Below are 57,262 nucleotides of genomic sequence, written 5' to 3'. Positions count from 1 at the left end.
TTTTAATTCTTCATTTTTAATTTTTAATTCCTTCCTCCTATGCGAAAAACGCTCTAAATCAGGTCGTGGTGAGGCCCTGCTGGCCGGGGCCGCTCAACCCGATTACTTCCTCGGAGGTAAGACCGAAAATGGGCGGGGTCGGTACGTCCAGCAGCCCCAGGTACACGTATAGCTGCCCCCGGTGGTGAATCTCATGCTCGAGCAGGGCCCGGAGCCATTTCCACAGGGTAATCTGCCCATTGCCGGGAGTCCGGCACTTTCGGTTCAGGTCGCCATCGGTAAGGCCGCTGAAAATGGCGGTGGACTCTGCGCGCAAGCGTTGGTAGAAGCTCCGCACCTGTACGGGCCCGTCGGCGAGGTTCCGGCCGCAGCCCGCGTATGCACTTGGCCGACCAGCCACAATTTCGGCGTACAGGTACCGTTCGATGGCCGCGAGGTGGCGAATGGTGTCGCCGATACTGAAGCCGCCGGGCCGGCAGCTCCATTCCAGCTGGTCGGGGGGCACCAAGTCCACCAAGCGGTCGGTGCGCTGGCCGATTTTCGCCCGGTAGTCCAGAAAAGAGGCAATTGTTTGGATTTCCATTCGCGTTAGCAGGTTGTCGCAAGTTAAGGGGCGCGTTGAGCTACCCGGCAGCGAGGAGCAGTTCCATGTGGATGTTGACCCGCTCATATGGCGAGGGATGGTTGGGCTCAACCTTTTGGAAGCCCAGCTTATCGTAGAGCCGGATGGCCGCCGTGAGCTTGGTGTTGCTTTCCAGGTACACTCGCCGCGCGCCCAGGTGCCGGGCCGTATCAAGGGCCGCTTCGACCAGGCGCTGGCCAATCCCCTGTCCCTGGGCCGATGGGGACACGGCCATTTTCGCTAACTCCAGCGTGTCCCCATCCCGGCGGACCAGGGCACAAACGCCCACAATCTGCCCCTGGTACTCCGCGAGCAGAATGTGGCCGCCCGGCTGCAGCACGTACTCCTCCGGGTGGTCCAGCATCTTCAGGTCGGCTGCTTCCAGCACAAACTCTTGCTCAATCCAGGCCACGTTCAGGCGCTTGAAATCAGCCGCGTACTGCGGCTGGTAGGGCAGAATGCGTACCTGTTGAGCTGTCGGAGCTTCGCGCCCGGCGTGCTTTTCACCAGCTACCCCCGGGCCCCCTAGGGCGTCGGCCCCGGTACCGCGGGCGGATGTATTGCCCGGCAGATATTCCGCCGTGAAGTGCCTCTTCCGTTTGGGCTGGGCAAACTTCTCCGCGTTATACTCCTGCGAGTTGCCGCGGGGAATGGAGAGCGAGTTCCAGTGGGCATCGAGCGCCATCTTGCCGATGAAGACGATTTGGCCCACGTGGTACGGGTAATGCGCCAGCTGCCGGTTGAGGGCCTCGGTAACGGTGTGCCCCTGGTTGCGGATGTACACGGTGGTGTCTTGGTTTGCCTCCGTGATGGAATCAATGGCAGCAAACAAGCAGGCCCAGCCGGCCTCCCACTTCGCCAGCAGTTCAGCTCGGGTCAGCATTCCCGGTTCAAATTCGGCGTCCCGATTACGCCACTCCTTTTCGCCGTCAGCAGTCAGGAAATCGGTCCAGCGGGAGAGCATGTTGCCCCACAGGTGCTGCACGATGATGGCGATGCTGTTGCTTTCGGCGTTGTACTGCCAGAATAAGGCTTCGTCGGGCAGCTGGACCAACGTTTTATCGCCGAGCAGCTTGTAGTACTCGAACTGTTTTTTAACGCTGCTGAGGTAATCGGGGGCCATGGGGAAGGGAATGAAGAGATAAGGAAATAGTCACCTTCGGAAGCAGGAGAAGTTTCGGCAAGAACAGCAATGGTGCAGAAGCACCCCTTAGAAGCTACCGAGCAGCTGATTCAACTGGTGTTGCGCTCCGCCGGAGCCGGGCTGGGGCCGGCCGACGGACGGTTGATGAGCCACACCCCAATCAGTATCACCACCAGGGCCAGCACCTGCTGCACGGTGATGGCCTCGTGGGCTAGCCCGGCGCCCAGCAGCACGGCCATCACGGGGTTAACGTAGGCATAGGTGCCCACCACGGCCGGCGGGCGGACCCGCAGCAGCCACAAGTAGGCCAGGTAAGCGACCCCCGAGCCAAAGACGACCAGGTAGGCCACCGCCCAGGCGCTGCGGCGGCTGACCTGAGCCAGCGAAAAGGGCGTCCATTCGCCCGCTACGGCGCTGACCACCCCGCAGAACAGCCCGGCGGCCAGCAGTTGGACCGCCGCATTCGGCAGGGGTGGCCCCGGCGCCGCCTGGTAGCGGGCCAGCAGCGACCCGCCAGCTGTGCACAGGCTGCCGGCCAGGACGGCGCCCACGGCCAGCCAGTACCCGGTAATGGGCACCGCCGGCGTGGGCGCCGCCAGCTGCTCCCCAAACAATGCGACCACTCCCAGCCCGCCGAATAGCAGCCCGAGCAGCCGCAATTTCTCGTGCCGGTAGCGGGCCCACCGGGGCCAGTCGAGCACCGCCAGCCACAGGGGCACCGTGGTGGCCAGAATGGCCGCCAGGCTGCTGGGTAGGAACTGCTCGGCCCACACCGTGGAGCTACTGCCCAGCCCCAGAATCAGGATGCCGCTCAGCGCGTTGCGGGACCAGCCGGCCCGCAGCGAGGCCGTAGGGCTGCGCCAACGGGACAGGCCCGCCAGCAGGGAGCCCGCCACCACCAGCCGCGTGGCCATCATCAGATACGGGGGCAGCGTTTCCAGTGCTACCAGCGCCGAAAAGTACGTCGACCCCCATATCAGGTAGATGGCGGCAAAGGCCAGCCCGATGGCACCGGGCGTCGGCCTACCCGCGCCGGGGTGGGGCGCGAGGGGGCCGCTTCGGCGAAGAGGGACATCGGCAGTGGCGGGCATGGGCGATTCAGTAGGAAGATGTTAAAAGCAAGCGCCGGTATTTCCGGCAGACCAGTTCGGGCGGGAAGGCCGCAGCCGGTCGATAAGCTCTGCGCAACTGTTGATTTCCGGCGGACCAGCCCGGGCGGGGAGAAGGTGCTGCAGCGGTAGCGGTGGTGGGCGTGAGTAATTCCCGGCGGACTAGTTTGGGCGGCCAGTCAGCCGTTCAGGCCTCGATAAAGTCGGTGATGCGCTGCACCACGGGCGCGTGCCGCAACAGGCGGTTGTGGCCTACTCCGCTGACCACGAGCGGCTCGATGGCTGCATTTGCCGCCAGGTAGAGCTGCACCCGCTCAAATACCACTCGTTCGTCGGTGGCGTCATACACAGCCAGCAGGCGGTGAGCCCTTAACCGCTCCACGGGGGCAAAGGCAATATCTTCCACGGGCTGCCTCAGGTGCCGGGCCAGGCGCTGATAAAAGCGCCGGCGCACGGACTGGGGCACCTGCAGCTGGGTAAAGACCATCTCAAAGGCGTCCGGGGCCGACAAGGGGCTGGCCACAAACACAAATTTCTCCACCGGGGCCGCGGCGTCCTGTAGCAGCAGCGCCGCTGCCGTGCCCCCCAGGGAGTGGGCCACCACGGCGTAGGGCTGACCCGCGAAGTGGGTATAGTCCACCAAGGCTTGCTTCATCTCCACCAGGTTGGTTTCGGCACCTTCGGAGCGGCCGTGCGCCGGCAGGTCGAACGCGGCAACGGCGTAGCCCTGACGCAGCAGCCCGGGCACCAGCTCCCGGAAATCGGCCGGGTTGCCCTCCCAGCCGTGGACCAGCAGCACGGTGCGTGGGCCCGTGCCCCAGCGGTAGCCTTGCAACCGGATGGTCTTGCTGGTGAGGGCACCCGCACTGGTAAACGAAAATAGCTCTGCGCCAGCCAGAAGCTGAGACTGCTCGGCCCGCAGCGGCCGGCGGCGGGGCCGGAAGGTCTGCCACATCAGCCGCACCGCCAGTCCCGGCAGCCCGGGACTGAGAAAGCGATAGAAGAAGTGGAGCCCGTGCAGGGCCAGGGGAAGGGCTTTGGGCATAGGAGGGCAGCCGCCAGGGGCTGGCTAAAAAGTGGGGCGGAAATCGGCAAGGCTACCCGTTGGCCGGCTCGGCCAGTGGCGTGGGAACCACCACAATGCCCTGCTGCAGCTTGGAATTGCGGCGACCATACAGGAAATAGACTCCGAAGCCCAGCACCATCCAGGTCCCGGCCACTTGTAGGGTGAAGGCATCGAGGGCCATAATGAGCGAGGTGCAGAGCAGGGCGCCCAGAACAGGCACCAGCGGCAATCGGGGGGACGACAGCGGGGCCCGAAACGGCCGTGGCTGCGCGGGGTGCGAGCGCCGCATCAGCCACACGCCCACGCTCACCAGCACGAAGGCCAGCAGCGTGCCAAAAGACGTTAAATCACCGGCCAGCGAGCCGGGCACAAAGGCGGCAAACAAGCCCACAAAAACCATGAGCATGAGATTGGATTTGTACGGGGTGCGGTAGCGGGGGTGCAGCTCGGCAAACGCCTGGGGCATCAGACCGTCCTTGGCCATGGAGAAGAACACCCGGCTTTGCCCCATCAGCATCACCAGCACCACCGACGAGAAGCCCAGCAGGATGGCCAGCGTCACGGCGGTGGCCAGCCAGCCGTAGCCGGGCATGTGCGCCCGGATGGCGTAAGCCACGCTCGCCTCCGCCCCGAGCGAGGGGTCCGCAAACTCGCGCCAGTTGGCCACGCCCGTCAGCACGTGGCCGAACAGCACGTACAGCACCGTGCAAATAGCCAGCGAGCCCAGGATGCTGATGGGCATGTCGCGCTTGGGGTTCTTGGCTTCCTGGGCCGCGGTGCTCACCGCATCAAAGCCGATGAACGCAAAGAACACGATGGCCGCTCCGCCCAGGATGCCGCCCAGCCCGTGCTTGTTCCAGGCCGAGTACTCGCGCACCACCGCGCCCGCCGCATTCTTCACCGGCGCCGCATCGGCAGGAATCAGGTAGGGCGTGTGGTTGGCGGGGTTGATGAACTGCCAGCCCACGCCAATGAAGAGCAGAACGACGGCTACTTTCACCACCACCATGAGGGAGTTGAACACCGCCGATTCGCGGGTGCCTTTTACCAGCAGCAAGCTCAGGGCTACCACTACCAACACGGCCGGCAGGTTCAGCAGCCCGTGCTCCGTTACTCCGTTCAACACGGCGCTTTCCAGCGGGGAGTGGCACAGGCGGTAGGGCAGGTGCACCCCGAAGGCCTCCAGCAGCTTGCTCAGGTACTCGCTCCAGCCGATGCTCACGGTGGCCGCGCCCAGGGCGTATTCCATAATCAGGGCCCAGCCAATCACCCAGGCCACAAACTCGCCCATGGTGGTGTAGGCGTAGGTATAGGCCGAGCCCGCGATGGGAATCATGGCCGCGAACTCGGCGTAGCACAGGCCGGCAAACACGCAGCCCAGGGCAGCCAGTACGAAGGCGAGGGTAACGCCCGGGCCCGAAGCCTGGGAGACGGCGTTCGCCGTCCGGATAAACAAGCCCGACCCAATAATGGCGCCCACGCCCAGCGCCGTGAGATTCCCTGCGCCCAGCGTGCGCTTGAGCGCGCCGTGGCCCGAAGCGTTGGCCTCGCCCAGGAGCACGGCCAGGGGTTTGGTAGCAAAGAGGTTTCTCATGGCTGCGAAGAGAAGGGGGTAGGGGAGGCCAACGCTAACTGCCGGGCCAGCTCGCTGATGCGGGCCAAATGGTGGTCGTCGTGCTCGGCCACGAACAGGAACAGGTCCACCGGTCGCATGGGCGTCCGCATGCGGGGGTGGAGCGCCGACCGGTCGAGCACTTCTGCATCCAGCTCGCTGAGCCGGCGTACCGTGTGCGTCCGCTGCTGCCGGAAGCGCTGCAGCAGCTCGGGCAGGGAAGTAGCGTTATGATTGGCCTGGGTCGTAGCTTGGTTATTCAAATCAGCGGGGCGCAACTCGGCCTCGCCGGCCACAATGTCCTCCAGCCGGCCTAGCCAGAGGGGCTCGAGGTCGGCGAGGTGGCCCACGTTCTCCTGGATGGTCCACGTGCCTGCGACGCGCGCGGTCAGCCACGGCGGGGCGATGGCGGCCAGCTTCTCTTCCAGCCGGGCCGGGGTGCCCAGCAGCCGCTCCAGCAGCGACGGTAGCAGGCGCGGGTCGGCGGAATGAGTAAAATCGCGCGCAAACCATTTGAGTTGTTCCATGAGGTGGTGGGGTTAGGGAGTCGACGAAAAATCCGGGTTCTCGGGGGCAGAAGGGAGCTCCGGCCGCGCTAGGTCGGCGGCTGGTCCGATAGCATCCCGCACGAGGCCGGCCAGCCGCACTAAGCCCGCTTCTACCGCTTCGCTGAATGGTAGGCCGTAGCTGAGCCGGAAGCAGTTCTGGTACTGCTCGTGCAGGGTAAACATGCGGCCGGGCGCGAGACTGATGCCCGCCGCGGCGGCGCGGCGGAATAAGTCGGTGGTGTTGACGTGCGCCGGCAACTCGACCCACAGCAGAAAGCCCCCCTGGGGCCGGCTGACCTTGGTGGCGGGAAAGTGCTGCTCGATAACCTGGGCGTAGCGCCGGTAGTTGCCGAGCAGAAAGCGCCGCAGGCGCCGCAGGTGCAGCTCATAGCGGCCGGTGGCCAGCAGGTGGCCGATGGCCTGGTGCGTGAGTCCGGGCGAGGCTACCTGCTGGTAGAGCTTCAGGCGCTTGAGCTGCTCCAGGTAGCGCCCCGGCGCTACCCAGCCCACGCGGTAGCCGGGCGCCAGCGTCTTGCTCACCGAGCCGCACCATAGCACCAGCCCGGTGGTGTCGAAGGCCTTGCAGGGCTTGGGGCGCTGCGCCCCGAAGTATAAGTCACCGTACAGGTCATCCTCGATGAGCGGCACCTGGTATTGCTCCAGTAACTGCACCAGCCGGCACTTGTGGGCCTCGGGCATGCAACTGCCCATGGGGTTGTTGAAGTTGGTTACCAGCAGGCAGACTTGCACCCGGCCCGCCGCCAGGTGCCCGGCCAGGGTATCCAGCTCGACGCCCGTTTCCGGGTGGGTCGGCAGTTCCAGCACCCGCAGGCCCAGGGTCCGGGCCAGCTGCAGCACCCCGAAGTAGGTCGGGCTTTCCACGGCCAGCGTGTCGCCGGGCTTGGTCAGGGCCAGCAGGCACAGCGCCATGGCAGCCATGCACCCCTCGGTGGTAAGCAGGTCCTGCTCGCTGAGCTGCCCGCCCCAGAGCACGCTGTAGCGCGCAACCTGCTGGCGCAGCAGCAGATTCCCCTGTACCGGCTCGTACGGCGTGCCGGCCTGGGGCAGTTGGAGCAGGGCCTGTCGCAGGGCTTGGGCGAGCTTGGCCACGGGCAGCAACGACGGGTCGGGCAGGGAGAGCGACAGGCGCAGCAGGTGCGGGTCGGCAATCTGTTCGTAATACTCGGCAATCAGGTCTTCGGTCTCGCTGAAAGCCGGGGTCCCGGGGGGCTGCGCCGCGGGCTGGGTGGGCGTGGGCAGCGCTGGTGGCCGGCGGTGGGGTCGGCACACGTAATAGCCCGACTGGGGCCGCACCTCCACCAGCCCGTGCACTTCCAGCTCGTAGTAGGCCTGGAGAATCGTGCTCACGCTCAACCCCTGCTCCCGGCTCAGCACCCGCACGGAAGGCAGCTTGTCGCCCACGCGCAGCACCCCGCCCCGAATCTGCGCCTCGAGGTGGTTGGCCACCAACTGATACTTATGGGCAGGGACCGCAACGGTCAGGGCAGGGTGCATAGTAGCGACATGATAAAAGGGTTACCGGGCTTGGGGCGCCGGGGCGGCCCAGGCTCCCGCGAGTTACTAATTCGCGCTTGGTGGGGTGGCTCGGGTGTAGTGAGCCCGCACCCCCCGTACGCGGCCGGCGGGGTCGAGCTCCATGTATTCGGCGGCCTGCAGCTGATTGATGCTTTGGTAGTAGAGCACGAGCGAGTCCACGCCGGGCAGCACCTGCTCCAGCTCAAAGCGCAGGGTGGGGTAACGGCCCAGGGCATCCGCGAAATAGGCCCGCAGCTCCGTTTTCAAGCGGATGACACCGGTCGGGTCCGCGCCGAGCTGCTGGATAATGGGACTGCGAAAGTCCAGCTCGTCGGCGTAGTGTTCCATGATGCGGTCCAGGTCGTGGGCATTCCAGCTGGCAACCCAGTCGTGGGCAAATGCAGAGGCTTCTTGTGGCGTCATCGGATGAGAAGGAGTAGGGTGAGGTTGCTGTTAGGAGTATCAGGGCCCCGGAAGGCTAATACATTCGGAATGGATGCCCGCGGAGAACCGCTGATTACTCCGACAAAAGTCCGCGGTCCCGGCGCACCAAAACAGGTGCACTTTTCGGCGTTGGCAACCAGCACAGTTGGGGCTGCGCCGGGCCCTTACCGCTTCCCGTACACGACCAGCGACGCCTGCGCCAGGGCCGCCTGCCCCAGGTAGAAGCCCACCAGCGCCGGGGTGGCGGTTTTGTCTAAATCTAGTTTGGTGTTCAGGGCGTAGACAGTGATTAGGTACTGATGGGGAGGCCCGGGCGGCGGGCAGGGGCCCCCGTAGCCCGGTTTGCCAAAGTCGGTGACGCTCTGCACGCACCCGGCGGGGGCCAGGGCCTTGGCTACCTCACCGGCCCCGGCCTTCAGCTCCGTAGTCGAAGGCGGAATGTTGAACACCACCCAGTGCCACCAGCCGCTGCCGGTCGGCGCGTCCTTGTCGTACATCGTCACGGCAAAGCTTTGGGTGCCCTTGGGCGCGTGCTCCCAGGAGAGCTGCGGCGAGACGTTGCCGCCCGAGCAGCCGTTGCCGTTGAGAAACTGGCGGGCTGTGGCTTGCCCGCCCAGCTCGCTGCTTTTCAGGGTGAAAGTCTGGGCGTGGCCGCCCGCGGCCAGCAGGCCCAGGCCGAGCAAAAAAGAGAAGCGCTTCATGGTTAAAATGAGAGATTGAACGACCCAAAAGTATCCGGCTCCCAAGCCGTGCAGCTGTCGCGAAACGCTCAAAAAGTGTGGCTAAACGCGCATTTGCTGGTGCTGGTACTGGCTGGGCGTGTAGCCGAAGATCTGCTTGAAGGCGTGGCTGAAGCTGGACAGGCTTTCGTAGCCCACCGCCTCGAACACGTCGCTGGGCCGGGTGCCGGGCTGCTCCAGCAACTGGGCCGCCTGCTGCAAGCGCCGCTGCTGCCGCCAGCGCTCCGGACTGGTGCCGTACGCCGCCCGAAACCGGCGCTTGAACGTGGCCAGGCTCATGTGGCACAAAAAAGCCAGCTCCGCCAGCGACAGACCCTGCGTGGCCGGGTTCTCCACTACCTGGTGGAAAACCACCGCCGGGCCCCGCGCAACACCAGCGACGAACTGCCCAAACGCCCCCGGCAACGTCGTGGCCAGGTAAAGTAACAGCTCATCAATTTTCAACCGGAGCATCGCGTCGCCGCCGGGTTGCCCATCAGCGGCCCACCCCGCTAGGGCCGCGTAGTAGTGCCGGAAAAACCCGGTGCTGCCGAAGCTGAATGCCTCGCGCCGCGGCTCCCCCGCCGGTGCCCGCGGATAAGTCAGGCGGGCGGCGTAGCGGCTCAAAAAGGCTTGCAGGTGCGCATTGTCGAAGAACAGCAAGGTGCTGCGATAGGCTTCCCCGGCCGGTCGTCGCTCGCTCATCAGGCAGCGCCCCGCCGACAGCAGCACCACGTCGCCGGCCGGAATGCACAGCACCTGGCCGGTCCGGTACACGCGCTTTTCGCCCGCTTCCACCAGGCTCAGCACGTGGCGCGTAAGCGTGACCGGGCTCCGGTCGGGCGCCGCGTCGGGGTTGCGGTACGCAACCAGCCCCACGTCGCCTGGCTTGCCAATCGGCCGGGTCAGCTCATCGGGAATGTGATGCATAAGACAGCATGAGAAGGTTGATTTTATACTGATAGCCGGTGATAAGCTTACCCCGCAGCGCCGCAGGTGGTCCCCGGCAAGGTATCTGTTCTCAACTGGTCGCGAAACCAAGTGGTGCCGCGACCAAGGCAGCTAAGCCGGATATTTCTTCACGATCAGGCAGGCCACGTGCCCGCCAAAGCCGAATGTGTTGCTCAGCGCGTAGTCCACGCGCCGGTGCTCGGCGCGGTTCAGCGTCAGGTGCAGGCCCTGCGAGAACTCCGGCTCAACCGTTGTGGTGTTGATGGTGGGCGGAATGACGTCGTCGCGCACGGCCTGCACGCAGGCAATGGCCTCAATTGCCCCTGCCGCGCCCAGCAGGTGGCCCGTCATGGATTTGGTGGCGCTGATGCGCAGCTCCGACGCTGGCCCGAACAGGCGCCGCACGGCCCGCAGCTCGCTCGTGTCGCCCAGCGGCGTGGAGGTGGCGTGCGCGTTGAGGTAGTCGATCTGCTCCGGCCGCAGGCCGGCGTCGTCCAAGGCGGCTCGCATGCCCAGGTAGGCACCTGCGCCCTCGGGGTGGGTGCCGGTGAGGTGGTAGGCGTCAGCGGCCAGGCCCCCGCCCACGACTTCGGCCAGGATGGGTGCGCCGCGCCGGAGGGCGTGCTCGTACTCCTCCAGCACGAGCGCCCCCGCGCCTTCGCCCAACACAAAGCCATCCCGGCTCACGTCGAACGGCCGGGAGGCCCCGGCGGGCTCGTCGTTGCGGGTCGACAGGGCCCGCGAGGCGTTGAAGCCCCCCACGGCCGTCTGGTTCACGGCCGCTTCCGAGCCGCCGGAAATCAGGATGTCGGCCTTGCCTAAGCGCAGGTAGTTAAAGGCGTCAATCAGCGCCGTCGTGGACGTGGCGCAGGCCGACACTGTGGCGTAGTTCAAGCCCCGCAGGCCATACTTGATGGAAATGACGCCGGCGGCGATGTCCACAATCATCTTGCTGATGAAGAACGGATTAAAGCGGGGCGTTCCATCGCCCCGGGCAAACTCCGTGATTTGCTCCTGCAGGGTGAACAGCCCCCCGATGCCGGAGCCCCAGACGACGCCGATGCGGTCGCGGTTCAACCGGGCAAAATCCAGTTGGGCGTGCCGCACGGCTTCCTCGGTCGCGGCCAGGGCGTACTGGGTGAAAGGGTCGTACTTGCGCACCTCGCTGCGCTCGAAGAAGTCGAGCGGGTCGAAGCCCTTGACTTCGCAGGCGAAGCGCGTTTTAAACTTGGCCGCGTCGAAGTGGGTGATGGGCGCCGCGCCGCTGACGCCCGCCACCAGGGCCCGGCCAAAGGCCGCGGCGGTGTTGCCGAGGGGCGTCACGGCCCCCACTCCGGTGATGACTACGCGTTTCAATTCAGGCATGGTAAAAGAGGCAAAAGATGATCGGAAAAGCCCGCAGGTCGGGGTCGGACCCTAGCAGCGTTCGAGCACGGTAGCAATGCCCTGCCCGCCCCCAATGCACTGCGTCGCCAGCGCGTAGCGGCCCCCGGTGCGCCCGAGCAAGCTGGCGGCCTTGCCCGTGATGCGGGCCCCCGTAGCCCCCAGAGGGTGCCCCAGCGCGATGGCGCCCCCGTCCAGGTTCAGCTTATCCGCCGCGATGCCCAGCTCCTGCTGGCAGGCCAGCGCCTGGGCCGCAAACGCCTCGTTGAGTTCCACTACGTCGATGTCCGCCAGGCGCAGCCCCGCCCGGGTTAGCGCCTTGCCCGTGGCCGGCACCGGGCCCAGCCCCATGACCTCCGGGGCCACGCCCGCCACCGCCACGGCCCGCAGCTGCGCCAGGGGCGTGAGGTTGTGCCGCCGCAAAAAAGCCTCGCTGACCACCAGCACGGCCGCCGCGCCATCCGTCAGCGGCGACGACGTACCGGCTGTCACCGTCCCGTCGGGGGCAAACGCTGGCTTCAGGGCCGCCAGGCCTTCCAGCGACGTGGCCGGGCGCAGGCAGCCGTCTTGGGTCACGATAGTACCATCGGGCAGCTGTACCGGAACTAGCTCGTCGGCTAAGGCCCCGGAGGCCAACGCAGTAGCTGCCTTGGCCTGGCTAGCGGTGGCAAATTGTTCCTGGGCCTCCCGGCTGATGCCATACCGCTGGGCCACGTTCTCGGCCGTAATGCCCAAGGCAGTGTACGCTTCCGGCCGCAATTGCTGCAAAGCAGGGCTGGACGAGGGGTGGAGGCCGCCCTGCGGTACCTTGGTCATCGACTCCACACCCAGGCACAAAAATACCTCGCCCGCGCCGGTGGCAATGCTGCCCGCCGCCGCGTGAATGCTCGTCATCGAGGAGCCGCAGAAGCGGTTAATGGTAGCCCCCGCAACGTGCTCGGGCAGCCCGGCCAGCAACGCCACGATACGGGCCAGGTTGTCGCCCTGCTCACCTTCTGGGTAGGCGCAGCCCAGCAGCACGTCTTCCAGCTCGGCGGGGTCGAAGGCCTGGCGGGCCAGCAACCCGCGGACCAGCTGCGCGGCCAGCTCGGCCGGCGGCAAGGTCGCGAAAGACCCTTTGCGAGCAAATTGAAAGGGGGTGCGGGCAAAATCCAGCAGGTAAGCATCCATGAGCAATGGGGAGTTGAAGGGGGTGAGAATTGAGGAAGTTCTTATTAGGGCGTTAGCAAAGAAGCTGCATTATTATACCGATTGGTATATTACTGGGTAAAAAAAGGTCAGGCAACCAGTTCCGTTTCAATCAGCTGTTCTAAGTGGTCGAGGGTCGTGAACAGCGCCTGGGGGTCGTTGGTCGCTTTGGCCAGGAGCACGCCGCCTTCAATGAGCGCCATGAAGACCGTCGCGTAACGAAGCGCATCAGCTGCGGGCTTGAGCTCGCCGGCCTGCTGCCCAGCCTCGATGATGCGCACGAGGTTGCCGCGCCAGCCGCGCAGGGTTTCCTCCACCCGCCGACGGAGGGGAGAGGGGGGGCCGTCGTCAACTTCCACGGCCGTGTTGAGGATGGGGCAACCGCCCCGGGCGCGCAATTCGGCGTAGGCGTGCCGGTAGAAGCGCGGCAGGGCCAACAGCTTCTCGCGGGCCGGGGCCGTTTGGGTCGCGCTAGCCCGCAGCCCGTTGGATACAAACGCGAGGTTGTGCTCAAAGGCCGCCAGCGCGACCTCCTCCTTATTCTCGAAGTTGCCGTAGATGGCACCCTTGGTCAGCCCGGTGGCGGCCGTCAGGTCGTTCAGGGACGTGCCCGCGTAGCCCTGCTTGTTAAAAACAGGGGCCGTTTGCTCAATAATGAACTGGCGGGTGCGCTCGGCTTTGGACATGGAAATTGCTGGAACGAGAGCAAATATACCATTCGGTATCAAAAATGCAACCGGCCCGGAAAAAATTTCGGTTGAGGGTGGACACTTTTGGGACGTTGTTTGAAGTTGGGTTTTAAAGCAATTAGGTGATTGGTAATCAAGTCAGAATGCCGGCCTTCGTTGTGGGCGATGTAGTGGGCGATGTAGTGGGCGAGTTCGAAGCGAGCCTCTTCTAGGTTGGGGAAGCTGCCGCCATCGAGTAGTTCGGTTTTAAGCCGGCTCCAGTAGGACTCGGCTTGGGCGTTGTTGTAGCAGTTGCCGCGCCGTGCTCCTGCGGGCCCGTGACGGATACGCCGCGCTGGGACGAATGCACCGCTGGACGGGCGTTTTGCTGCTACTCGGGACCTGTGCGTTGAGTGCTTGGCCGCTGTATGGGGCCCTTTGGACTGCTACCCTGCTAGGGCTGTTTTACGGCGGCTAGTCAGGCCGTTTAATTGAACACTCCTTGCTTTAGGCGTTAGTTGGCCTATTTGGACCGGTTACCTTTGGAGGCATGGGGCATTATACCGACGCACCGGAGGACAATTTACTCGGCTTGACCGACAAAGCTGCACTCAACGAACAGGAAGCGCTGGGCGTGACGCGGGTCGAACGCTACCTGCTCGAAGACTTTGACTACCCGGCTGACCTCTCGGTTAGCTTGTTGCAGGACCTGCACCGGCGCGCCTTTGGCCACCTCTACGACTGGGCCGGACGCTGGCGCACGCAGGTGCCCAACGTAGGCGCCTACCTACCGCCGCCAGCGAACCGCGTGCCGCAGCTGTTGTACGAATTTGTCGACGAGCTGCGCCACCGGCAAACCCAGCTGCCTGATGTACCTGCCGAAGCGCACGTGGCCGGGTTGTTGGCGTACGCGCATCACCGGCTCGTGGCCATCCACCCGTTCGTCAATGGCAACGGCCGGACGGCGCGCTTGTTCACCAACTTGCTCGCCTACAACTACGGCTACCAGCATGTGGGACTATATCACCGCAAAAACGGAGAAGAGCGGGCCCAGTACTTGCAGGCCATCCGCCAGGCAGACGCCTATGACCTGGGCCCGCTGCAGGCACTGATCAGCGCGCAACTGCGCCCGCTGGGGGGATAGGGGCCGTTTGCTCGTAGAGGGCCTCGAGCCGCGCCAGGGGGACAGCCTGGTCCTCCAGCGCCATCGAGGCGTACACCGAGCGCACGACCATGGCCTTAACCACGGCGGGATCCTGCAACTGGCGGTAACGTTCGCGGAGTTTCATGGCGAAGAGGAGAATACCCAAGTAAAAGGGCAAAGGTACGGGCAAAGTTCATCGGCCGTGCCGTTCGACCAGCCCGGCCGTTGTTCTCCGCAGGGTATGCGGAGGGGCTTGGGGAATAGCTATTTTTCCCGCAGGTTGGCGCCCATTAAGACCAACCTTACCTGCTTCTTGAGGGGGTTATGGCATACGCCTTGGGGATCCGTGCCGGGGCAGGTCCGGGTTTGACCAATTATTTCGTGCCCGACAATTTGTACGATATCGAACATGCGGAAGTACTTGCCGCCCACTACTTCGTCGGCAGCTAGCTTGTACCCCCCTTGTTTAGCAAGAAAAACGGCAAGGGATTGGCCCCAGCTATTGCCCTCGGTATTGTCGAGGGCGTATTGCACGGCGGCATCCAGCACCCCGTCGCCATCCATATCGCCGTACACGATTTTCCTCTGCGCTACGTCTTCGGCCTGCCCTTTCTGGGTTCGGAGTGCGCCGCTATTGCCCGTTGCAGCGCCGTTGGTGCGCTGGCAGTGGGGATGCGTCCCAGAACTGGCACAGGCGACTTTCGGGTTTGGGCTGAGGCTAAGGCCGGCAGCAGTAGGGCGAGTAGCAGAAACTGCATGCTTGCTAATTTCAGGAAGTATAGCGAAACAGTGATGCCTTAAACGCGCTTTGCTCAATGAAAGCAGCGTTACTTTCAGTTGTCTATAAGCGGTTATGAGTGCGTGTACGAAACCGTACTCCGAAGGATTTACGCACACGGGTAGTAGGTGCTTGCGCTGAGGGCGGGTATCTGGTCTGGTGCACGAGGACGAGGGTGTCATTCCCCCCTAGCTGCGCAAAGACGCTCAGGTGGTGGCCTTCGAAAACTGGGTTGAGGCCAAGCGGGTGCGCGGATTCTGTGAAGGTGGCACGACCTCCGCGTCGGCTCCGCTGAGCACCGACCAGGTGTTTGCCGGGCTGGGCTCGGATGGCACTACTATGAACAAAGTGCTGACCGCTATCCTGGGCGAGATGCGGTCGATGAACCGTGGCCTGGCCGAGGTGCGCAGTTGGGCTTGGGAGCTAGACGTGCGCCTGGATGTGCAGGGCCTGCAGTAGTCGGTTGAAGAGGCCAAGCAGGTGCGCTACGAAAACGGAATTTGGGTGTAAAGCAGGTGCTTAAATTACACCCATCAGAAGACCCCGAAAATCTGCATTTTCGGGATCTTCTGATGGGTGTCGGAAAGTGTTCAAAAAAGAAATCTAATTTGAACAGAAGGGCGTTCGGAAAACCCTCCCCAAAAATGGCCCCTAAAGCTGCGTTTTTAGGACCTTTGACGTGGTTTAGGAATCCATTCGAAAAACAGTAGTTTTACGGACGCATTAAAGCAAAATAAAATGGCTCACTACTACTATGTCAACGTCAAGTACGATGGACAGCACTCCATTCATTATGGTACAATCAAGATGAGAGAGGTTCTGAAGTTTGATCACTCAAATCGAATCCGCGACATTTTGGAAGAGAGATACCCAGATAAAATCATTGCCGTCGATATTGTTGATGACAGTGTCTTGATTATTGGACCATCCAATCTAGAAAAATGGCAAATTGCAGCTAGCTTCCTTCTGAGCGTTGACCCTTATTCATTCAGAACTGAGTGGCAGGCGGGCAGCATTTAGTAGAAGTGGTGACTTGCGCCATATACGCCCGCGTCTCTACCCGCGACAAGGGCCAAACTAACGACAACCAGCTTCTGGAACTGCGTGCCTTTGCCGAGCGGCTAGGCTATACCATCTATCAGGAGTACTGCGACCAGGAAAGCGGTGGCACGGCCGAGCGCCCCCAGTTTCAGCAACTCTTCGTCGATGCCCACCAGCGGCGCTTCGACGTGGTACTGTTCTGGAGCCTAGACCGCTTCAGCCGGGAAGGTGTGACCGAGACGCTCAATCATCTGCAAAAGCTGAACGCTGTCGGCGTGCAATTCAAGTCCTTCACCGAGCAGTACCTCGATAGCACTGGCGTGTTCAAGGACGCCATCGTGGCTATCCTCGCTGCCATTGCCAAACAGGAGCGGGCACGCTTCTCCGAGCGCATCAAGGCAGGGCAGGCACGTAGCACCAAGAAGCCCGGCCGTCCTACCCTCGACCCAGCCAAAGTAGCGGAGCTGCGCCGGTTACGCGGGGAGGGGCTAAGCTTTAAAAAAATTCAGGTCGTTACGGGAGTGCCAGTAGCGACGATGCACAAGTATCTAGTTGCGGACTGATTAATATCATCCAAGGGGATATCCAAGCTTTTAAAATCATTTACTTCATCACAATTCTACCATGAGCCACCGAGGAGCTACTTACAGAAAAACAGATTTACAGATTCATTCTCCTCGTGATGCCAATTGGGTAGGTGGGCGTCCTGATGACAGCCGAGCAGAACTTACAGAACATGAGATAATTACAAAGAGAATAAAATGGGCTGCTGAGTTTGTAGATGCCTGTGTTGCTAAAGGAATTCAAGTCGCTGCATTAACAGACCACCATGAAGGCGTGTACTGTTGGTATGTATGGAACGAGGTTGAAAGACGAAAGAATCAAGGTGTGGATCTCTGGTTTATGCCCGGAATGGAATTGACTTGCCGGGACTCCGTACAGGCTTTAATTCTATTTGACCATGATATCCCGAGAGCATTATTTGATAAGGCGAGAAATGCATTAGGGTTAAAGGCAGATGTAGAAGAAAATAAGCGGGTAGGAATCGAAGTCAAGGTCATGAATCATGACCTTGAGAAACTTCAAATAATTCTCGATGCTGACCCGGAGCTTGTAGGTAGGTTTATTATAATGCCTAATGTTACAGCAGATGGTTATAAACACATTGTTAGAGATGGGTTTCACAAACGTTTTGCAGAGATGCCTTATGTTGGGCTTTATTTAGATAAAAAATATCCGACAGACCTTAGGACAAAAGCTTATCACCGAGTAACTGGTCAGACTGTTGATTGGGGCGGAGCAAGGGGAATCATTAGTACATCAGACTCTCGTATTGCTGACTTCAGTGATCTTGGAGCTTTTCCTACTTGGCTTAAGTTAGCAGCCCCAACTGCCGAATCGTTACGCCAAGCTATGCTAGCGGCAGATTCACGTATTTCGTATACTGCCACTAAACCTCCCACTCTCTATATAGAGTCAGTAAGTGTGAAGAATGCGGCATACCTTCATTTAGATGAAGCTCTACACTTTAGCCCTCAGTTTTCGTCTGTAATCGGTGGGCGTGGTTCGGGTAAATCCACCCTGCTGGAATATGTACGTTATGCCCTTGGAATATCCGCTTTGGAAGGACGGGGTTCCGATTGGGACCCAACTTATGAACGCAGGAAAGCATTACTCGAAGCAACATTAAATGCCTCAAGCGAAGTAGAGGTAGTCTTGATACAGGATGGTGTTTCTATCCATATTACACGTTCGCATGCCAATCCAGATAGGATTGTTATGCAAGTAGGCGGGCAAGAGAAGTCTATTAGCATGAGTGATGCTAAGAAGCTATTTCCTATCCAGGCATATAGCCAAGGCGAACTATCTCACCTTGGCGAAGGAAAAGCTGAAAAGCGCCTATTTGAATTAATTACTGCTCCAGATCAGGCCTCTTTTGATGGTGTAAATAAGGCAATAAAAGATATAGATGGCGAATTACGTAGATTGCTGGGCCAAGCTGTAGAGTATTGGCGACTAGAAGGTCAGCGTCGCCAAATCGATGCTCAGCTTATTACTACAAAAGCGGGTATTGATAGTATTAAAAAGGGCCTTGGAGGACTGGATTCAGGTACCCAAGACATCTTAGACCGTCACCAAATAGTTGGGCAAACTAGCCGTTGGCTCAAAAACTTAATTAACGAGTATACCGAATCTCAAGGAAATCTGGTTAGTGCATTTGAGACTCATTTGGCTGTTTCGGAGAAAAATCTGACAATATTATCACTCCCTTTAGCTGACGCTGCTCAGCTTATTGCTGGTGCTTTAAGAGAGGAATTAACAGCTGTAACAGATGCTTTCAGAATTATAATTGCTGCTAGCGAAGCATTTGAGCAAAAATTAGAAATTAATAAAGAATCATGGAAATCTGTACTGAATGAGCATAATGTGCAGTACAGTGTAGCATTAAGTCAAGCAGAAAAATTTACTGCGGATTTACAAAGACTCACTTTTTTAGAGCAGCAGCAACTTCAGCAACAGGCTAATCGTGATGAATTGACTGCTAAGATGGAGGACCTTCAAGCATATACAGTAGAGATAACTAGGCAGAGCGGGGATTACTCTGCTCAGCAAGCATTGCTGCGTCAATTAACTAGTTCAAGCGCTGCCAAATTGGTTGAGCTTACGAATGGTCAAGCCAGCGCTAAATTATCGCTGACGGATGATATATCTGAAATGGTTGATGCTATAGCTACCCTTTTTAAAGGTTCTGGTGTTAGAAGTGAGCGTATAAATAAGCTAGTAGATACTCTAAAAGGAACTGATGCAGTTGCTGTTTGGTGGAGATTACTAAATGAAGTACTTGATGCCTTCCGATGGAAAATCAGCGGCCTTTCTATGACAGAGGCACGACCTACTTTGCCAATATTGGATGAAACTATCGACGCTGGTGGCCTGGGCAGGTTTTGTGACATGTTAAGTGTAGAACGCGTTAGTCAAGCGCTTACAGCTGTATCTCGTCCTAGAGTAAAATTGATGCATAAGCAGAAGGGCAGAGAAGTTGAATTCAGCCAAGCCTCACAAGGGGAAAAAGCAACAATTCTTCTAAATGTGCTAATGAGACAAACTGGTGGACCGCTCCTGCTAGACCAACCAGAAGAGGGCTTAGACAATCGCATTATTGGGGATATAGTCTCGGCAATACATGCAGCTAAGTCTCAGAAACAATTGATTTTTGCCACACACAATGCCAACCTTGTTGTTAATGGTGATGCTGAGTTAGTAGTTGACCTCAATGCTGGCAGTATTAATGAAATAGGTGCAATTGATTTGCCTACCGTTCGAGATGCTATTACTCAGACTATGGAAGGAGGCAAAAATGCCTTTGAACTACGTCGCCTCAAATATAATTTCTGAGAACTTAATACGGACTCACAAAAAGTAAGTCCGCAACATCTGTGATACCTTTTTAGTAGCAAGGGGTGCTGAAATGAGATCAGCCAGATAGGAAGCAGCAGGTATCATTATTTCTGACGAGTAAATAGAAAGACCTTCACAGTGCTGTGAGGGTCTTTTTTGTGTTCGTGTGAGGAGCCGGGCAGCTACTGCCCAAATAGTAAGTGCATTGTAAGCAATGCCACCCTTTTTGCCCCCTATTTTCCAAAAACTGCGAAATTAGCTTAATGGGCCATTTTTCATAATTCTCAGCCAGAAGCTGAATCAGTGAGGGTAGGAATACGCCCCCCTTGCCTTTTGTGCCCCCCTTTTTGCCCCCCTAAAAGAAGAAAGGCCCTCAGCGTGATGCTGAGGGCCTTTTTCGTGGTCGTGTAAGGAGTCGAACCTTAAACCTTCTGATTCGTAGTCAGATGCTCTATCCAATTGAGCTACACAACCTGTTCCCGTGTTGGGAGCGCAAAGGTAAGGGAGAAAAAGGCGGCAGTGCAAGCCGGGAGCACTTTTTTCGTGATAAAAAGCGATTTGAGCCAGTAATTGGCTAATAATCAACTCAACATTTTACGGATTGTCGGTGGCGCCGCGCAAGGCCTTTTGTAAGGCCCGGTTGAAAACGACGAGCAGCCCGAAAAGCGAAGCCGCCACCAGGCTAACCAGGAAGACTTTGCTCAGCCGGCCCTGATCCGGGTCGTGCAGCAGGGCCAGCACGTTGGAAGCCTCGGTGCCCAGCCAGTAAAAGAACAGGCTGCGCGGCAGCATGCCTACTACCGAAGCCAGCAGAAAGCGCCGCCGCGGCACCCCCACGATGGCTAGCACAAACGTCATCAGGGCGAAGGGCAGCACGGGGGAGAGGCGGGTGAGGAGGATGAGTTGCCAGTTCTGGTGCTGCAGCTCGCCGAGTACGGCTTCCGCTTTGGGAAACAGGTGCAGGAACTGGCGCAGCTTGCCGTGGTCGATGCGCTGGGCCAGCTCGTAGCCGATGGCGGAAGCCAGCGCATAAGCCAGCACCACGCCCGCCACGCCGGGCCAGCCGAAGTAATACCCCGTCACGATGGCCACGAACGTGGTGGGCGTGAGGGCGCTGGCCATGGTGAAGGCAATGACCACGAAGTACAGTAGCTGCTGGCCGGGGCTCAGCCCCTGCAGGAGCGTAGGCTGCTGGCGCAGCAGCATCAGCAGCGACGATGAGCCCGCCAGCGGCACCGCCACCAGCAGAAACATGGTGAGCAGGGTGGAGAAGTTTTTCTGGAGAAGCTCGCGCAGAAATTTCATGGACCGCGAAGGTAGGGCGGAGCCGCTCAGGTCAGGCCACTCAAGATGGGCTCGTGAGCCCACCCGAACGGCCTCGTCAGTACCGAGCCTTTACGCTACGCTTGAGCTAGTGGTCGGTCGCGGGGTCAGGATTCTTTCGCGCCGAACCCCAAAAACCGCTTGAGGGCGGCCCAGGCCCCACCCAAGGCCAGCAGGCCCAACTTCCAGAACTTGAGAATCAGGGCGAACAGGCCGACTTTGGCCAGCACCTTGCCGGCCACCAGGCCCCCGATGGTGTAGGCGGCCACTTCGTCGAGGCTGGGGTTGAAGTCGGCGTACCGCTCCCCTTTGGCAAAAGTCACGTTGGCCAGCAGCCCGGGAATGCTGGCCCTGATTTCGCTCAGCTGGCGCGGCACGCCCACGGCATTGAGCACGAGCACGCCCTTGCGGCCGAGCAGGCGCACGTTGTAGTTGAGGGTCGTGTCGGGGCTGTTGCCGAAGCGCAGGGACTTGGCCCAGTGCAGGGCATTCTTCTGCTGGTCGTAGAAGGGGTTGGCGGCCCACCCCAGCAGGTACACCGGCTCGAAGCCCGCGGCCTCCCGCTCCTTGTTGCCCTCGCGCGTATCGTTCTGCATTTCCTCCAGCAGCTCGTTGTAGTCGATGTCTTCGGCATCACTGTCTTTCACGTAGCCCATGGGGTCGTACCGAATAACGTAGGCCCAGGAATCGCCCTCGGCCGGGCTGTATTTTTCGGGCAGCAGCATGCCCAGGCATTCGCTCTTGGGGTTGCCCCAGATGGTGGTGAGCACCCGCGCCGTCTGGGCCGAGTCGAGAAAGCGAAATCCGCGGGGCACCGTCAGCTCGGCCACGCCGCCGGGCAGCTTGAGGTGGCCTTGCTGGTAGTGGAGCGTGCGGTCGATGGAATCGACGTAGGCCCGCTGGGCCTTCTGCCAGCGCGCTACCGAATCGGCGGCCGAGAGCACCGGGCTCGACGCGGCAAAGGCGGCCCCGCCCCAAAGCAGGCAAATAAAAAGCAGTAAGAGTTGTTTCATGTTGCGCACAAATTTGGAGATGGTGAGATGTCGGAAAATGCTCGAACCTGCGAATATAACCTGGGCCCAGATTTCGGCTTAGCCTTGGCTGGCCGCCGTAACTTGCCGGCCCAAGGCGGACTAGCTCACCGCTTTGTTCTGGCTGATCGTCTTAAAATTATATTTTTGCTTCCATGAAATTCGCCACCAAAGCCATTCACGCCGGCGTCCACCCGGACCCCGCCACCGGGGCCATCATGACGCCCATTTACCAGACCTCGACCTACGTGCAGCGCTCGCCCGGCGACCACAAAGGCTTCGAGTACTCGCGCACCCACAACCCCACCCGTTCCCAGCTGCAGGATGCCCTGGCCGCCCTCGACAACGGCCGGCACGGGCTGGCCTTCGCCACGGGCATGGCGGCCATCGACTGCGTGGCCAAGCTGCTGCAGCCCGGCGACGAAGTAATTTCGACCAATGACCTCTACGGCGGCAGCTACCGCCTGTTCACGAAAGTGTACGAGCCGCTGGGCATTAAATTTCACTTCGTGCCCATGCACGATATGGCCGCCGTGCGCGCCGTAGCCGGCCCCAAGACCAAGCTGATCTGGGTCGAAACCCCCACCAACCCCCTGCTGAACGTTATCGACATTGCCGCCGCGGCGGCCGTGGCCCGGGAGTGCGGCGCCCTGCTGGCCGTCGACAACACCTTTAGCACGCCCTACCTGCAAACGCCCATGGATTTGGGGGCCGACATCGTGATGTACTCGCTCACCAAGTACATGGCCGGCCACTCCGATACCGTGATGGGCGCCCTCGTGGTGAAGGATGATGAGCTGCATGAGCGGCTGCGCTTCCTGCAAAATGCCTGCGGCGGCACGCCCGGCCCGCAGGACTGCTTCCTGGTGCTGCGGGGCCTGAAAACGCTGCACCTGCGCATGCAGCGGCACTGCGAGAACGGCCGTGCCGTGGCCGAATTCCTCCGCCAGCACCCCAAAGTAGAGAAAGTGTACTGGCCCGGCTTCGAGAACCATCCCAACCACGCCGTGGCTGCCCGGCAAATGCGGGACTTCGGCGGCATGATTTCCTTCGTGCTGAAGGGCGACCGCCAGGAGGATGCCATCGCCGTGCTCGAGAAATTCCACTACTTCACCCTGGCCGAAAGCCTGGGCGGCGTCGAAAGCCTCAGCGGCCACCCCGCCAGCATGACCCACGCCAGCATCCCGGCCGAGCAGCGCCGTAAATCCGGCCTGAGCGACTCGCTTATCCGCCTCAGCGTGGGCATCGAGGACGCCGAAGACTTGATCGAGGACCTGGCGCAGGCCATCGGCTAGCGCAGCATCGGCTAAGCTAAACCGGAAGCGCCGGACTGCCCAGACCAGCAGTCCGGCGCTTTTGTTTTAATGCTACTTGAAGACCTGGGCGCTAGCGTTTTTTGGATAAGAGAATCAGCATCGGCGGGACATTAGGTAATGCGAGCGGGATTCTCACCCCCGAACCTGCGCAAAATCAAAGTGACTGCCGTGTACAACATTATTTTTGAAGCGCGGTAGCGCCGACTACCCGGTGCGCAGCTCATACCATAAAACGCGAGCTTACCTGATGACTACTCCTCTGGCTCCTTCACCAACTGCTCCTATTAACGTCCTGCCTTTGTTTCCGGTGCTGGACCAGCTGCTGACCGAGCTGCTGCGGTCGTTGTCGCCCGCTGATTGGCAGCGGCCTACCTTGGCCCGGCAGTGGACGGTGAAAGACGTGGCGGCGCATCTGCTCGACGGCAACCTGCGCTCGCTGTCGATGCTGCGCGACGGGTATTTCGCCGAAGCCCCCGACGACCCTCACTCTTACGATGGCCTGGTAACCTTCCTCAACCGCCTGAATGGCGACTGGGTGCGGGCCGCCCGGCGCCTCAGCCCAACCATCCTGATTGACCTGCTGGCGCAGTCGGGGGCTGAGTACACGGCTTTCCTGGCTACGCTCGACCCGTTCGCTCCGGCGGCTTTCGCCGTGGGGTGGGCCGGCGAAACGGAGTCGGCCAACTGGTTTCACGTAGCCCGCGAGTACACCGAAAAGTGGCACCACCAGCAGCAGATTCACGCGGCGGTGGGCGGACCGGGGCTGCTGAGCGAGGAGTTGTTTGGCCCCTTCATCGAAACGCTGCTGCGCGGGCTGCCGCATGCTTACCGGGAAGTTGCCGCCCCCGTTGGCACGGTAGTACAGGTCCGCATTGAGGGCCTGCGCGGCAATGGCTGGCAACTGGTGAAAGCCCCGGCCGCCTGGGGTTTCCAACCACTCGATGCCCAGGCGGTGCCAGCGGCCGAAGTCGTCCTGCCTGCCGATACCGCCTGGCGGCTCTTCACCAAAGGGCTCAGCCCAGTCGAGGCCCGCTCGCAGGCGCGGCTTATCGGCAGCGAGCAGTTGGGGGAAGCGGTACTGCGCTTAGTAGCCGTAATGGCCTGATGCTCGCTGCCCGGTCTGGGCCCGGTGCTGTCGAGGTGTAGCGGTAAGAACGCTATGCCAAGGTCCATTCGGCAGCCTGCTTCGTAACGGTCAGGAATGCCTCAGCTCCCGCCTGACTACCGTTGGCTCCCACGTGGGGATGGAGCGCTAAAAGCTAATACTTGCCCCGTAGCTGGTAGCGCGGGCACCGGCAGCTACTGCCTGCTGAGCAGCCGCTGGTCTTGCAGTAAGGCCGTTCAGCTTGGCGTTTCGTGAGTGGCGAAGTGCCGGAACGGGGGGGATAGCGGCCATAGGCCCCGGTGGCCAGCGGCCTGACCCGCGCCCGGACCATGCGTTGCCGTGGCCCTGCGCCTGGCAGGATTGTATTAGTAAGAAATAGGGCAAAAAAGAGAAAATAGGAATTGGGAAGAAGAATGATGGCCACATCCGTGAGAACCCAGTATATTGCGCTGATCTGGCACTAAAAGTGCTTTTCGCAAAGTTATGCCATGATCTCTATTCTCCTATGAACAAAGTTCTACTATTTTGTACTTTATTGCTATTGCCGTTTGCGGCAACTGCTCAGCGGCAGCGGTCGACTACCTGGGAAAGCGGCGTCCTGGAGAAAGGGGAGAAAGTAGGCGAATGGGAGTACTACAGCTACTCCGCCCTGGGTGAGCGAGTCGTAACCCAGCGTTATGACCACACGGCCAACAAGCTGGTGTATTGCCGGCCCGACGACAAACTGTACAAGGCTGAAGTTTCCCGCGGCCGCTGGGAGAGCATCCAATTAACGCAGCCACCCTGGTTCATTGGCGGGCACGAGGCCCTGGCCGCTTACACGTCCAAGCTCAGGTACCCACCCGCGGCGGAGGCCCGCAACGTGCAGGGTCGGGTAGTGGTGTCATTCGTGGTCGATACCCTCGGGCATCTCAGCGACTACCAGGTAGTGCGCGGCATCGGCAGTGGCTGCGACGAAGAGGCTCTGCGCGTGGCCCGCACCGTGCCCGACCAGTGGCTACCGGGCCGGCTGGGCACCAAGGCGCTGCCCGTCGTGTATGAATTGCCTTTCACCTTCCGCTTAAAATAAGGCTCTTGCTTCTGTTTAAGATCGAAGTATATTGGCAGTTCTACTTCATTCACGGATGAGCCTTGAGCAATCCAAACAAGAAAATACCGGGGTGGGAGCCCCGGGGCTATTTCAAAATTCCAGTAAACCAACACGTCGCGGTAGCAACGGAGCTATTGTGAAAAGCAGCTTAACCTTTTAACTTTCTACATCTGCATTTCTTCATGAAACAACTCTTACTGTTGCTGTTCGTCCTGCTAGGATTAACAGCTAACGCCCAGAAAATATCCGTCTCGGGGCGCGTACTCGGCAGCCGAGGCGAGGCTATTCCAGGGGCTACGGTGCTCGAGAAAGGCACCACCAATGGCTTGGCTACCAACAGCAACGGCAACTTCGCCCTGGAAGTGAGCCCGGATGCTACGCTTATCTTCTCCGCCATTGGCTTTCAAACCCAATCCGTGCCGGTGGACGGGCGCAACACGTTCGACGTGACAATGCAAGTGAGCGCCCAGGACCTCAACGAAGTCGTCGTGACGGGCTCCCGCGCCAGCGAGGGTCGCTCCAACATCCTCACCACCGCGCCGGTCGACGTTATTTCGGCGCGCGAGATCAAGGCCTTCGCGCAAACCGATGTCTCGCAGGTACTCACTTACGCGGCGCCTTCGTTTCAGTCGTCGCGGCAAGCCATTTCCGATGGCACCGACCATGTGGACCCCGCTTCTCTGCGCGGGTTAGGCCCGGACCAGGTGCTCGTGCTGGTAAACGGCAAGCGCCGCCACAACTCGGCCTTGGTTAACATCAATGGTACCGTGGGCCGGGGCTCGGTGGGTACCGACTTGAACGTTATTCCCCTGGCTTCGATCAAGCGCATCGAAGTGCTGCGCGAAGGTGCCGCCGCCCAGTACGGCTCCGATGCCATTGCCGGCGTTATCAACATTCAGCTGAAGAATGATTCAACCGGGGTAACCGCCAGCGCCACCGGCGGCCAAACGTATGAAGGCGACGGCCGGGTGATTCAAGGCGATGCCAACATTGGCATTGGGCTGGGCGGCCGCGGCTTTCTGGATGTGAGTGGGCAATTCCTGAACCGCGGCTACACCAACCGGACCTTTGAGGACACCGCTCCGCTTATGTACTTGGGGGGCAACGGCGGCAATTACCCCTCGAAGCCTAATCCGGCTTATCCCGGAGCGGGGCAGCCCAATCCGGATAACATCCCCAGCTCTATTCCCCTCAATGAGGCGGAGCGCCGGGCCCTCAAAGCCCAGGACGATGCGTTGGTGGCCCAAAACGGCTTCGACCGTAAAAACATGCGGGTAGGCAACTCGGAGTCGCGCAACTACGGCGGTTTTCTGAATGCGGCTTACCGGCTGGGCGGCGGCGTGGAGGCTTACGTAGCGGGTGGTGTGACGCACCGCACGGGCAAGGCCGCTGGCTTTTACCGCCTGCCCAACCAGCCTGCGCAAAGCGACCTCACGATTTTCCCGAACGGCTTCCTGCCTTTCATCAACACCACCATCGACGACCAGTCGGCCATTGTCGGCCTGCGGGCCAGCCTCGCCGGCTTTGCCGTTGACCTGAGCAACACCTACGGCCGCAACGAGCTGCGCTTCGACATTACCAATACCGTAAACGCCTCGCTGCCGCAGGGACCCGGCATCCGCAACCAAACCGAATTTTACGCGGGCAAGCTGCGCTTCGGCCAGAATACCACCAACCTGGGCTTTTCGCGTAGATTCTCGGAAGTCGGCCCGCTGGCGACGTTAAACGTTGCCTTCGGTGGGGAATACCGCGTCGACCAGTTCCAGATTGGGGCCGGTGAACGAAATTCCTATCTCAACGCTAACCCCATTGGTGGAACCAAAGCGGCCGGGGCGCAGGTATTTCCGGGCTACCAGCCCAGCGATGAAGTAGACAAGTCGCGTTCCAACGTGGCCGGCTACCTCGACCTCGAAAGTGACGTAACCGAGAAGCTGCTGCTGCGTCTGGCGGGCCGGGCCGAAAACTACAGCGACTTTGGCTCGAACGTGAGCGGCCAGGCGGCCGCCCGTTTCAGCATCCTCGACGGGCTGGCCTTGCGTGGCTCGATTGGCAATGGCTTCCGCGCTCCCTCTCTTCAGCAGCGTTATTTCACCAACACCAGCACCCAATTTATAAGCGGGCTGCCTAATCAGGTGCTCACGGTAAATAACGATGACCCCATTGTTCGCAACAGTTTCTCGACGCCGGGTCAGAAGGGCTTCGGGGTAGGTGCCCTCAAGCAAGAAAAGTCGGTGAACTATAGTTTGGGTATAACCGCTCGGGTCGCTCAAACCATCACGCTCACTGTGGATGCCTACCAAATTGACATCAATGATAGAATCGTGCTCTCCTCGCAGTTTGCCAAGAGCAACCCACCTTCCACTTTGCCGCCGGCTCAACAGCCCACGGTGGACCAAATCCTGGCATCCCGTCCCGATGTGAGCCGGGTCCAATTCTTTGCCAATGCGATTAACACGCGCACCCGCGGCATTGATGTTGTGGCCAACGAGCGTCTGACCTTTGGCGAGAGCCGCCTCGGCCTCACCGTGGCCGCCAACTTCACCGAGACGTTCGTACGCAGCTTAAATACATCCTCCAGCACCATCAACGAAGACCTTAGCCTGCAAAACACTCTTTTTGACCGGCAGCAGCGCACGCGCATCGAATCGGCCCAACCCCGCAATAAGATTAACCTGGCAGCCAACTACGGCGTCGGCATCTTCGGCATTGAGGCTCGGGTAGTACGTTTTGGCGAAGTGCAATTCAGAGATGCCAACCCGGCCAATGCCGCGCTGTTCGACCAGACGTTCTCGGCGAAGTGGGTTACGGATTTGTCCGTGAACGTGCAGGTTCTCAAGCAGGTTGGCCTCACGTTGGGTGCCAATAACTTGTTTAATGTGTATCCCGACAAGTTTCGCCTCAACCCCCGCAACGACCCCAACAACTTCAACGCGCCGCCACTGCTCCCGAATGGTAAGCCCGATACCAGCAGACCCGACTTGAGCTACGCGGGCAATCTGGACAATACCAACCGTAACCGTTTTGTCTACAACGCTAACCAGTTCGGGTTCAACGGTGGCTACTACTTCGCCCGGCTAAACTTCACCCTGTAAAGCCTGCTAGGGGGATAGTTAGGCTCAACCTTTAGGTTTGCCTAAAACCGGAGTTTATTGACTGCTGCGCCGTGAACGAAGCTTTGGCCGTGGTGCCGGGCCAGGAAAGTTCGCCCAGTACCATGGCTAAGGACCCGCGCTTGTTGGCGAAAGACGGGCGCTGGCGGGCCCGCTGCGGGGTGCCGTAGCGCGAGTTGTCAGCCGAGCGGTGGGGGCCCTGGCACACGGTGTACGCCCGGTTTCGCCGCTGGCACCAAGCGCGGGGATGGCCCCGAGTGCTGGCCCAAGTGCAACCGGAAACGGGCTTGCAGTGCCTGCTGGTCTATTTCACCGCCGTACTTCCCACCAAGTAGCCGGTGCGAAAATAAAGACAGCCCGTGCGGGCAGGCGCTCAGCCAAAGCACACAGGCGGCCCAACGCAGCGCGACTCCAGTGGCGTTGCGTTGGGCCGCCTGTGTGCTTTGGCCCTGACCCGGCGCCAAGCCGGGACTGCCCGCAGGCATCGGGCTTACTGGTGCGCCACCTGCGCCCCAGCCAAGCCGTGCTGGCGGACCGGGCCGCCGCCGGCTACGAGCGCGCCCAACTCCACGGTGCCATCGCCCTGATAACCAGCAAGAAGAACTGAGCCGGGCCCGGGCCTACGACGCCGAATTCGACAAAGGCCGCAACCAGATGAAACGCGCCATCAGCGGCTTAAAACGCTCTCGGGCCGTGGCCACCTGCTTTGGCAAGCGCACCGCCAATTACTTTGCTACTCGTTGCTTGAGTCCAGCCTTAACCTGGCCCTAACTGTGAACACTCCCTGGTTGAATAAGGGCTAAAATGAGCTGCCACTCAAGTGTACGCTTTCCAAAGCCTCTGATTCATTATGGGAGGCTGATGCAAATCTTGCCGAAATGCCCGCCGCTGCTTAGATAGTCGTAGGCTTCCCGGTAAGCAGCGAAGGAAAATATGCGGTCGATAATGGGCCGTAATTGGCTCGTGGCCAGTGCTTGGTTCATCCGCTGAAACATTTCGGTGGAGCCAACCTCGATGCCCTGGAGCCGAACGTGGCCCCCCATGATTTGCTCGGTCCGGATTTCCCCCATTAACCCGTCGATGATGCCAATAACAGAAATCGTTCCGCCCACGGCAACGGCATCGAGGGACTTGTTGATGTTATTGCCCCCCACGACCTCTACCACATGGTCGACACCCCGCCCATCGGTCAACTCTCGCACGAGCGGTGCCCAGTCGGGCGTACGGGCATAGTTAAGGGTGTGGTGGGCACCCAGTGCCCGGACGCGGTCCAGCTTGGCATCGCTGCTAGAAAGCACGATGACGCGGGCGCCCGCCTGCAACGCGAACTGCAAGGAGAACAGCGACACCCCCCCGGTGCCTTGGATGAGCACCGTGTGCCCGGGCCGCACTTGTCCCTCTTCCACTAGGCCATGCCAAGCGGTGAGCGCGGCGCAGGGCAAGGTCGCGGCTTCTTCGTAGCTAAGGTAGTCCGGGAATGACGTCACCTCGCCCTCGCCAAGGACCCGGTTGTCGGCCAGAAACCCGTCGAATCGGGCGCCGCCCGGGGAGCGCTGCAGGCTCTCAGCCTTAATCCGCCCACCGGTCCAATGCGGAAGAAACAAGCCGACGACGCGGTCGCCGGGTCGCCATTGGGTTACGGCGGTGCCGACTTCTACCACTTCCCCTGCCCCGTCGGAGGTGGGAATCCGGCCCAATGGGGGCTTCCAGCGGTCCACGCCGTTGGCCACGAGTAAATCGCGGTAGTTGAGGGAAACGGCGCGGACGCGCACCCGGATTTGGTGGGGAGCTAAGGGCTCGTCGGCCCGTTGGACTAAGTGCAAGGAAGCGACCCCATGTCCTGCTCCAAATTCAACTGCTTGCATGAAAAAGCGGAGGTAAAGAAATGAAAGAAGATCTCAAATCTACCCCACTCTTTGGAAGTCAACGCCAGCCTCCGATAACGGGGTTGGCTGTTTTGTGCTGAGGTCTGTCGCTAAGCCACTCCCACGTCTGATAGCGAGGCGCCGGGGCCTTATTTCGTCGCGCTGGAGTTGGTTCCCAGAATTTGAAACAGCTCGTCGAGCTTAGGGGTCAGGATGATTTCGGTGCGACGGTTCAGGGCTTTGTTCGAGGGCGTGTCGTTCGCCGCCACCGGCACGTACTCGCCGCGGCCCGAGGCCGTGATGCGCGCCGGGGTGACGCCGCTGGCCGCGAGCAGGCGGGCAATTTCGGTGGCCCGCAGGGCGCTCAGGTCCCAGTTGTCGCTCAGGCCGGCGGTGCCGCGTAGGACGGGCACGTTGTCGGTGTGGCCTTCCACCACCACGTTTACGTCTTTCTGCTCCTGCAGCACGGTGGCGAGCTTTTTCAGCGCTTCCTGGCCTTTGGGGTCGACTTTGGTGGAGCCCGATTTGAAGAGCAGTTGCTCGGAGAGCGACACGTAGACTTTGCCGTCCTTCAGCTTCACCTGCAAGTCGCTGGAGTTGAAGCTGAGCAGGGCCTTGCTCACGCGGGCCTTGAGGTCGTTCACGGCCTGGTCTTTATCGGCCAGAGCCTGAGTGAGCTCGGTGAGGCGGGCTTCCCGGGTTTTAAGGTCGGCGGCCAGGCGGTCGTTTTCAGCCTTGCTTTTCTGAAGGGTAGCGTCGAGCTGGCCCAGCTCGGCTTCGCGACGGGCCAGGTCCTTGGCTACTTTATCGTAGTCCGACGACTTATTGGCCAGCTCCCGGTCGCTGTTCTTGAGTAGCTTATCGTAGCCGCTGCTGAGCTCGTTGTAAAGGCTGCGGGTTTTGCGGTACGCCACGCCCGTTGCGGCCGAGTCGGTCACGAGGCGCTTCTGGGCCAGGCGCAGCTGGGCTAGCTCATCGGTGGCTTTTTGTAGCTCGGCGGTGGCGTTGCGGTACTGCCGCTCGGCTTCGGCTTTGCCATTAGCGTCGGCTTTTTGGCGGGCGCTGAGGTCGTCGTATCGCTTGGCGGTTACGCAGCTGTTGAGCGCCGGAGCAGCCAGCAGCGACAGGGCCAGCAGGGTAGGGGAGAAGTGTTTCACGGATTACAAAGGCCACGGGCCACGCCACCAGCGGGCCGGACCGCCCGGCCGCCTTGGTACAGCAAGGTAGCGCTTAACGGGCAGCCAGCGTAGCAGCGGGCCGATTTGCCCCGCGTTTTCGGCTATCTTTGCTTACTTCCCCGCTGGCTGCTACCCGCCCGTCTCCACCGCACTCTGCTCTTTCCGCATGGCTTCTTCCCTGACTCTGAGCCCCGAAAATGAAGCCTTGCTGACGCATCAGGCCCTGGTAAGCAAAGACCTGATTCACGCCCCTGGCCCGGACTTTCTGGACCGCTATTTTGTGCCGGGCAGCCGCCCGCCGCAGGTGCTCCGCAGCCTCGGCGCCCTCTACGGCCACGGCCGCCTGGGGGGCACCGGCTACCTGAGCATTCTGCCCGTCGACCAAGGTATTGAGCACACCGCGGGCTCCTCGTTCGGGCCGAACCCCCTGTATTTCGACCCCGAGAACATCCTGCGGCTGGCGGTGGAAGGCGGCTGCAATGCCGTAGCCACCACCTTCGGCACGTTTGGCACGGTAGCTCGCAAGTACGCCCATAAAATCCCGTTTCTGGTCAAGCTCAACCACAACGAGCTGCTGACTTATCCTAATACCTTCGACCAGATTATGTTTGGCTCGGTGCGCCAGGCCTGGGATCTGGGAGCTACGGCCGTGGGAGCCACCGTGTACTTCGGCTCGGCGGAGAGCAATCGCCAGATTGCCGAAGTAACCCAGGCCTTTGAGGAAGCGCACGCGCTGGGCCTGGCCACCGTGCTGTGGTGCTACACCCGCAACAACGCCTTCAAAACCAGCGACCAGGATTACCACGTCGCCGCCGACCTCACGGGGCAGGCCAACCACCTGGGCGTGACCATGGGCGCCGACCTTATTAAGCAGAAGCTGCCCGAAAACAACGGCGGCTTTTCGACCCTCAAGTTCGGCAAAACCTTCCCGGCGATGTACGACGAGCTCAGCCGCGACCACCCCATCGACCTGACCCGCTACCAGGTGCTGAACTGCTACGCCGGCCGCATTGGCCTCATCAACTCCGGGGGCGAAAGCCTGGGGGCGGGCGACCGGGAAGCGGCCATTAGAACGGCCATCGTTAACAAGCGCGCGGGCGGCCAAGGGCTTATTTCGGGCCGCAAAGCTTTCCAGCGCCCGTTTGCCGAAGGCGTAGAGTTGCTACATGCCATTCAGGACGTATACCTCGACCCCGCAATTACGTTGGCGTAAGTCCTGCCGCCTCCCACGGGCCAACCGGTGGGCTAGCCTGCCGCTCCCCGTTCGTACCGCCGGCAATCCCTTACTTTTGACTTTACAATCTGATTCTAACTACTAGCTTCCAGCTACTAACATTCTCTCCTTATAAATATGGCCTGGTTTAAGCGCGTAGAAAAGGGCATCGTCACCCCCACCGACCAGAAAAAAGAGACGCCCGACGGTCTCTGGTACAAATGCCCCGAGTGCAAAGCGGTGGTGACCATGGCCGAACACAAGCGTCTGCTCCACGTGTGCGGCGCCTGCGGCCACCACGACCGAATCGATGCCGCCGACTACTTTGAGCTGCTGTTCGACGATGGGCAGTTTACCGAGCTCGATGCCGACCTGACGTCCGGCGACCCGCTGCACTTCGTCGATACCAAAGCGTACCCGCAACGGGTGGCGGCTACGGAGCGCAACACCGGTTTGAAGGATGCCGTGCGCACTGCCCACGGCGTGTCAGCGGGTCAGCCGCTGGTAGTGGCGGCTATGGACTTCAAGTTCATCGGCGGATCGATGGGTTCGGTGGTGGGCGAAAAAATTGCCCGGGCCATCGACTTCGCCCGCCAAAGCCGGACGCCATTCCTGATGATTTCGCGCTCCGGCGGCGCCCGCATGATGGAAGCGGGCTACTCGCTGATGCAAATGGCCAAAACCTCGGCCAAGCTGGCGCTGCTCGCGGAAGCCGGCGTGCCCTACGTGTCGCTGCTCACCGACCCAACCACTGGCGGCGTCACGGCCTCGTTTGCGATGCTCGGCGACTTTAACATTGCCGAGCCCGGCGCTCTCATCGGCTTCGCGGGGCCCCGGGTTATTAAAGAAACCATTGGCAAGGATCTGCCGAAAGGCTTCCAAAGCGCCGAATTTGTGTTGGAGCACGGTTTCCTCGATTTCATTGTGGACCGCCGGGAGCTCAAGCACCGACTGGCTGATTTGCTAGGCCTGCTGCGCCCCGCCCCGGTAGCTGAGGCGCGTGGGGCGCGCCGCATCGCTATTGCCTCAACAAAAGCTAATTAAGTCTTTTTTCGAGGCTGTTTTCGCTTTCGGCACACTTCTTGAAAAGCCCGTTTCCATATACCGGAACGGGTTTTCCTCGTATAAGGCCGGAAATACACCATTTTTTATTCATTTCGACATGAACACTTCCAAATCACTTCTTTCCGTGTTGATGGCCTTTGTGCTGTTGTTTAGCTCCTGCGCCACTTCCCAGCAAGCTACTTCCCAGCCTGACCTCTCGTCGGCTAACGGTACCGGAGCCCGCAAAACCGGCATGAGCAAAACTACCAAAGGCGGCTTAATCGGCGCCGGCGGCGGCGCCGCCGCGGGGGCCATTCTGGGCCGCATAATCGGTGGCAAGTCGGGTACCGCTATTGGCGCCATCATCGGTGCTGCGGCCGGTGGCACGGCCGGCGCGATTATCGGCCGCAAAATGGATAAGCAGGCTGCCGAACTTCAGAAGGACATGCAGAACGCCCGGGTAGAGCGCGTGGGTGAAGGCATTAAAATCACCTTCGACTCGGGCATCCTCTTCGACACCAACTCCGCCGCGCTGCGGCCGGCTTCGGAAGCTGACATCACCAAGATGGCCGTTGTACTGCAGAAATACCCCGACACCAACGTACTGGTAGAAGGCCATACCGACAATACGGGTACCGACGCCATCAACCAGCCGCTGTCGGAGCGCCGGGCTCAGGCGGTCGCTTCTTCGACCATTGCCAAGGGCGTATCGGCTAGCCGGGTTACCTCTAAGGGCTATGGTTCTTCGCAGCCCGTCGCCGACAATTCTACCGCCGAAGGCCGGCAGGCTAACCGTCGCGTAGAAATCGCCATCTATGCCAATGAGAAAATGAAAAAAGCTGCCGAGTCTGGCACTTTATAAACCCTAAGAGTTGCTTCTTCAGCCTCATTATCGGCTCGTAGCAAGCACCATTTCTGGAAAAGGCCGCCTGCAAGGGCGGCCTTTTTTGTGGAAGCTTCCGCCGTGGTGTAGCCCGGAGCCAGGGCATTGGAGCACAACTCAGCAGGGTCGGCTCACGTTTAAGCCTAGTTGGTATTTTTCAACTTCAAACTTGCATTTGTCATGAAAGCACTCAAAGTATATTTGCTGCTCGCCTTCACTTGTTTGTTTCTGACCGTTTCGGCGGCCCAAGCCCAGACGTCCACTCCTGCCCAGACGCCCACTCCTAAGAAAGGGTGGAGCAACAAGGCCAAAGGCGCTGCCATTGGCGGCGGGGCTGGCATCGTGACCGGTGCCGTGCTGGGGGGCACTAAGGGAGCAATTATCGGCGGGGCCGCGGGCGTGATTGGCGGCGGGCTGATTGGCCGCAACAAGGATAAAAAGAAAGATCCTGAACGGTACAAGGCTTATCGGAACAAAAAATAAGGATTTGGCGGGTTCGTCAACCCATCAGCCCGAAAAGGCCTTGCCACGCGGCAAGGCCTTTTTTTATGGTTTCGTAGCTCAGGCTGGTATCAAGGCGGAATAGTTTGGCAAGGTGGTTGCAATTGGCGTACTTGCGGCGAATTTCACTCGTCATTGCCATTTGCGGGCATTTTTTATCCAAATCTTTTTTTTAACATGAAATTTCTTCGTTCATCCCTCACTTTCTTGTTGGCTTTGCTGCTGTTGGTAAACAACTTCGCGCAGGCTCAAAGCTCTACCGTCTCAACTGAGAAGCCCAAGGGCATGAGCAAAACCCTTAAAGGGGGCCTCATCGGTGGCCTGGGCGGTGCCGTAGCGGGTGGCGTGGCTGGCCGCCTGATTGGCGGCAAGTCGGGTACCGCTAAGGGAGCCATCATTGGTGCCGTAGTGGGGGGCACTGCCGGAGCCCTCATCGGCCGTAAGATGGACAAAGCCGCTGCGGAGCTGCGCCGCGACCTGGAAGGCGCCAAAGTAGAGCGCGTAGGCGAAGGCATCAAAATCACCTTTGCTTCGGGCATTCTGTTCGCCACTAATTCGGCTACCCTGACCCCCGACGCCGCGGGCAACGTTACCCAACTGGCTGAAACGCTCAAGAAGTACGCCGACACCAACGTGGTGGTGGAAGGCCACACCGACAACTCGGGTTCGGATGCCATCAACCAGCCGCTATCGCAGCGCCGTGCTCAGGCCGTGGCTAATACCATCATCAACGAAGGCGTAGACGCTTCCCGCGTTACGGCTAGCGGCTACGGCTCGACCCAGCCCGTGGGCGACAACTCAACGGCGGCCGGCAAAGCAGCTAACCGTCGCGTAGAAGTAGCCATCTTCGCCAACGAGAAAATGCAGAAAGCTGCCAAGAAAGGCCAACTGTAAGCTCATTCACGCTGCTGAAACGGCAGCTTGTCCTAAATCAAAAAGCGGCGGCCCAGGGGTCGCCGCTTTTTTTGTGGCTTTTAAACAATAACCCTAATTAGCACAACCTTACTGCGTACCGGCCGGTACAACAGGCATGCCTGCCTCCGATGCTACCTACGCCTCGCCCGCGGCCGAAAAAGCCTGGGCCGACCACGTCATCCTTGACCATTTTTACGGCCACTTGCCGCCCGAGCCCCGCCGCACGCCCATGCGCGAGCTGGTGTCGACCATTCTCTCGCACCGCACCACCCACGCCGACGAAGAGTTGGCCTACGACCGCATGCTGGCCGCTTTCGGCGACTGGCCCGGGGTGCTGGCGGCCCCCACGGCCGAGCTGGCCCATGCCATCCGCACCACGCGCTGGCCCGATACGCAGGCTCCGCGCATTCAGGAAATCCTGCGCCGCATCCAGGCCGAAACCGGCGGGGCGTTCGACCTGGATTTTCTGGCCGAGTGGCCGCTGGAGCGGGCCATGGCCTGGCTGACCGACATGCCCGGCATTGGCCTGAAAACGGCTTCGCTGCTTTTGCTCTTTAACTACCACAAGCCCGTGCTACCGGTCGATGCGCACGTGCACCGGGTGGCGCAGCGAGTCGGGTTCCTGGGCCCCAAGGTATCAGTCGAAAAGGCGCACGCCGTGCTCCTGGCCCTGCTGCCGGCCGATGCCGAAGTACTGTTTAACTTCCACAAGCACAACTATTGGCACGGGCAGCAAATCTGCTTTTTTCTGAAGCCTAATTGCCCGCGCTGCCCGCTGAAGGGTTTCTGCAACTACTACTGGGAGCACTACGGGGAGGCTACGGCCGCCGCCCTGGCGGCCACGCCCGCGCAGTGGGACCCCGCCGCCTGGGGTAAGCTGCCGCATTAGGTATAGAGCCGCCTTGGCTGCGCCAGGCCCGGACCGTTGCCATATTGTTCGGGTAGTGACGAAGCAACGCCGCCGCGAAGGCTACGGCGCACCCCGCTGTACCTTTATGCCATGCGCCTCGTCAAGCATCCCGTCCTCTGCAATTATTACGTCACCTACCGCTGCAATGCGAAGTGTGCGTTTTGCGACATTTGGGAAAAGCCGTCGCCCTATATTACGCTGGCCGATGTGACGCAGAACTTACGCGACCTCAAGCGCCTCGGGGTGTCGGTGGTTGATTTCACGGGGGGCGAGCCGCTGCTGCATCGCCAACTGCCGGAGTTTCTGGCTCTGGCGCGCCAAATGGGGTTTATCACCACCGTAACCACGAATGGTTTGCTGTACCCGAAGAACGCCGGTAAGCTGCGCGGGCTGGTCGACATGCTGCACTTCTCGCTCGACTCAGCCGACCGCGCTACCCACGACTTGGGCCGGGGGGTAGCCTGCTACGATTTCGTGCTCGAAAGCATCCGCGTGGCCAAAGAACTGGGCGAGCGGCCCGACATTCTGTTTACGGTGTTCCGCAACAACCTAGCGGACCTCGAGGCCGTGTACCGCGACATTACCCAGCCCAACGGCTTGGTGCTGATAATCAATCCGGCCTTTGAATACGGCGACATAGCAACCGGAGAGCAGCTCACGGCGGCCGAGCTGGATTACCTTTCAGCCTTCGGCAAGCGCCGGGGAGTATATCTGAATGAGGCCTTTATTCAGCTGCGGCGCGATGGCGGCAACCACGTGGCGGACCCGGTGTGCCGGGCCGCCAGTACCACGCTGGTCATCTCGCCTAGCAACGAGCTGGTGCTGCCCTGTTATCACCTCGGTGAGCAGAAGTTCGCCATTCAGGGGCAGCTCTACGACCTTTACAACGCCCCCGAAACCCAGCGCCTGGCGGCCCTCGAAGGCCGCTTGCCCCAGTGCGAGGGGTGCACCATTAACTGCTACATGCAGCCGAGCTTTGCCGTCGAAACCAGCAAGTATTTCTGGCAGGCACTGCCTAGTACCCTCAAGTATAATTGGGAAAAGGGCACGTGGAAACGCCTGCTGCAACTAGCGTAATTACAGATAGAAAATTGCGCTGAGCTTTGGGCCCACAGGCTATTCTGCTAAAAGTATATTAGCCCATTATACTCACTGCCAACAGCTCCCTATAAAAATGCCTGCTCTCATCCTTCCTGTTCACGGTATTCACCCGGAAATTCCGGCCGACTGCTTTGTTGCCGACAATGCCACCATCGTGGGTGATGTGGTGCTGGGCCGGAACTGTACCGTTTGGTTTACGGCCGTGATTCGCGGCGACGTGCACCGCATCCGCATCGGCGACGAAACCAATGTTCAGGACGGAGCCGTGCTGCACTGCACCTACCAAAAGGCGCCGCTCACCATTGGCAGCCGCGTGAGCATCGGGCACCGGGCGCTGGTGCACGGCTGCACCGTGGAGGACGAGGTGCTCATCGGCATGGGCGCCATCGTAATGGACCACGCCGTGGTGGGCAGCGGCTGCATCGTCGCGGCGGGGGCCGTGGTGCTGGAGAACTTCGTGTGCGAGCCGGGCTTTTTATACGCCGGCGTGCCGGCCAGAAAAATCAAGCCCGTGACCCAGGAGCAACGCGAAGGGCTGCGACGCACCGCGGCCAATTACCAGACCTACGCCAGCTGGTTTGAGCGTGCATAAGCGCCCACCAGGGGCTGTAGGAGGCTCTTGCTCTTGTCTGATAGAGGGTTACACCTATTTATTTGTTAACTCGAGTTGCCGAATAGCCGCGTCGCGGTCGTACCCGGTAGGGCGGTAGGTTGGTAGAGCATGGTACTCCGGGCCAAACCAGAGCCGCGTAGCGGTGACAGAGCCACTAGCCGAAGGTGCCACCGCTACGCGGCTTTCACCCACCGGACCTCTTTAAGTACTACCAACCTGCCGCCGATACAAGGCTATTTCGCAACTTGAGGTAGTTGGTTTCTGCGTTTACGCGGCGGGGAAATATTTTAGTAGATTTTGGGTGATTATTGAGTTTGTCGCGGTATTACTACGCGGCCGACTGGCCAAGGCCCCTGTTATGATGACGCAATCCGCCTTAAGGCTTTTCGTATGAAAAATTCGCTTCCACCCTCCGACCAGCAGACTCTTGCGGGGCTGCGCAGCCGCGAAGACAGCTCATTCGCCGTGCTCTACACCTTTTATTACCCGGCTGTTGAGCGGTTTGTCCTGCGTAACAGCGGCTCGCGGGCCGAAGCGCAGGATATTTTTCAGGAAACCATTCTGGTGCTGCTTGAGAAGGTGCCCACCGCCGACTTTCAGCTAACGTCTTCGCTGAAAACGTACCTTCTGTCGATTAGCCGCAACTTGTGGCTGAAGCGCCTGCGCCAAGCTGGGCGCGTGGTGCGGGCCGAGCTGGAAGAGCTGGAAGGCCATTCACCGGCAACCGAACCGGCCGCTTTCGGCGAGGAAGCAGCAGCCCAGCAGCAAACCCAAGTTCGGGGGCTACTGGCGCGCATCAGCGCTAAGTGCCAAGCCCTGATTCAAGCCCTCTTCTTTAATCAGAAAACCATTCAAGCCGTCGCGCAGGACCACCACTACACGTCGGTTCACAACGCCCAGAACCAGAAGTATAAGTGCTTGGAGCAGGCCCGGCGCGGAGTTCGCAATAACTCGGCTTAAGCGAGGCTGCCCGGCGACTAGCTGGTGTAGTGGTCAAAATAAAAAGGAAACCAGCGGGTGATGGGCCCAGAGCTTAAGGAATAAAAGGTACACACATCGTCACTTTTACTCCTTAATTTCTCATGAACCCTTTTCCGCTTCCTTATTTCCGCTCGCTGGTTGCCGCGATGCTGCTGTGGGCCGTGCCGGCCCTCGCTAAGCCGCCCGTAGCCGCGCCGCTGGCCAAGGGCCCCGTGCGACTACAAGCCCGGCAAGCGGCCCGCGACTTCACGACGGTTGATGTTGACGGCCGGCCCGTTTCGCTGGCTAGCCTCAAAGGTCGCAAAGTACTGTTGATGTTTATGCGCAACGTAGGCTGCCCGGTGTGCAACCGACGCGTGCACGAGCTGCTGGAGCAGGCCGATTATTTCCGGGCGCACAACCTGGCGGTGGTGGCCGTGTACGAATCCTCGCCGGCCCTCATGAAGCAGTATCTGGCCGGGCAAGCGGTGCCTTTCACGATGGTGCCCAATCCCGACCAAAGCCTTTATCAGCTCTATGGCCTGGAAGTGTCGGGCGCCAAGGCCATGGCGTCGGTCTTCCACGGGGTGATAGGCAAGGCCAGCCAAGGCAAGAAGCTCTTTCAGCAAGCCATTGAGCCAGACGGCAACCGTAACCGCATCGGAGCTGAGTTTCTGCTCGACGAGCGGGGTACGGTGGCCGTGGCCCATTACCACCGCTACATCGGCGACGAGCTGCCCCTGGCCGACATCAAAAAATTTCTAAACTAACCGGCATCCTCGTCGGCCCACTCACTGCAGTTTGCCCGAGCGGTGCGGAGACGCGACCCTGCGCGTCTTTACGGGGCCAGCAACTTGCCCAACAGCCTCAACTCCTTTTTCGCCCCAACCCATGAAAGTAAGAACCCTGCTCCTGATCGGCGCCGTGCTTATGACGCTGTGCTGTCTGTACGTGCTATTTCGCTAACTACTTAATAAATAAAATCATGAAGACGACAAACATCTGGAATATCCAAGAAAGTGAAGGGGATGGAGTGAACTGCCCCATCACGCCCGTCAACCTGCCGTGGTACAAGAAAGTGGGACTGCTATTTTTTCGCTTTGGCGTCTGCCCGGTCTGCGTAACGAGCAGCCTAACCTACGCCCTCGTGCAGGCCGTGCGGAAACGCCGCCCGTCTGCCCCCTGGAAGGCTGGGTGAGCTAACCCCCTGGGTGCCTCGAGCACGGCTTGGGGCACTCGGGTAGCTGCCTACACCTCGTCGCCGAGATCACCGCGCGGCTCGGCTCGCTCGGCCCGCGTGGTCACGCGGAGCTGCACCAGCTCCACGGCGCGGCGGGAGCGTTGCAGCACCCGGAACTCGTAGGGGTCGAGCACGGCCACGTCGCCCACTTCCGGGATGCTGCCGTAGATGACATTCAGCAGGCCCCCTACGGTTTCGTAGTCTTCGCCCTCGGGCAGGGGGAAGGGGAGGTACTCGTTGGCGTCGGAGATGGGCGTGGCGGGGTTGACGCGGTATTCGTCCTCGGCCACTTTCTCCACCACCGGCACCTCGTTGTCGTACTCGTCCTGGATTTCGCCCACCAGCTCTTCCATGATGTCCTCAATGGTGACGATGCCCGACACCCCGCCGAACTCGTCGCTCACGATGGCCATCACGATGTGCTTGCGCTGAAACTGGCGCAGCAGGCGGTTGATTTTCTTGGTTTCGGGCACGAAATACGGCGGGCGCATGATCCGGGCCAGCTCCAGCGGCTCCTGCCGCCGGATGATGGGCAGTAAGTCCTTCACGTTGAGCACGCCCACGATGTTGTCGATGTTGCCTTCGTAAACCGGCATGCGGGAGTAGCCTTCGTTGAAGACAATGTCCAGAATCTGGTCTTCTGGGGCATTCACGTCCAGGGCCGAGAGCTTGGTGCGGGGCACCATGATTTGCTTCACCATCCGGTCGTTGAACTCGAATACGTTCTCAATCAGCTCGTGCTCGGAATCCTGAATTTCCCCGCTCTCCTTGCTCTGGTCGATGAGCAGGCGCAGCTCGTCGGAGGTATGGGCCTCAGTGCCGTGCACGTTGTTGATGCCCACCGCGTTGAGCATGATGTTGGAAGCCTTGGATAAAAACCACGTCAGCGGCCGGGTGAGGTAGAAGAACCCCCGCAATGGCAGCACCAGCGCCAGGCTCACCGCCTCGGGCCGCTGAATGGCCAACGCTTTGGGGAATAATTCGCCGAAGAGCACGTGGATAAAAGTCAGCAGGATCAGGCCGATGGTAACGGCAATGCTGTGGGCCGTGAGAGGAGCAATGTTGAGCCCCAGGCGCGGCAGGAAGCCGAGTAGTAGCTCCGTAAACAGCTCTTCGCCCACGGCACCAAGCAGCAGGGACGCAATGGTCACCCCCAACTGCGTGGCGGAGAGGTAGTCGTAGAGCCGGCGCAGCACGCCCATGGCTTGGCGAGCTAAGCGACTGCCTTCTTTGGCTTTCAGCTCGAGTTGCGAAAGGCGGATGCGAATCAACGAGAATTCAGCAGCCACGAAAAAACCGTTTACTAAGACGAGTAGAACGGTAAAGAATATTTTTAAACCCATGTTGGCGGCTCCGTGACGCGGTCGGTCGAGGGGCCTTTGTTGCCCAAAAGTACGCAGTTTGGCGCAGGTGGTTGAGCCGACGAACTTTTAGCGCGGCAGTTTGTGGTACCAACACCCGTAGTTTTGTGGCCCGGAAAGCGGGAAAACGCGGGCCTGGGCAACGGGCTCCACCGAAGTCACTGGAATGAGGCTTATAACGAGGCACCATCTTTTTCAGTTCTGGGGGAGTTCCCGGGAGACAACCTGTGATGTTTATAGAGATGAAGACCTTTTCGATTGTTAAAATTCTGGCGCTTTGGCTGGGGGTGGCCTTGTCCGCCACCGGCCAGGTTCTCACGCCCACGCACCTGAGCACGGGCCTGAGCCAGCCCACCGCTAAAGTAGGGGAGGAGCTTGAGCTGGTGATTAACGCCCGCATCGACGACAAGTGGCACCTGTATGCCTCGGATTTTAGCGACGAGGTAGGACCCGTGGTGTTCAGCCTGAAATTCCAACCGAGCCCGGCCTACGCGCTGGTTGGCAAGCTGCAGTCCATCAAGTCGCACCACGAGCAGGATGAAGTGTTTAAGGGTGAAGTAGCTTTTTGGGAAAAAACCGGCCAGCTGCGCCAGCGAATCAAAGTGCTGCAACCCGGCTCCCTCACCATTACCGCCGACGCCGAGTACCAAAGCTGCACCACCGTGGATGGCCGCTGCGTGCCGGGCAACGAAACGCTCCGGTTTGGGCCTCTGACCGTGGCCGGCGGGGCCGCCCCAGCCCCGGCTACCGGCGCGACAACCCCCGCCGCGCCCACCAAGCCCGCAGGCACCGGGGCCGCCCCAGCTCCGGCAAGCTCAGCTTCCGCGCCGGGTCCGTCGGCGGGGCCGAATACGGTTCCCTCCGCTTCGGGGCCGTCGGCCGCGGCGTCGGCACCGTCGGCCCGGGCGACGCCCGGGCCTAGTCCAGCGCAGGTGGTCGCGCCCGCCGCTTCAGCTCCCGACGACCCGGTTAATAAGGCCGGGGGGCTGTGGAGCTTCGCTTTCCTGGCCTTCACCTTTGGCCTGGCCGCCCTGTTTACTCCGTGCGTCTTTCCGATGGTGCCCATGACGGTTTCGCTGTTCACCAGTGGCAACGACAGTCGGCAGCGGGGCATTCTCAAGGCCTTGGTGTACGGGGCCAGCATTATTGCCATTTACGTGCTGGTAGGAGTGCTGGTATCGGCCTTGCTGGGCGAGGATGGTCCCAATCTCATCAGCACGCACTGGCTGCCCAACCTGATTTTCTTCGTGGTGTTCGTGGTATTCGGCCTGTCGTTTCTGGGCTTGTTCGAAATTACGCTGCCCCACAAAATCGTGAATACCGTGGACGCGCAGGCCGATAAGGGCGGCTGGGCCGGCGTGTTCTTTATGGCCCTCACCCTGGTGGTGGTGTCGTTTTCGTGCACGGCCCCCATCGTGGGCAGCATCCTGGGTCTGGCGGCCCGTGGCGAGCGGATAACGCCTATCGTGGGCATGCTGGGCTTCTCACTGGCATTCGCGCTCCCCTTTACCCTGTTTGCCATTTTCCCGTCGTGGCTGAAAGGCCTGCCCCGCTCGGGCGGGTGGCTGAATACGGTGAAAGTAGTGCTGGGCTTCGTCGAGCTAATGCTGGCCCTGAAATTTCTGAGCACCGCCGACTTGGCTTACCACTGGCACCTGCTCGACCGCGACGTGTACCTGGTGCTGTGGATTGTGCTTTCGGCGCTGCTTGGGTTCTACTTGCTGGGCAAGTTCCGCCTCTCGCACGATTCGCCCCTCGATCACCTCAGCGTGGGCCGCTTGCTGATGGCCGTAGCGGCGTTTGCTTTCACCGTGTACCTGGTGCCGGGCCTGTTTGGCGCCCCACTGCCGCTGCTGGCCGGCTACCTGCCCCCCCAGAGCAAGCACGACTTCTCAGTCGCGGCGGCCAGCGGAGCCGGCAGCCCTGCCGTGGCAGCCGGCGCGAGCGGCTCTACTCCGCAATGCGAGGCGCCCCGCTTCGGCGACTTCCTCGAGCTGCCCCACAACCTGAACGGCTACTTCGACCTCGAGCAAGCCAAGCGCTGCGCCCGCCAACAGCACAAGCCCATTTTTATCGATTTCACGGGCCACGCCTGCGTGAACTGTCGCAAGATGGAGGCGACGGTTTGGAGCGACCCTCAGGTACTTGAGCGCTTGCGCAACGACTACGTGGTGGTGGCCTTGTACGTCGACGACAAAACTGAGCTTCCCCAGCACGAGTGGTACACGTCGCCGCGGGATAAACAGCTCAAAACCACCCTGGGCAAGCAGAACGCCGACTTGCAAATAACCCGCTACGGCTTTAACGCGCAGCCGTACTACGTGCTGCTCGACCCCAATGATGACACCGGTAAGCCCTTGGTAACCCCCATTGCCTACGAGCCCAACGTAGCCCAGTTCAACGCCTTTTTACAGGCGGGATTAAAGCAGTTTCAGGAGCGGCAGACTCCCGTAGCAAGTCGCTAACCGTTAAGATATAAAGTAGCAATAATGTCTAACCGAATGCGTAAGCAAGAATAGGTGACCGCACCCGGAAGCCGCTATTATGCAATGAGGCATCGACCCGCTTAGCCGCGTAGCTCATTCCCTTGCCTTCTTCCGTATTTAACCATGCCCGCAACGAACGTAGAAGCAATCAGAAAGCTGGTTTCCAATCAGCTTTCTGATTGCTTTTTGCTGCCCGATAAGCGCGGCGCTGTACCTTGAGCCATGGTTAGTAAAAGACCTTCGGCCGCATTGGCAAACCATTGCCTTTCTGCGAAAAATTAATATTCGGCCTTGCGGCCTTATCTTTTTCCCCATTCTCCGCTAACAATGGCTCGTAACTACGAACTTGACGATACTGACCGGAACATTCTGAACCTGCTTATTCAAGATGCGAAAATGCCCTACACCGAGATTGCCCGCAAGGTGAACGTATCGGGCGGCACGGTGCATGTGCGCATGGCTCGGCTCGAGGAAATCGGCATCGTGCAAGGGGCTACTCTGCGCATCGACTACCAGAAGCTGGGCTATGGCGTGAACGCGTTTCTGGGTATCTACCTGCTAAAAAGCTCGGTCTACACCAGCGTAGTACACCAACTCCGCGAAATCCCCGAAGTAGTGAGCATTCATTTTACGACCGGGGCCTACGGGGTATTTGCCCGATTGGTATGCCGCGACACCCTGCATCTGCGCGACGTGCTGCACGACCGCATTCAGCCCATCGACGGCATCGAGCGCACTGAAACGCTGATTTCGCTGGAAGAAGTCATCAACCGCCCCACCCAGCTAACCTAAAAGTAAGCCGAAAGGAGCGGGGCACCAGCCCGGGGCGCGGCTTGTTGGCGCGGCGTACTTTCGCACTCGCTCATGCCTGCTCAGCTACCCGCCACCTTACTCATTCAAACTGCTTTTATCGGCGACGTGATTTTACTCACGGCCCTGCTGGAACACTTGCACCAAACGGAGCCAGCCACGCCCGTCGACGTACTGGTGCGGCGCGGCAACGAAAGCCTGTTGGCGGGCCATCCGCACGTGCGGCAGGTATTGGTTTGGGATAAGAAGCACCGCAAGTACGCCAACCTGTGGCAGTTGCTTGGTCGAATTCGGGCCACTGGCTACGGGCGGGTCGTAACCTTGCAGCGCTTTGCCAGCACGGGTTTTCTGACGGCTTTTTCGGGGGCGCCGGAGCGGGTGGGGTTTGCCAAAAACCCCTTCAGCCGGTTTTTTACGCGGCGCGTACGCCACGTTATCGGCGACGGCACCCACGAAGTAGCGCGCAACCTGAGCCTGCTGGACCCGGCATTTAATGAGGAGTCAGGCACGAAGCACGCAGCGTGGTCGGGCGGGAATGCCCCCACGCTTGATGCTCGTTCTGCCTTGCCCCCGCCCCGGCTTTATCCGTCGGCTGCCGACGAGGCTTTAGCAACCGCGTATGCCGCGGCGGGCCCGTACGTGTGCCTGGCCCCCACTTCGGTATGGTTCACGAAGCAGTATCCCGAAGAAAAATGGCGGGAACTGCTCCTGGCGCTACCCGCCGAACTCCGGGTGTACCTGTTGGGTGGGCCACCCGACGCGGCGGCCTGCGAACGACTCGCCGCGGCCAGCAACCGCGAAAACGTGAGCAGCTTAGCCGGCAAAATGAATCTGCTGGCCTCGGCGGCCCTCATGCGCGGGGCGGTGATGAACTATGTGAACGACTCGGCGCCCTTGCACCTGTGCTCGGCGGTGGGCGCGCCCGTTACGGCGGTTTTTTGCAGCACCGTGCCGGAGTTTGGGTTTGGGCCACTGTCGCCCGTGTCGTTTGTGGTACAAACCACCGAGCCGCTGGAGTGCAAGCCCTGTGGCCTGCACGGGCACGGCGCCTGCCCGCTGGGGCACTTTCGCTGCGCCTACACCATAGAAGTAGACCAGCTGCTGGCCACGATGAAGAAAGAAGAATAAGCTAGAGGTGCTGACCCGTCGGTAAGGCCCAGCTTGGCGTCTGTGACGGCCCGCCGTCTGGGCCCGGCCAATGCCCACGTCGGCGCCGCGAAAGCAGGCTGCCTCACACATTACAGACGCGCGCCGGTCCAGCCCCCTACCTGACCAACGTTCCCGACGCGCTCTGACGAAGGGAGACGGAGCAGCTAACAACTTGTCCGGTCTCCGTCTTGTTGATTCCTCGTTCCGCATTACGCGCCGCGCCCGGTACCTTTGTTTTTCTTATGCCCGATTACGACATCCACGAATACCCTAATGGTATCCGCCTGCTGCACAAGCAGGTACTTCATACTAAAATTGTGCATTGCGGCTTCCTGCTCGACATTGGCTCGCGCGACGAGGCTCCGCACCAGCAGGGCCTGGCTCATTTCTGGGAGCACATGGCTTTCAAGGGAACCAAGAAACGCAAGTCGTTTCACATTCTCAACCGGCTCGAAATGGTGGGTGGCGAGCTCAACGCTTACACGACCAAGGAGAAAATCTGCTTTTACGCCGCCCTGCTCAGCACCCACTTCGAGCGCGCATTTGAGCTGCTGACGGACCTGACCTTCAACTCCGTGTTTCCCGGCCGGGAGGTAGAAAAGGAGCGGGGCGTAATTCTGGAAGAGATGAGCATGTACCAGGATGCCCCGGAAGATGCCATTGTCGATGATTTTGACGCGGTGGTATTCGGCGACCATCCGCTGGGGGTGAACATCCTCGGAACCCGCGAGAGCGTGAGCCGCTTTCAGAGCGCCGATTTTCATACCTTTTTGCAGGAGCAGATGCGCACTGACCGGCTGGTATTCAGCTCGGTGAGCAACCTGCCGTTCAAAGAGGTGAAGCGCTTGGCCGACAAGTTTTTGGCCCCGCTGCCGGCCAAGCTGGGCCCGCGGGTGCGCCGCCCGGTGGGCGACTACCAGCGCAAGGTGCAGGTCGAAACCCGGCCTATCTCGCAGGCCCACTGCCTGGTAGGGGGGCCGGCCTACTCCATTGCTGACCCGCGCCGTATCCCGTTTTTCATGCTGAACAACATCCTCGGCGGGCCTGGCATGAATTCGCGCCTTAACCTGGCCGTGCGCGAAAAGTATGGCCTCGTGTACACCATTGACAGCACCTACTCGCCCTATACCGACACGGGCTTGTTCGGCATCTATTTCGGCACCGAGGGCAAGCAGGTGAAACGCACCCTGGGCCTGGTGCAGAAGGAACTCAGGCTGTTGCGCGAAAAGCTACTGACCGTCAATCAGCTGCATACTGCCAAGCACCAGCTCATGGGCCAGCTCGCCATGAGTGAGGAAAGCAACAGCGGCCTGATGCAGCTCCTCGGCAAAAGCACCCTCGACCTGGGCCGGGTGGAGCCGTTAAGTGAAATTTTCGGGAAAATCGAGCGGATTTCGGCGACGGAGCTGCGGGATATGGCCAACGAGGTGCTGACCGACGAGCACTTGAGCGTGCTGCAGTACGTGCCGGAAGCAAAATGAACCGGCCCGTATTTGGCCACGTGGGTAGCTACCGGCCCGGCGACACGTTTCGTAACCGGCTGGAGCTGGCTTTTAGCGGGGTGCACCGGCCGCGCCGGGCGGGCGTCTGCGGCACCCAGCAGTTGGGGACCGAAAGCATCGTCCTGGCCGGTCAGTACGAAGACGACCAGTTCGACGAGGAGGAGATCCGGTACGCGGGCAGCGGCGGGCGCGACCCGAAGACCGGCAAACAGACCACCGACCAAATAGCCGCTGGGACTAACCTCGCTCTGCTAACCAGCCAGGAAACCGGCCGGCCCGTGCGCGTACTGCGTAAGGTGCCGGCGGAGGATGGCGGGCCGGAGGTGTACCGTTACGAGGGGCTGTACCAGATTGTGGGCTCCAGCTACGGGCCGGGCAAGTCGGGCTTTCGGGTGTTTGTGTTTCGGCTGCGGGCGATTAGGTGAGTGTGCACCAGCGTTGGTTTCACCGCAGAGGACGCAGAAGGTTTCGCAGAAGGAGCGCAGAGGACGTTCTTCTGCGTTTCCTCTGCGTAACCTTCAGCGTCTTCTGCGGTGAAAACACACAAAAGTCTAAACAATGCACCACGACCCCATTCAAGCCTACGCCGAGCAGCACACCGCGCCCGAGCCGCCCCTCTTAGCCCAGCTCACCCGCGAAACGCACCTGCAAACCCTGCTGCCGCGCATGAGCAGCGGCCACGTGCAAGGCCGGTTCCTGAGCCTGTTGAGCCAGCTTATGCGCCCCCGCCGCGTCCTCGAAATCGGCACGTTTTGCGGCTATGCCACGCTATGCCTGGCCGAGGGCCTGGCCCACGACGGGCTGTTGCACACCATTGAAATAGACCCCGAGCGAGAAGCGCGCATCCGGCGCTACGTGACCGCGGCCGGTAAAACGGCTCAAATCAGGCTGCACATCGGGGCGGCCCTCGATGTTTTGCCGGGCCTGGTCGATGAAGTCTGGGACTTGGTCTTTATTGATGCCGACAAGCGCAGCAACGACGCTTATTTTGAGGCAGTAATCGGGCAGGTGCGCCCGGGCGGGCTCCTCATCGTCGACAACGTACTGTGGAGCGGCAAGGTGCTGCCCGGACACGAGGTAAGGAAGAGCGACAGGGATACGCCGCTAGTCCGAGCTTTCAACGACAAAATGGCCCAGGACGCGCGGGTAGAGCCGGTTTTTCTGCCCCTGCGCGATGGGTTGCTGCTACTGCGGAAACTCTGACCACGGATTCGCTCGGATTTTTCGGATTACACGGATTTTGTGGACGATGCGGCCTGCCTGCTGATTTTTCGTAGTGGTTGCGTGATTATCTAACCCAATGCAAAATGCAAGTTGCTAACTCTATCGACCCAAGATATCTACCCAAACCAGGGCATCAAGCACACGTTAAAATCGTCCACAAAATCCGTGTAATCCGAAAAATCCGAGCGAATCCGTGGTCAAGAATCCGAGCGAATTTGTGGTCCGTGGTCTGGAAACTGCTTTTCTTTTGGCTGATTGGGCTGGGTACGGCCTGGGCCCAGGCACCGGCCCCGGTGAGCGGGCGCGTGGCCGACGGCAAAGACCAGTCACCCCTGATTGGAGCTAACGTGGTGCTGATTCATTTGCCGGACTCGGTGAAAACCGGCACTGCGGCCGATGCCGAGGGCCGGTTTCAGTTCGATAACGTGGCGGCGGGGCGCTACCTCCTGGAGGCTTCTTTCGTGGGCTACCAGAGGCAGCGCCAGGCCCTGGTCGTGAGCGGGCAGCCGGTGCAGGTGGGCACGTTGGCATTGCAGGCTGGGGGCGTGCGCCTGAAAGGCGTGGTGGTGACGGGCCAGGCGGCTCAATCGGTGCAGAAAGGCGACACTACCCAGTTCAACGCCCGGGCTTTTAAAACCAACCCCGATGCCACCACCGGCGACCTGCTTGAGAAGCTGCCCGGCGTGACCCGCGGGTCTGATGGCAAGGTGCAGGCCCAGGGCGAAAACGTGCAGCAGGTGCTGGTTGATGGTAAGGTCTTTTTTGGCAACGACCCCGATGCGGTGCTCAAAAACCTGCCGGCCGAAATGGTGGACAAGATAGAGGTGTTCGACCAGCGCAGCGAGCAGAGCCGGTTTTCGGGCTTTGATGACGGCAACACGACGAAAACCATCAACATCGTAACCAAAGTGGAATTCCGCAACGGCACCTTTGGGCGAGTGGTGGCGGGGGCGGGCCCCGACCGCTATCGGGCCAGTGGCAACATCAACGATTTCAAGGGCAGCCGGCGGGTGTCGGTGCTGGCCCAGTCGAACAACGTGAACGAGCAGAACTTCGGCACCGAGGACCTGCTGGGCGTAGTGGGCAACTCGAACCAGGGGGGCAACGGGCGAGGTAGTGGAGGGCGGGGGCAGGGTGGTGCGGGCGGCGGCGGCAACGGCGGTAATGCCAGCGACTTCCTGGTGAACCAGAGCGGGGGCATCACCAAAACCAACGCCGCGGGCCTAAACTACTCGGACTCCTGGAACAAGAAAACCGACCTGTCGGCCAGCTACTTCTTCAACCGGGCCAATAACACGCTGGTGAGCAGCGCACAGCGGCAGTACGTGCTGCCTCAGCAGGCCAGCACCACCTACAGCCAAAGCATCAACAGCAATAACCTCAACACCAACCAGCGTTTCAACCTGCGCCTAGAGCACAAGATCGACTCGGCCAACTCCATCCTGTTTCGGCCCCGCTTCAGCTACCAGCAGAACGAGGCCACCAGTGGGGTAGATGGGGTTACCCGCTCGAGCGGCGAGGAACAAAGCCGGATTGCGAGTAGCTACGGCTCGAACAACCGGGGCCTGAATACCGGTGGTGACCTGCTGCTGCGCCATCGCTTTGCCAAGCCCGGCCGCACGGCCAGCCTGGGCATTGGCGGCACGTACACCCAGCGCAAGGGCGACAATGCCCTGCGAACGGTCGACACGGGCTCTGCTATTAACAACCTCAACCAAACCAGTACACTGAAGCAGAACGGCGGCAGCCTCAACGCCAACCTGGCCCTCACGGAAGCCCTCACCAAGCAGGACCAGCTGCAGGGTAGCTACGCCATCAGCTACGCGCCCAACGAGTCGAATAAATACACCTACGATGTGCTGACCGGCGATACCCGGCAGCTGAACGAGGGCCTGAGCAACGTTTTCGAAAACTACTACCTAACCCAGTCGGGTGGGCTGACTTATCGGCACGTTACACCCAAGTACCAGGCCAGCGTGGGGCTGGCCGGGCAGTACGCCGAGCTGTACAGCGACGCGCAGTACCCCCGACCCAGTACTGGGCGCTACTACTTCGTGAACGTGCTGCCCAATGCCAGCCTCACCTACCGATTCTCGCGGCAGAAAAATCTACGGTTCTTCTATCGTACTAATACCAACGCTCCCAGCGTGAGCCAGTTGCAGGCCGTAGTGAACAACGCCAACCCCCTGCAGCTTACCATCGGCAACCCGACGTTGCGGCAGGAGTTCCAGCATTCGGGGGTGATTCGCTACTCGGCTTCGAACCCGGAGGTGTCGAGTAACTTCTTCGCGCTGCTCTCGGGCTCGTTCACCCAGAACCCCATTGCTAACCGCACCGTGGTGGCAGCCGACGAGGTTACCGTAGTGCCGGAGGGTGCACCGGGCGTGCGCCTGCCCGCCGGCGGGCAGCTTACCCAACCCGTCAACCTCAGCCAGCAGTACTCGGTGCGCTCGCTGGCTAGCTACGGCCGGCCCATCAAAGCCATTAAAACCAACGTGAACCTGAGCGCGAACGCCAGCTTTACGCAGACGCCGGGCCTGGTGAACGGCGCGCTGAACTACGCCCGGGTGCCCTCGGTGGGGGCCGGCCTGACGCTCAGCTCCAACATCAGCGCTAACCTCGACTTTACGGCCTCGACCACGTCGAGCCAGAACTTCGTGCGCAACACCCTGCAAGCCCGGCTTAATAGCAACTACTTCGCGCAGGTTACCCGCTTCCGGCTGAGCTGGATTGTGGGGCCGGGCATCGCCCTCCAAACCGACCTGTTGCACCAGGCGTACTCAGGGCTGTCGGCGGGCTACAACCAGCAGTACCTGCTCTGGAACGCTAGCCTGGGCCAGAAAGTCTTCCCCGGCCAGCGGGGCGAAATCAAGCTCTACGCTTTCGACTTGCTGGGCCAGAACCGCGCCATTCAGCGCAACGTAACCGAGGCATACTACGAAGACGTGCAGACCACGATTTTGCAGCGCTACCTCATGCTGATGTTTACTTACAACATTCGCAGCGGCAACGTGGTGGCCCCCACCGAGCCAACCGATAGTCCCCGCGGTGAGCGCGGCTTTGGCCGCCCCGGCGGCTACGGCCGGCCCGAGGGCAGCGGCCCGCCTCCCGGCGTGGGACCTCCCGGGGGCGGACCGCCCTAAGTCGTCCTAATTAAAAGTAGAACATTTCAAGGCTTGGAGCGGAAGCAATCATTCTCAACGGCGCTCGTCGCTCCTTTAACTAAAAATCAGGTTATTTGCAGGTTCCGGCCAAGGAGGCAGCCGAGGTAATTGCTTCAGGTCGGCGTTGCTTATGCGAAAAATAGTCGTGTTATTTCTGTTGTTGGGCTGGGGCCTGGGGCGCCCGCTAGCGGCCCAACCCCTTGCTTCCCGCCCGCGTCCGCAAGTGCCGGCGACCCTGGATGTGGCCGGATTACACTTGGTGTTGAATGAAGCAGCGCAGCAGCTGGTGCAACAAAAAGCCGATGGCCTGGTCCGCCACCAGCCGTCGTTTCAGGCGCGGGTAGATTTGGCTGATGCCGCGTTTCCCATTATCGACCGAGTACTGAAAGCCGAAGGGGTGCCCTTGGACTTTCGCTACCTGGCCCTCCAGGAAAGTGCCTTGCAGGGCGATGCGCGCAGTGCGCACGAAGCCGTGGGCTACTGGCAGCTTAAGCAGGAAACCGCCACGGGGCTGGGCCTGGTGGTGAACGACGCCGTCGACGAGCGCCAGCACCTGGCGGCCAGCACCCGGGCAGCCGCCCGCTACCTGTCCCGCAACAATGCCAAGCTGCACAACTGGTTAAACGCCCTGCTCAGCTACTACACCGGTCTGAGTGGCGTAATGCCTTACACGCTGCCCACCCACGCCGATGCCACCGAAATGGCCATCACCGAGGCCACCTCGCCCTACCTGCTGATGTTTCTGGCCCAGAAAGTTACTTTCGAAACGGCCTGCGGCCTGAACCCAAACCCTCCGCTGCGCCTCCTGGAGTTTCCGGCCCTGGCGGGCCAAAGCCTCCAGGCCCAGGCCCAGCTCCTGCGCGTCGATCCCGCCGCCCTGGCCGTGCATAACCACTGGCTGCTGGCGGCGGCTGTGCCCACCGACCGTCCTTATACGCTCATTGTGCCCGTCAGTGACATTACCCAGGCCGCCACTATCCTGGCCAATCAGCGCTTGCAGAGCAGCCAAGAGCTCCTGACCATGCCCGAGGTTGCCGACAACCCGGCCGAAGTACGGGTGAACGACTTGCGGGCACTCGTCGCGCTGCCCGGCGAAACCACTGCCGACCTCGCTCGCCGGGGCCACAAGGGGCTGCGGGATTTCTTGCACGACAATGAATTGACCCCGTTCGACGCGGTGGTGCCGGGCCGCCCGTACTACTTGGAAAGCAAGCGCGACGCTGCGGCCGTAGAGTACCACGTGGTGCAGCCGGGCGAAACCGTGTTTGACGTGGCCCAGAAGTACGGTATCCGCAAAAAGGCCATCATGAGCAAAAATCGCATGTTCCTGCCCGAGGAGCTGCGACCTGGGCGCGTGTTGTGGCTCCAGCACGTGCGGCCCCGCGAAGTAGCCGTGGAGTACCGGACCTTGTCGGAAGGCGCGCGGCTGGAACGGGTGGCCAAAGCCCCTCGCCGCCCGAGCCCGGAAGCCGTTGCCGGGACCGGGGAGCCCGTCCTGGTGACCCCGGGCCGCCGCCAAGCCGCCGCTCGGAGAGGGAGGCGCGAATCGGCAAAAGCCGAACGAGCCAAGGCGGCCGCCCAAGACGGCTGGGGGGAGGCCCTGCCGGCCCCGAGTACCCCCGCCCAGGCAAGTCAATCCCCAGAGCCAGCTCCCACGCCAGTATCGACCCCCGTGCGCCCCGTGGCGCCCGCGCCGGAAGTAGTAGCCGAATTATCGCCCCCGGCGCCGGTACCCCCCTCCAGTCCCTTGGCCGATGAGCCCCGCGAACCCGAACCTAGCCAGCCCGAGCTAGCTGCGGAGCCGCTACCGGAGCCGGTAGTAAGTAGGCCAGCCGTGACGGTATCAAAGCCCGCGCCCGTCAAGTCGGAGCCCGCGCCCGTCAAGTCGGAGCCCGTGCCCGCCACCCCACGGTCCGTTGCCGTGGCCCCCAAGCCCGCTGCCGCGCCCGCTCCCGTGCCAGTAACTCCTGGACCGGTAACTCCTGGACCCTCAACCAATGGGTCCCCGACTGGGGCCGTGGTCCCGGCGACGCACCGGGTAGCGCGGGGCGAAACGGTGTACGCCATTGGCCGGCGTTACCAGATACCGCCAGCCACCTTGCTGGCTATCAATCAGCTGGCGCCGTCCGCTAACCTGAGCGTGGGACAGGTATTGCTGCTGCAGGCGCCGAGCTTGCCCCCGGTTGCGGCGGCGCGGCCCCCGGCGCCGACGCCAGTGGCTCGCCCAATAGCCTCCCCGGCAGCCGCTGGAACCAACCCGGCACTATACGTGCCCCAAAAGACCGCTTCGCCAGTTGCTACGGGGCCAACGGCCGCGATTAGCGCCGCAATTCAGCACACGGTGGCGATTGGCGAAACCCTGTACAGCATCTCCCGCCGCTACGGGGTAACCGTAGCCGACCTACAGGCCTGGAATGGGAAGCAAGACGCCACGGCAAAACTGGGTGAGGTGCTGCGGGTGTTTGCCGCCCAAAAATAATCCATTCCTTAAGTCCTTGTGCCTAAGTAACGGCCTCTAGCAGCCCATCCTGCTTCGGCTCCGCGGACGCCAGATGAGCAGGACCGCCTTTTGCTAGACCAGTACTTGTGACTGGTTACTTAAAGTAGATTTTCCGTTTTCGGCCAGGGTAGCATTTCGGTGAGTTGGGGTAGGGGGTAAGCCTTTCCTTCAGGGCCGGCGACTTTGGGAGCGGGGCCTTCGGCGCTGCCGCTTTTTCGTTGGCCGACACCACACTTATCAACTTCAGCAATACCACTGCTCCATAGAGGGTGCTTGTCTTTAGCTTCTGCGTGGTCGGTTTTTACCGCAGCTCGAGGTTTCACGCGGGCCCGAAGCAGGCTCCTATCACGGGCCGCCGCGTTTGGCAAAGGCGGCTTTGGGGCGGTAACTTTGGAAATGAGGAGCCTGCAATTCCCCGCCGACGGCTTCCTCCTCTATTCCTCAGCCGTACCCAATGCCCGTTTTCTCGCACCTCCACAGCCACACCCAATACTCGCTGCTCGACGGCCAGGCCAGCATTTCGGCCCTGATGAAGAAAGCCCAGGCCGACGGAATGCCGGCCGTGGCCCTCACCGACCACGGCAACATGTTCGGGGCGTTCAACTTCGTGGCCGAGGCCAATAAGTACAACGTGAAGCCCATCGTCGGCTGCGAGTTCTACCTGGTGGACGACCGCCACAAGAAGACCTTCAGCCGGGAGAAGGGCGAGCGCGACAACCGCTACCACCAGCTGCTGCTCGCCAAGGACCAGGCCGGCTACCACAACCTGGCCAAGCTCTGCTCGCTGAGCTTTATTGAGGGCCTGTATTCTAAGTTCCCCCGCATCGACAAGGACTTGCTGTTGCAGTACCACGAGGGCCTGATTGCCACCAGCTGCTGCATCGGGGCCGAGATTCCCCAAACTATTCTGTTCGGGACCGAGGCCCAGGCCGAGGAAAAGCTGAAGTGGTGGCTCGACGTGTTCGGCGAGGACTTCTACATCGAAATTCAGCGCCACGGGCTGATGGACTTCGACGGCACCGGCAAAAGCCAGGAAGACGTGAACCAGGTGCTGCTGGGCTTCGCCCGGAAGTACAACGTGAAGGTGATTTGTACCAACGACTCGCACTACGTCGACCAAACCGACTACGCGGCCCACGACCTGCTGCTGTGCGTGAACACCGGTGAGGAGCACAGTATTCCGGTGGGTGACATCCGCACCAACTACTACACCCTGCTCACGAGCAAGGGCGAGGTGAAGTACGACCTGCTCGACAACCTGCGCCGCGACTATGGTCGTGACGAAAACGCCCAGCGCCAGCTGCGCCGCATCGACGAGGAGCTGCAGAAGCCCAAGCCGCATACCCGCTTCGGCTTCGCCAACGACCAGTTCTATTTCAAGACCCAGGCGGAAATGGCGACCCTGTTCCACGACGTGCCGGAAAGCCTGGACAACACCAACGAGATAGTCGACAAAATCACGCCCCCGAAGCTGGCCCGCGACATCCTGCTGCCCAACTTCCCGCTGCCCCCGCAGTTTGCCAACGCCGACGAGTTTCTGCGGCACCTCACCTATAAAGGGGCGTTTGAGGGGCCCAAGCCGCGCTACTCCGAGCGCACCCCCGAAATTGAGGAGCGCCTCGACTACGAGCTGCGCATCATCCAAACCATGGGCTTTGCGGGTTACTTCCTCATTACCCAGGACTTCATCAACCACGGCCGCTCGGTGGGCGTGGCCGTGGGCCCCGGCCGGGGGTCGGCCGCCGGCTCGGCGGTGGCGTACTGCATAGGCATCACCAACATCGACCCCATCAAGTACTCGTTGCTATTCGAGCGCTTCCTGAACCCCGAGCGGGTGTCGATGCCCGATATCGACATTGACTTTGACGACGTGAACCGCCAGAAGGTCATCGACTACGTGGTGGGAAAGTACGGCAAGACCCAGGTGGCCCAGATTATTACCTTCGGCACCATGGCGGCCAAGTCCAGCATTAAGGACGTAGCCCGCGCTATGGAGCTGCCCCTGCCGCAAACCAACGACCTCACCAAGATGGTGCCCGACAAGCCCGGTACCACCCTGGCCGGGGCTTTCGCCGAAAACCAGGAGCTCGACATGATTCGGCGCGACGACTCGCCCGATAACCTCAAGGGCTACATCCTGCGCCTGGCCGAGCGCCTCGAAGGCTCGGTGCGCAACACCGGCATTCACGCCGCCGGCGTCATCATTGCGCCCGACGACATCACGAAGTACATTCCCGTGTCCACGTCCAAGGATTCGGACCTGCTCGTGACTCAGTTCGACGGCAAGGTGATTGAGAGCGCCGGCATGCTGAAGAT

The 57,262-nt window shown here is 60.7% G+C and carries 51 protein-coding genes and 1 tRNA gene (1 of these 52 running past the window's edge); 30 read left to right on the top strand and 22 right to left on the bottom strand.

Annotated features, from left to right (window positions below):
• Positions 1-58 precede the first annotated feature (58 nt).
• The 14 genes from IC235_RS05950 to IC235_RS22755 form a co-directional block, all read right to left on the bottom strand.
• Positions 59-583, bottom strand: coding sequence for a DinB family protein (locus tag IC235_RS05950; protein WP_191004247.1), 525 nt, complete (start codon positions 581-583; stop codon positions 59-61).
• A gap of 40 nt (positions 584-623) precedes the next feature.
• On the bottom strand, positions 624-1,745 hold the full coding sequence (locus tag IC235_RS22760) for a GNAT family N-acetyltransferase (RefSeq protein ID WP_191004246.1): 1,122 nt from the start codon (positions 1,743-1,745) through the stop codon (positions 624-626).
• A gap of 110 nt (positions 1,746-1,855) precedes the next feature.
• The gene (locus tag IC235_RS05940) at positions 1,856-2,857 is read right to left on the bottom strand and encodes an EamA family transporter (RefSeq protein WP_191004245.1); all 1,002 of its coding nucleotides are present in this window, start codon (positions 2,855-2,857) and stop codon (positions 1,856-1,858) included.
• Positions 2,858-3,062: 205 nt separating this feature from the next.
• Positions 3,063-3,920, bottom strand: coding sequence for an alpha/beta hydrolase (locus IC235_RS05935; protein ID WP_191004244.1), 858 nt, complete (start codon positions 3,918-3,920; stop codon positions 3,063-3,065).
• Between the two features lie 52 nt (positions 3,921-3,972).
• Positions 3,973-5,535 (bottom strand): amino acid permease, encoded by a 1,563-nt coding sequence (locus IC235_RS05930; RefSeq protein ID WP_191004243.1) that lies wholly within the window; start codon positions 5,533-5,535, stop codon positions 3,973-3,975.
• Positions 5,532-6,080 carry a DinB family protein gene (locus IC235_RS05925; protein WP_191004242.1) on the bottom strand — a complete coding sequence of 183 codons (549 nt, stop codon included), beginning with the start codon at positions 6,078-6,080 and terminating at the stop codon, positions 5,532-5,534. The genes IC235_RS05930 and IC235_RS05925 overlap by 4 nt, the downstream gene beginning before the upstream one ends.
• A gap of 12 nt (positions 6,081-6,092) precedes the next feature.
• Positions 6,093-7,616: an aminotransferase-like domain-containing protein gene (locus tag IC235_RS05920; protein WP_191004241.1), complete on the bottom strand. Its 1,524-nt coding sequence runs from the start codon at positions 7,614-7,616 to the stop codon at positions 6,093-6,095.
• Between the two features lie 66 nt (positions 7,617-7,682).
• The gene (locus IC235_RS05915; RefSeq protein ID WP_191004240.1) at positions 7,683-8,060 is read right to left on the bottom strand and encodes a nuclear transport factor 2 family protein; all 378 of its coding nucleotides are present in this window, start codon (positions 8,058-8,060) and stop codon (positions 7,683-7,685) included.
• Between the two features lie 185 nt (positions 8,061-8,245).
• Complete coding sequence (locus IC235_RS05910; RefSeq protein ID WP_191004239.1) at positions 8,246-8,782, bottom strand: YbhB/YbcL family Raf kinase inhibitor-like protein; 537 nt, start codon at positions 8,780-8,782, stop codon at positions 8,246-8,248.
• An 81-nt stretch (positions 8,783-8,863) separates the two neighbouring features.
• Positions 8,864-9,730, bottom strand: coding sequence for a helix-turn-helix transcriptional regulator (locus tag IC235_RS05905; RefSeq protein ID WP_191004238.1), 867 nt, complete (start codon positions 9,728-9,730; stop codon positions 8,864-8,866).
• Between the two features lie 132 nt (positions 9,731-9,862).
• On the bottom strand, positions 9,863-11,116 hold the full coding sequence (gene fabF, locus IC235_RS05900) for a beta-ketoacyl-ACP synthase II (RefSeq protein WP_223847102.1): 1,254 nt from the start codon (positions 11,114-11,116) through the stop codon (positions 9,863-9,865).
• Between the two features lie 51 nt (positions 11,117-11,167).
• A complete protein-coding gene (locus tag IC235_RS05895; RefSeq protein WP_191004237.1) occupies positions 11,168-12,304 on the bottom strand; it encodes a thiolase family protein in 1,137 nt (378 codons plus the stop codon).
• 107 nt (positions 12,305-12,411) lie between these two features.
• The gene (locus tag IC235_RS05890) at positions 12,412-13,008 is read right to left on the bottom strand and encodes a TetR/AcrR family transcriptional regulator (RefSeq protein WP_191004236.1); all 597 of its coding nucleotides are present in this window, start codon (positions 13,006-13,008) and stop codon (positions 12,412-12,414) included.
• Positions 13,009-13,046: 38 nt separating this feature from the next.
• Positions 13,047-13,337, bottom strand: coding sequence for an integrase core domain-containing protein (locus IC235_RS22755; RefSeq protein WP_191004380.1), 291 nt, complete (start codon positions 13,335-13,337; stop codon positions 13,047-13,049).
• A 203-nt stretch (positions 13,338-13,540) separates the two neighbouring features.
• On the opposite strand from IC235_RS22755, the gene IC235_RS05880 reads away from it, so the two are divergent.
• Positions 13,541-14,134 carry a Fic/DOC family protein gene (locus IC235_RS05880; RefSeq protein WP_191004235.1) on the top strand — a complete coding sequence of 198 codons (594 nt, stop codon included), beginning with the start codon at positions 13,541-13,543 and terminating at the stop codon, positions 14,132-14,134.
• Here IC235_RS05880 and IC235_RS05875 read toward each other — a convergent pair.
• Both IC235_RS05875 and IC235_RS05870 read right to left on the bottom strand, forming a co-directional pair.
• On the bottom strand, positions 14,103-14,324 hold the full coding sequence (locus tag IC235_RS05875; RefSeq protein ID WP_191004234.1) for a hypothetical protein: 222 nt from the start codon (positions 14,322-14,324) through the stop codon (positions 14,103-14,105). The two genes, IC235_RS05880 and IC235_RS05875, sit on opposite strands and share 32 nt — an antisense overlap.
• Positions 14,325-14,398: 74 nt before the next feature.
• Positions 14,399-14,710 carry a hypothetical protein gene (locus tag IC235_RS05870; protein WP_191004233.1) on the bottom strand — a complete coding sequence of 104 codons (312 nt, stop codon included), beginning with the start codon at positions 14,708-14,710 and terminating at the stop codon, positions 14,399-14,401.
• 415 nt (positions 14,711-15,125) lie between these two features.
• Between IC235_RS05870 and IC235_RS05865 the strand changes: the two genes are divergently transcribed.
• The 4 genes from IC235_RS05865 (at position 15,126) to IC235_RS05850 (ending at position 19,349) form a co-directional block, all read left to right on the top strand.
• The gene (locus IC235_RS05865; protein ID WP_191004232.1) at positions 15,126-15,371 is read left to right on the top strand and encodes a hypothetical protein; all 246 of its coding nucleotides are present in this window, start codon (positions 15,126-15,128) and stop codon (positions 15,369-15,371) included.
• Between the two features lie 279 nt (positions 15,372-15,650).
• Positions 15,651-15,932, top strand: a complete 282-nt coding sequence (locus IC235_RS05860) for a hypothetical protein (RefSeq protein ID WP_191004231.1) — start codon at positions 15,651-15,653, stop codon at positions 15,930-15,932.
• 8 nt (positions 15,933-15,940) lie between these two features.
• On the top strand, positions 15,941-16,516 hold the full coding sequence (locus IC235_RS05855; RefSeq protein WP_317173536.1) for a recombinase family protein: 576 nt from the start codon (positions 15,941-15,943) through the stop codon (positions 16,514-16,516).
• A 61-nt stretch (positions 16,517-16,577) separates the two neighbouring features.
• Entirely contained in the window at positions 16,578-19,349 is a 2,772-nt protein-coding gene (locus IC235_RS05850; RefSeq protein ID WP_191004229.1) for a TrlF family AAA-like ATPase, read from the top strand.
• Between the two features lie 403 nt (positions 19,350-19,752).
• Here IC235_RS05850 and IC235_RS05845 read toward each other — a convergent pair.
• The 3 genes from IC235_RS05845 to IC235_RS05835 form a co-directional block, all read right to left on the bottom strand.
• Positions 19,753-19,826: transfer RNA gene (locus IC235_RS05845), tRNA-Arg, on the bottom strand.
• Positions 19,827-19,946: 120 nt separating this feature from the next.
• On the bottom strand, positions 19,947-20,657 hold the full coding sequence (locus IC235_RS05840) for a TVP38/TMEM64 family protein (RefSeq protein ID WP_191004228.1): 711 nt from the start codon (positions 20,655-20,657) through the stop codon (positions 19,947-19,949).
• Positions 20,658-20,782: 125 nt separating this feature from the next.
• A complete protein-coding gene (locus tag IC235_RS05835) occupies positions 20,783-21,688 on the bottom strand; it encodes a DUF2167 domain-containing protein (protein WP_191004227.1) in 906 nt (301 codons plus the stop codon).
• Positions 21,689-21,861: 173 nt separating this feature from the next.
• On the opposite strand from IC235_RS05835, the gene IC235_RS05830 reads away from it, so the two are divergent.
• The 5 genes from IC235_RS05830 (at position 21,862) to IC235_RS05810 (ending at position 28,934) form a co-directional block, all read left to right on the top strand.
• Positions 21,862-23,001, top strand: a complete 1,140-nt coding sequence (locus tag IC235_RS05830) for a cystathionine gamma-synthase (RefSeq protein WP_191004226.1) — start codon at positions 21,862-21,864, stop codon at positions 22,999-23,001.
• A gap of 268 nt (positions 23,002-23,269) precedes the next feature.
• Positions 23,270-24,127, top strand: a complete 858-nt coding sequence (locus IC235_RS05825) for a maleylpyruvate isomerase N-terminal domain-containing protein (RefSeq protein WP_191004225.1) — start codon at positions 23,270-23,272, stop codon at positions 24,125-24,127.
• A gap of 505 nt (positions 24,128-24,632) precedes the next feature.
• On the top strand, positions 24,633-25,196 hold the full coding sequence (locus tag IC235_RS05820; RefSeq protein WP_191004224.1) for an energy transducer TonB: 564 nt from the start codon (positions 24,633-24,635) through the stop codon (positions 25,194-25,196).
• 203 nt (positions 25,197-25,399) lie between these two features.
• The gene (locus tag IC235_RS05815; RefSeq protein WP_191004223.1) at positions 25,400-28,309 is read left to right on the top strand and encodes a TonB-dependent receptor; all 2,910 of its coding nucleotides are present in this window, start codon (positions 25,400-25,402) and stop codon (positions 28,307-28,309) included.
• 454 nt (positions 28,310-28,763) lie between these two features.
• A complete protein-coding gene (locus tag IC235_RS05810) occupies positions 28,764-28,934 on the top strand; it encodes a hypothetical protein (protein WP_191004222.1) in 171 nt (56 codons plus the stop codon).
• Positions 28,935-29,175: 241 nt separating this feature from the next.
• On the opposite strand, the gene IC235_RS05805 is transcribed toward IC235_RS05810, so the two are convergent.
• Together IC235_RS05805 and IC235_RS05800 are read right to left on the bottom strand one after the other, a co-directional pair.
• Positions 29,176-30,192 carry a zinc-dependent alcohol dehydrogenase family protein gene (locus IC235_RS05805; RefSeq protein WP_191004221.1) on the bottom strand — a complete coding sequence of 339 codons (1,017 nt, stop codon included), beginning with the start codon at positions 30,190-30,192 and terminating at the stop codon, positions 29,176-29,178.
• A gap of 149 nt (positions 30,193-30,341) precedes the next feature.
• A complete protein-coding gene (locus tag IC235_RS05800; RefSeq protein WP_317173535.1) occupies positions 30,342-31,349 on the bottom strand; it encodes an OmpA family protein in 1,008 nt (335 codons plus the stop codon).
• 187 nt (positions 31,350-31,536) lie between these two features.
• On the opposite strand from IC235_RS05800, the gene IC235_RS05795 reads away from it, so the two are divergent.
• The 11 genes from IC235_RS05795 (at position 31,537) to IC235_RS05745 (ending at position 40,708) form a co-directional block, all read left to right on the top strand.
• A complete protein-coding gene (locus tag IC235_RS05795) occupies positions 31,537-32,583 on the top strand; it encodes a class I fructose-bisphosphate aldolase (RefSeq protein WP_191004220.1) in 1,047 nt (348 codons plus the stop codon).
• A 138-nt stretch (positions 32,584-32,721) separates the two neighbouring features.
• On the top strand, positions 32,722-33,627 hold the full coding sequence (gene accD / locus IC235_RS05790) for an acetyl-CoA carboxylase, carboxyltransferase subunit beta (protein WP_191004219.1): 906 nt from the start codon (positions 32,722-32,724) through the stop codon (positions 33,625-33,627).
• Between the two features lie 118 nt (positions 33,628-33,745).
• Positions 33,746-34,489 carry an OmpA family protein gene (locus tag IC235_RS05785; RefSeq protein ID WP_223847101.1) on the top strand — a complete coding sequence of 248 codons (744 nt, stop codon included), beginning with the start codon at positions 33,746-33,748 and terminating at the stop codon, positions 34,487-34,489.
• A 201-nt stretch (positions 34,490-34,690) separates the two neighbouring features.
• Positions 34,691-34,993: a glycine zipper domain-containing protein gene (locus IC235_RS05780; RefSeq protein ID WP_191004218.1), complete on the top strand. Its 303-nt coding sequence runs from the start codon at positions 34,691-34,693 to the stop codon at positions 34,991-34,993.
• 195 nt (positions 34,994-35,188) lie between these two features.
• Positions 35,189-35,905, top strand: coding sequence for an OmpA family protein (locus tag IC235_RS05775; protein ID WP_191004217.1), 717 nt, complete (start codon positions 35,189-35,191; stop codon positions 35,903-35,905).
• A gap of 136 nt (positions 35,906-36,041) precedes the next feature.
• Complete coding sequence (locus tag IC235_RS05770; RefSeq protein ID WP_191004216.1) at positions 36,042-36,815, top strand: endonuclease III domain-containing protein; 774 nt, start codon at positions 36,042-36,044, stop codon at positions 36,813-36,815.
• 111 nt (positions 36,816-36,926) lie between these two features.
• Positions 36,927-37,913 carry a radical SAM protein gene (locus IC235_RS05765; RefSeq protein WP_191004215.1) on the top strand — a complete coding sequence of 329 codons (987 nt, stop codon included), beginning with the start codon at positions 36,927-36,929 and terminating at the stop codon, positions 37,911-37,913.
• Positions 37,914-38,010: 97 nt separating this feature from the next.
• On the top strand, positions 38,011-38,529 hold the full coding sequence (locus IC235_RS05760; RefSeq protein WP_191004214.1) for a gamma carbonic anhydrase family protein: 519 nt from the start codon (positions 38,011-38,013) through the stop codon (positions 38,527-38,529).
• Positions 38,530-38,940: 411 nt separating this feature from the next.
• Positions 38,941-39,510: an RNA polymerase sigma factor gene (locus tag IC235_RS05755; protein WP_191004213.1), complete on the top strand. Its 570-nt coding sequence runs from the start codon at positions 38,941-38,943 to the stop codon at positions 39,508-39,510.
• A 122-nt stretch (positions 39,511-39,632) separates the two neighbouring features.
• Entirely contained in the window at positions 39,633-40,280 is a 648-nt protein-coding gene (locus IC235_RS05750; RefSeq protein WP_191004212.1) for a peroxiredoxin-like family protein, read from the top strand.
• Between the two features lie 215 nt (positions 40,281-40,495).
• Positions 40,496-40,708: a hypothetical protein gene (locus tag IC235_RS05745; protein WP_191004211.1), complete on the top strand. Its 213-nt coding sequence runs from the start codon at positions 40,496-40,498 to the stop codon at positions 40,706-40,708.
• 50 nt (positions 40,709-40,758) lie between these two features.
• Here IC235_RS05745 and IC235_RS05740 read toward each other — a convergent pair whose 3' ends face one another.
• Entirely contained in the window at positions 40,759-42,093 is a 1,335-nt protein-coding gene (locus IC235_RS05740; RefSeq protein WP_191004210.1) for a hemolysin family protein, read from the bottom strand.
• Between the two features lie 260 nt (positions 42,094-42,353).
• Here IC235_RS05740 and IC235_RS05735 point away from each other — a divergent pair, with 260 nt between their 5' ends.
• The 9 genes from IC235_RS05735 to dnaE form a co-directional block, all read left to right on the top strand.
• Complete coding sequence (locus IC235_RS05735; protein ID WP_191004209.1) at positions 42,354-44,576, top strand: protein-disulfide reductase DsbD family protein; 2,223 nt, start codon at positions 42,354-42,356, stop codon at positions 44,574-44,576.
• 348 nt (positions 44,577-44,924) lie between these two features.
• Positions 44,925-45,389: an Lrp/AsnC ligand binding domain-containing protein gene (locus tag IC235_RS05730; protein WP_191004208.1), complete on the top strand. Its 465-nt coding sequence runs from the start codon at positions 44,925-44,927 to the stop codon at positions 45,387-45,389.
• A gap of 72 nt (positions 45,390-45,461) precedes the next feature.
• Positions 45,462-46,535, top strand: a complete 1,074-nt coding sequence (locus IC235_RS05725) for a glycosyltransferase family 9 protein (RefSeq protein ID WP_191004207.1) — start codon at positions 45,462-45,464, stop codon at positions 46,533-46,535.
• 263 nt (positions 46,536-46,798) lie between these two features.
• Entirely contained in the window at positions 46,799-48,037 is a 1,239-nt protein-coding gene (locus IC235_RS05720) for a M16 family metallopeptidase (RefSeq protein WP_191004206.1), read from the top strand.
• A complete protein-coding gene (locus tag IC235_RS05715; protein ID WP_191004205.1) occupies positions 48,034-48,483 on the top strand; it encodes a YDG/SRA domain-containing protein in 450 nt (149 codons plus the stop codon). Before IC235_RS05720 ends, IC235_RS05715 begins: the two co-directional genes overlap by 4 nt.
• Before the next feature lie 133 nt (positions 48,484-48,616).
• Positions 48,617-49,261 carry an O-methyltransferase gene (locus tag IC235_RS05710; protein WP_191004204.1) on the top strand — a complete coding sequence of 215 codons (645 nt, stop codon included), beginning with the start codon at positions 48,617-48,619 and terminating at the stop codon, positions 49,259-49,261.
• Between the two features lie 245 nt (positions 49,262-49,506).
• Complete coding sequence (locus tag IC235_RS05705; protein ID WP_191004203.1) at positions 49,507-52,425, top strand: outer membrane beta-barrel protein; 2,919 nt, start codon at positions 49,507-49,509, stop codon at positions 52,423-52,425.
• 151 nt (positions 52,426-52,576) lie between these two features.
• Positions 52,577-54,925 (top strand): LysM peptidoglycan-binding domain-containing protein, encoded by a 2,349-nt coding sequence (locus IC235_RS05700; protein WP_191004202.1) that lies wholly within the window; start codon positions 52,577-52,579, stop codon positions 54,923-54,925.
• Positions 54,926-55,400: 475 nt separating this feature from the next.
• On the top strand, positions 55,401-57,262 hold the 5' portion of the coding sequence (gene dnaE / locus IC235_RS05695; RefSeq protein ID WP_191004201.1) for a DNA polymerase III subunit alpha. Its footprint extends 1,822 nt past the window's final position; the window shows 1,862 of its 3,684 coding nt (coding positions 1-1,862); its start codon is at positions 55,401-55,403; the stop codon falls past the right edge of the window.

It is taken from the genome of Hymenobacter montanus (assembly GCF_014699115.1).
Taxonomy (GTDB): domain Bacteria; phylum Bacteroidota; class Bacteroidia; order Cytophagales; family Hymenobacteraceae; genus Hymenobacter; species Hymenobacter montanus.
This window is presented reverse-complemented; position numbering and strand designations above follow the sequence as displayed.

Excerpts from the sequence above, each read along its gene's own strand:
- IC235_RS05915 (WP_191004240.1), bottom strand. The coding sequence starts at position 8,060 with ATGACGCCACAAGAAGCCTCTGCATTTGCCCACGACTGGGTTGCCAGC.
- IC235_RS05710 (WP_191004204.1), top strand. The coding sequence starts at position 48,617 with ATGCACCACGACCCCATTCAAGCCTACGCCGAGCAGCACACCGCGCCC.
- IC235_RS05840 (WP_191004228.1), bottom strand. The coding sequence starts at position 20,657 with ATGAAATTTCTGCGCGAGCTTCTCCAGAAAAACTTCTCCACCCTGCTC.
- IC235_RS05730 (WP_191004208.1), top strand. The coding sequence starts at position 44,925 with ATGGCTCGTAACTACGAACTTGACGATACTGACCGGAACATTCTGAAC.
- IC235_RS22760 (WP_191004246.1), bottom strand. The coding sequence starts at position 1,745 with ATGGCCCCCGATTACCTCAGCAGCGTTAAAAAACAGTTCGAGTACTAC.
- IC235_RS05890 (WP_191004236.1), bottom strand. The coding sequence starts at position 13,008 with ATGTCCAAAGCCGAGCGCACCCGCCAGTTCATTATTGAGCAAACGGCC.
- IC235_RS05725 (WP_191004207.1), top strand. The coding sequence starts at position 45,462 with ATGCCTGCTCAGCTACCCGCCACCTTACTCATTCAAACTGCTTTTATC.
- IC235_RS05735 (WP_191004209.1), top strand. The coding sequence starts at position 42,354 with ATGAAGACCTTTTCGATTGTTAAAATTCTGGCGCTTTGGCTGGGGGTG.
- IC235_RS05910 (WP_191004239.1), bottom strand. The coding sequence starts at position 8,782 with ATGAAGCGCTTCTCTTTTTTGCTCGGCCTGGGCCTGCTGGCCGCGGGC.
- accD (WP_191004219.1), top strand. The coding sequence starts at position 32,722 with ATGGCCTGGTTTAAGCGCGTAGAAAAGGGCATCGTCACCCCCACCGAC.
- IC235_RS05920 (WP_191004241.1), bottom strand. The coding sequence starts at position 7,616 with ATGCACCCTGCCCTGACCGTTGCGGTCCCTGCCCATAAGTATCAGTTG.
- IC235_RS05835 (WP_191004227.1), bottom strand. The coding sequence starts at position 21,688 with ATGAAACAACTCTTACTGCTTTTTATTTGCCTGCTTTGGGGCGGGGCC.
- IC235_RS05930 (WP_191004243.1), bottom strand. The coding sequence starts at position 5,535 with ATGAGAAACCTCTTTGCTACCAAACCCCTGGCCGTGCTCCTGGGCGAG.
- IC235_RS05905 (WP_191004238.1), bottom strand. The coding sequence starts at position 9,730 with ATGCATCACATTCCCGATGAGCTGACCCGGCCGATTGGCAAGCCAGGC.
- IC235_RS05925 (WP_191004242.1), bottom strand. The coding sequence starts at position 6,080 with ATGGAACAACTCAAATGGTTTGCGCGCGATTTTACTCATTCCGCCGAC.
- IC235_RS05765 (WP_191004215.1), top strand. The coding sequence starts at position 36,927 with ATGCGCCTCGTCAAGCATCCCGTCCTCTGCAATTATTACGTCACCTAC.
- IC235_RS05935 (WP_191004244.1), bottom strand. The coding sequence starts at position 3,920 with ATGCCCAAAGCCCTTCCCCTGGCCCTGCACGGGCTCCACTTCTTCTAT.
- IC235_RS05860 (WP_191004231.1), top strand. The coding sequence starts at position 15,651 with ATGGCTCACTACTACTATGTCAACGTCAAGTACGATGGACAGCACTCC.
- IC235_RS05880 (WP_191004235.1), top strand. The coding sequence starts at position 13,541 with ATGGGGCATTATACCGACGCACCGGAGGACAATTTACTCGGCTTGACC.
- IC235_RS05780 (WP_191004218.1), top strand. The coding sequence starts at position 34,691 with ATGAAAGCACTCAAAGTATATTTGCTGCTCGCCTTCACTTGTTTGTTT.
- IC235_RS05805 (WP_191004221.1), bottom strand. The coding sequence starts at position 30,192 with ATGCAAGCAGTTGAATTTGGAGCAGGACATGGGGTCGCTTCCTTGCAC.
- IC235_RS05820 (WP_191004224.1), top strand. The coding sequence starts at position 24,633 with ATGAACAAAGTTCTACTATTTTGTACTTTATTGCTATTGCCGTTTGCG.
- IC235_RS05815 (WP_191004223.1), top strand. The coding sequence starts at position 25,400 with ATGAAACAACTCTTACTGTTGCTGTTCGTCCTGCTAGGATTAACAGCT.
- IC235_RS05715 (WP_191004205.1), top strand. The coding sequence starts at position 48,034 with ATGAACCGGCCCGTATTTGGCCACGTGGGTAGCTACCGGCCCGGCGAC.
- IC235_RS05895 (WP_191004237.1), bottom strand. The coding sequence starts at position 12,304 with ATGGATGCTTACCTGCTGGATTTTGCCCGCACCCCCTTTCAATTTGCT.
- IC235_RS05775 (WP_191004217.1), top strand. The coding sequence starts at position 35,189 with ATGAAATTTCTTCGTTCATCCCTCACTTTCTTGTTGGCTTTGCTGCTG.
- IC235_RS05740 (WP_191004210.1), bottom strand. The coding sequence starts at position 42,093 with ATGGGTTTAAAAATATTCTTTACCGTTCTACTCGTCTTAGTAAACGGT.
- IC235_RS05850 (WP_191004229.1), top strand. The coding sequence starts at position 16,578 with ATGAGCCACCGAGGAGCTACTTACAGAAAAACAGATTTACAGATTCAT.
- IC235_RS05700 (WP_191004202.1), top strand. The coding sequence starts at position 52,577 with ATGCGAAAAATAGTCGTGTTATTTCTGTTGTTGGGCTGGGGCCTGGGG.
- IC235_RS05825 (WP_191004225.1), top strand. The coding sequence starts at position 23,270 with ATGACTACTCCTCTGGCTCCTTCACCAACTGCTCCTATTAACGTCCTG.
- fabF (WP_223847102.1), bottom strand. The coding sequence starts at position 11,116 with ATGCCTGAATTGAAACGCGTAGTCATCACCGGAGTGGGGGCCGTGACG.
- IC235_RS05750 (WP_191004212.1), top strand. The coding sequence starts at position 39,633 with ATGAACCCTTTTCCGCTTCCTTATTTCCGCTCGCTGGTTGCCGCGATG.
- IC235_RS05745 (WP_191004211.1), top strand. The coding sequence starts at position 40,496 with ATGAAGACGACAAACATCTGGAATATCCAAGAAAGTGAAGGGGATGGA.
- IC235_RS05830 (WP_191004226.1), top strand. The coding sequence starts at position 21,862 with ATGAAATTCGCCACCAAAGCCATTCACGCCGGCGTCCACCCGGACCCC.
- IC235_RS05770 (WP_191004216.1), top strand. The coding sequence starts at position 36,042 with ATGCCTGCCTCCGATGCTACCTACGCCTCGCCCGCGGCCGAAAAAGCC.
- IC235_RS05785 (WP_223847101.1), top strand. The coding sequence starts at position 33,746 with ATGAACACTTCCAAATCACTTCTTTCCGTGTTGATGGCCTTTGTGCTG.
- IC235_RS05795 (WP_191004220.1), top strand. The coding sequence starts at position 31,537 with ATGGCTTCTTCCCTGACTCTGAGCCCCGAAAATGAAGCCTTGCTGACG.
- IC235_RS05940 (WP_191004245.1), bottom strand. The coding sequence starts at position 2,857 with ATGCCCGCCACTGCCGATGTCCCTCTTCGCCGAAGCGGCCCCCTCGCG.
- IC235_RS05755 (WP_191004213.1), top strand. The coding sequence starts at position 38,941 with ATGAAAAATTCGCTTCCACCCTCCGACCAGCAGACTCTTGCGGGGCTG.
- IC235_RS05950 (WP_191004247.1), bottom strand. The coding sequence starts at position 583 with ATGGAAATCCAAACAATTGCCTCTTTTCTGGACTACCGGGCGAAAATC.
- IC235_RS05760 (WP_191004214.1), top strand. The coding sequence starts at position 38,011 with ATGCCTGCTCTCATCCTTCCTGTTCACGGTATTCACCCGGAAATTCCG.
- IC235_RS05720 (WP_191004206.1), top strand. The coding sequence starts at position 46,799 with ATGCCCGATTACGACATCCACGAATACCCTAATGGTATCCGCCTGCTG.